At 68.1% G+C, this 55,250-nt stretch carries 55 protein-coding genes and 1 pseudogene (1 of these 56 running past the window's edge); 15 read left to right on the top strand and 41 right to left on the bottom strand.

The window, feature by feature from the left end; all coding sequences use genetic code 11:
- The 24 genes from AABN02_RS13295 to AABN02_RS13180 form a co-directional block, all read right to left on the bottom strand.
- On the bottom strand, nucleotides 1-405 hold the 5' portion of the coding sequence (locus AABN02_RS13295) for a hypothetical protein (protein ID WP_338415407.1). 117 nt of this gene lie to the left of the window's left edge; only the first 405 of its 522 coding nucleotides appear in the window; the start codon lies at nucleotides 403-405; the stop codon falls past the left edge of the window.
- Between the two features lie 12 nt (nucleotides 406-417).
- Nucleotides 418-1,191 carry a polysaccharide lyase family 7 protein gene (locus tag AABN02_RS13290; protein WP_338415406.1) on the bottom strand — a complete coding sequence of 258 codons (774 nt, stop codon included), beginning with the start codon at nucleotides 1,189-1,191 and terminating at the stop codon, nucleotides 418-420.
- Nucleotides 1,192-1,308: 117 nt separating this feature from the next.
- A complete protein-coding gene (locus AABN02_RS13285; protein WP_338415405.1) occupies nucleotides 1,309-1,488 on the bottom strand; it encodes a hypothetical protein in 180 nt (59 codons plus the stop codon).
- 4 nt (nucleotides 1,489-1,492) lie between these two features.
- Nucleotides 1,493-2,761, bottom strand: coding sequence for a TIGR02270 family protein (locus AABN02_RS13280; RefSeq protein WP_338415429.1), 1,269 nt, complete (start codon nucleotides 2,759-2,761; stop codon nucleotides 1,493-1,495).
- A gap of 68 nt (nucleotides 2,762-2,829) precedes the next feature.
- The gene (locus tag AABN02_RS13275) at nucleotides 2,830-3,741 is read right to left on the bottom strand and encodes a hypothetical protein (RefSeq protein ID WP_338415404.1); all 912 of its coding nucleotides are present in this window, start codon (nucleotides 3,739-3,741) and stop codon (nucleotides 2,830-2,832) included.
- Nucleotides 3,742-3,744: 3 nt separating this feature from the next.
- Nucleotides 3,745-4,812, bottom strand: coding sequence for a PAAR-like domain-containing protein (locus AABN02_RS13270; protein ID WP_338415403.1), 1,068 nt, complete (start codon nucleotides 4,810-4,812; stop codon nucleotides 3,745-3,747).
- Nucleotide 4,813: 1 nt separating this feature from the next.
- Nucleotides 4,814-5,839 carry a hypothetical protein gene (locus AABN02_RS13265; RefSeq protein ID WP_338415402.1) on the bottom strand — a complete coding sequence of 342 codons (1,026 nt, stop codon included), beginning with the start codon at nucleotides 5,837-5,839 and terminating at the stop codon, nucleotides 4,814-4,816.
- Nucleotides 5,836-6,948, bottom strand: a complete 1,113-nt coding sequence (locus AABN02_RS13260) for a DUF2169 domain-containing protein (protein ID WP_338415401.1) — start codon at nucleotides 6,946-6,948, stop codon at nucleotides 5,836-5,838. Before AABN02_RS13260 ends, AABN02_RS13265 begins: the two co-directional genes overlap by 4 nt.
- A 17-nt stretch (nucleotides 6,949-6,965) precedes the next feature.
- On the bottom strand, nucleotides 6,966-7,457 hold the full coding sequence (locus tag AABN02_RS13255; protein WP_338415400.1) for a DUF6484 domain-containing protein: 492 nt from the start codon (nucleotides 7,455-7,457) through the stop codon (nucleotides 6,966-6,968).
- A gap of 26 nt (nucleotides 7,458-7,483) precedes the next feature.
- Entirely contained in the window at nucleotides 7,484-9,772 is a 2,289-nt protein-coding gene (gene tssI / locus AABN02_RS13250; protein ID WP_338415399.1) for a type VI secretion system tip protein TssI/VgrG, read from the bottom strand.
- A 62-nt stretch (nucleotides 9,773-9,834) separates the two neighbouring features.
- Nucleotides 9,835-10,434, bottom strand: a complete 600-nt coding sequence (locus AABN02_RS13245) for a hypothetical protein (RefSeq protein WP_338415398.1) — start codon at nucleotides 10,432-10,434, stop codon at nucleotides 9,835-9,837.
- Nucleotides 10,435-10,456: 22 nt separating this feature from the next.
- Nucleotides 10,457-11,239, bottom strand: coding sequence for a hypothetical protein (locus tag AABN02_RS13240; RefSeq protein ID WP_338415397.1), 783 nt, complete (start codon nucleotides 11,237-11,239; stop codon nucleotides 10,457-10,459).
- A 3-nt stretch (nucleotides 11,240-11,242) separates the two neighbouring features.
- Entirely contained in the window at nucleotides 11,243-13,933 is a 2,691-nt protein-coding gene (tssH, locus tag AABN02_RS13235) for a type VI secretion system ATPase TssH (RefSeq protein ID WP_338415396.1), read from the bottom strand.
- A 20-nt stretch (nucleotides 13,934-13,953) separates the two neighbouring features.
- Nucleotides 13,954-15,015: a type VI secretion system baseplate subunit TssG gene (tssG, locus tag AABN02_RS13230; RefSeq protein ID WP_338415395.1), complete on the bottom strand. Its 1,062-nt coding sequence runs from the start codon at nucleotides 15,013-15,015 to the stop codon at nucleotides 13,954-13,956.
- Nucleotides 15,016-15,022: 7 nt separating this feature from the next.
- Entirely contained in the window at nucleotides 15,023-16,945 is a 1,923-nt protein-coding gene (tssF, locus tag AABN02_RS13225; RefSeq protein WP_338415394.1) for a type VI secretion system baseplate subunit TssF, read from the bottom strand.
- A complete protein-coding gene (tssE, locus tag AABN02_RS13220; protein ID WP_338415393.1) occupies nucleotides 16,945-17,499 on the bottom strand; it encodes a type VI secretion system baseplate subunit TssE in 555 nt (184 codons plus the stop codon). The genes tssF and tssE overlap by 1 nt, the downstream gene beginning before the upstream one ends.
- A gap of 5 nt (nucleotides 17,500-17,504) precedes the next feature.
- Nucleotides 17,505-18,377, bottom strand: coding sequence for a type VI secretion system accessory protein TagJ (locus tag AABN02_RS13215; RefSeq protein ID WP_338415392.1), 873 nt, complete (start codon nucleotides 18,375-18,377; stop codon nucleotides 17,505-17,507).
- 47 nt (nucleotides 18,378-18,424) lie between these two features.
- A complete protein-coding gene (locus AABN02_RS13210) occupies nucleotides 18,425-18,895 on the bottom strand; it encodes a type VI secretion system tube protein Hcp (protein ID WP_338415391.1) in 471 nt (156 codons plus the stop codon).
- 16 nt (nucleotides 18,896-18,911) lie between these two features.
- Nucleotides 18,912-19,388, bottom strand: a complete 477-nt coding sequence (locus AABN02_RS13205; RefSeq protein ID WP_338415390.1) for a type VI secretion system tube protein Hcp — start codon at nucleotides 19,386-19,388, stop codon at nucleotides 18,912-18,914.
- A 47-nt stretch (nucleotides 19,389-19,435) separates the two neighbouring features.
- Nucleotides 19,436-20,935, bottom strand: coding sequence for a type VI secretion system contractile sheath large subunit (tssC, locus tag AABN02_RS13200; protein ID WP_338415389.1), 1,500 nt, complete (start codon nucleotides 20,933-20,935; stop codon nucleotides 19,436-19,438).
- Nucleotides 20,936-20,952: 17 nt separating this feature from the next.
- A complete protein-coding gene (tssB, locus tag AABN02_RS13195; RefSeq protein ID WP_338415388.1) occupies nucleotides 20,953-21,450 on the bottom strand; it encodes a type VI secretion system contractile sheath small subunit in 498 nt (165 codons plus the stop codon).
- A gap of 41 nt (nucleotides 21,451-21,491) precedes the next feature.
- A complete protein-coding gene (gene tssA / locus AABN02_RS13190) occupies nucleotides 21,492-22,547 on the bottom strand; it encodes a type VI secretion system protein TssA (protein ID WP_338415387.1) in 1,056 nt (351 codons plus the stop codon).
- Between the two features lie 94 nt (nucleotides 22,548-22,641).
- Nucleotides 22,642-24,477, bottom strand: coding sequence for an ATP-binding protein (locus AABN02_RS13185; protein ID WP_338415386.1), 1,836 nt, complete (start codon nucleotides 24,475-24,477; stop codon nucleotides 22,642-22,644).
- A 2-nt stretch (nucleotides 24,478-24,479) separates the two neighbouring features.
- Nucleotides 24,480-25,151: a response regulator transcription factor gene (locus AABN02_RS13180; protein WP_338415385.1), complete on the bottom strand. Its 672-nt coding sequence runs from the start codon at nucleotides 25,149-25,151 to the stop codon at nucleotides 24,480-24,482.
- 194 nt (nucleotides 25,152-25,345) lie between these two features.
- Between AABN02_RS13180 and AABN02_RS13175 the strand changes: the two genes are divergently transcribed.
- Complete coding sequence (locus tag AABN02_RS13175; protein WP_338415384.1) at nucleotides 25,346-26,290, top strand: DMT family transporter; 945 nt, start codon at nucleotides 25,346-25,348, stop codon at nucleotides 26,288-26,290.
- 11 nt (nucleotides 26,291-26,301) lie between these two features.
- On the opposite strand, the gene AABN02_RS13170 is transcribed toward AABN02_RS13175, so the two are convergent.
- From AABN02_RS13170 to AABN02_RS13130, 9 genes are all read right to left on the bottom strand, one after another.
- A complete protein-coding gene (locus AABN02_RS13170; protein ID WP_338415428.1) occupies nucleotides 26,302-27,207 on the bottom strand; it encodes a DMT family transporter in 906 nt (301 codons plus the stop codon).
- Complete coding sequence (locus AABN02_RS13165) at nucleotides 27,204-28,286, bottom strand: TRAP transporter substrate-binding protein (protein WP_338415383.1); 1,083 nt, start codon at nucleotides 28,284-28,286, stop codon at nucleotides 27,204-27,206. Before AABN02_RS13165 ends, AABN02_RS13170 begins: the two co-directional genes overlap by 4 nt.
- Nucleotides 28,287-28,364: 78 nt before the next feature.
- Nucleotides 28,365-29,441 carry an Ldh family oxidoreductase gene (locus AABN02_RS13160; protein WP_338415382.1) on the bottom strand — a complete coding sequence of 359 codons (1,077 nt, stop codon included), beginning with the start codon at nucleotides 29,439-29,441 and terminating at the stop codon, nucleotides 28,365-28,367.
- Between the two features lie 34 nt (nucleotides 29,442-29,475).
- Nucleotides 29,476-31,002: an altronate dehydratase family protein gene (locus AABN02_RS13155; protein ID WP_338415381.1), complete on the bottom strand. Its 1,527-nt coding sequence runs from the start codon at nucleotides 31,000-31,002 to the stop codon at nucleotides 29,476-29,478.
- A gap of 31 nt (nucleotides 31,003-31,033) precedes the next feature.
- The gene (locus tag AABN02_RS13150; RefSeq protein WP_338415380.1) at nucleotides 31,034-32,002 is read right to left on the bottom strand and encodes a hypothetical protein; all 969 of its coding nucleotides are present in this window, start codon (nucleotides 32,000-32,002) and stop codon (nucleotides 31,034-31,036) included.
- A gap of 79 nt (nucleotides 32,003-32,081) precedes the next feature.
- Entirely contained in the window at nucleotides 32,082-32,945 is an 864-nt protein-coding gene (locus AABN02_RS13145) for a fumarylacetoacetate hydrolase family protein (protein ID WP_338415379.1), read from the bottom strand.
- A 121-nt stretch (nucleotides 32,946-33,066) separates the two neighbouring features.
- Nucleotides 33,067-33,822, bottom strand: coding sequence for an SDR family oxidoreductase (locus AABN02_RS13140; RefSeq protein ID WP_338415378.1), 756 nt, complete (start codon nucleotides 33,820-33,822; stop codon nucleotides 33,067-33,069).
- Between the two features lie 42 nt (nucleotides 33,823-33,864).
- Nucleotides 33,865-34,764 (bottom strand): NAD(P)-dependent oxidoreductase, encoded by a 900-nt coding sequence (locus tag AABN02_RS13135; protein WP_338415377.1) that lies wholly within the window; start codon nucleotides 34,762-34,764, stop codon nucleotides 33,865-33,867.
- 19 nt (nucleotides 34,765-34,783) lie between these two features.
- Nucleotides 34,784-36,520 carry an IlvD/Edd family dehydratase gene (locus tag AABN02_RS13130; RefSeq protein WP_338415376.1) on the bottom strand — a complete coding sequence of 579 codons (1,737 nt, stop codon included), beginning with the start codon at nucleotides 36,518-36,520 and terminating at the stop codon, nucleotides 34,784-34,786.
- A 120-nt stretch (nucleotides 36,521-36,640) separates the two neighbouring features.
- Here AABN02_RS13130 and AABN02_RS13125 point away from each other — a divergent pair, with 120 nt between their 5' ends.
- The 3 genes from AABN02_RS13125 (at nucleotide 36,641) to AABN02_RS13115 (ending at nucleotide 38,258) form a co-directional block, all read left to right on the top strand.
- Nucleotides 36,641-37,591, top strand: coding sequence for a 2-hydroxyacid dehydrogenase (locus AABN02_RS13125; RefSeq protein WP_338415375.1), 951 nt, complete (start codon nucleotides 36,641-36,643; stop codon nucleotides 37,589-37,591).
- A 91-nt stretch (nucleotides 37,592-37,682) separates the two neighbouring features.
- Complete coding sequence (locus AABN02_RS13120; protein ID WP_338415374.1) at nucleotides 37,683-38,018, top strand: type II toxin-antitoxin system HicB family antitoxin; 336 nt, start codon at nucleotides 37,683-37,685, stop codon at nucleotides 38,016-38,018.
- 57 nt (nucleotides 38,019-38,075) lie between these two features.
- A complete protein-coding gene (locus tag AABN02_RS13115) occupies nucleotides 38,076-38,258 on the top strand; it encodes a hypothetical protein (protein ID WP_338415373.1) in 183 nt (60 codons plus the stop codon).
- A gap of 33 nt (nucleotides 38,259-38,291) precedes the next feature.
- Here AABN02_RS13115 and AABN02_RS13110 read toward each other — a convergent pair whose 3' ends face one another.
- Nucleotides 38,292-38,705, bottom strand: a complete 414-nt coding sequence (locus tag AABN02_RS13110) for a type II toxin-antitoxin system VapC family toxin (RefSeq protein ID WP_338415372.1) — start codon at nucleotides 38,703-38,705, stop codon at nucleotides 38,292-38,294.
- A complete protein-coding gene (locus tag AABN02_RS13105; protein ID WP_338415371.1) occupies nucleotides 38,702-38,956 on the bottom strand; it encodes a type II toxin-antitoxin system Phd/YefM family antitoxin in 255 nt (84 codons plus the stop codon). The genes AABN02_RS13110 and AABN02_RS13105 overlap by 4 nt, the downstream gene beginning before the upstream one ends.
- Nucleotides 38,957-39,134: 178 nt before the next feature.
- Between AABN02_RS13105 and AABN02_RS13100 the strand changes: the two genes are divergently transcribed.
- The 7 genes from AABN02_RS13100 to denD are packed head-to-tail and all read left to right on the top strand — an operon-like array spanning nucleotide 39,135 to nucleotide 45,623.
- A complete protein-coding gene (locus tag AABN02_RS13100) occupies nucleotides 39,135-40,517 on the top strand; it encodes an ABC transporter substrate-binding protein (RefSeq protein ID WP_338415370.1) in 1,383 nt (460 codons plus the stop codon).
- A gap of 55 nt (nucleotides 40,518-40,572) precedes the next feature.
- Entirely contained in the window at nucleotides 40,573-41,400 is an 828-nt protein-coding gene (locus AABN02_RS13095) for a sugar ABC transporter permease (RefSeq protein WP_338415427.1), read from the top strand.
- Entirely contained in the window at nucleotides 41,397-42,254 is an 858-nt protein-coding gene (locus AABN02_RS13090; protein ID WP_338415369.1) for a carbohydrate ABC transporter permease, read from the top strand. The genes AABN02_RS13095 and AABN02_RS13090 overlap by 4 nt, the downstream gene beginning before the upstream one ends.
- A 10-nt stretch (nucleotides 42,255-42,264) precedes the next feature.
- A complete protein-coding gene (gene ugpC, locus AABN02_RS13085; protein WP_338415368.1) occupies nucleotides 42,265-43,320 on the top strand; it encodes a sn-glycerol-3-phosphate ABC transporter ATP-binding protein UgpC in 1,056 nt (351 codons plus the stop codon).
- A 28-nt stretch (nucleotides 43,321-43,348) separates the two neighbouring features.
- Nucleotides 43,349-43,855: a gluconokinase gene (locus AABN02_RS13080; RefSeq protein ID WP_338415367.1), complete on the top strand. Its 507-nt coding sequence runs from the start codon at nucleotides 43,349-43,351 to the stop codon at nucleotides 43,853-43,855.
- A gap of 11 nt (nucleotides 43,856-43,866) precedes the next feature.
- Nucleotides 43,867-44,646 (top strand): FadR/GntR family transcriptional regulator, encoded by a 780-nt coding sequence (locus AABN02_RS13075; RefSeq protein WP_338415366.1) that lies wholly within the window; start codon nucleotides 43,867-43,869, stop codon nucleotides 44,644-44,646.
- Nucleotides 44,643-45,623 carry a D-erythronate dehydrogenase gene (gene denD, locus AABN02_RS13070; RefSeq protein WP_338415365.1) on the top strand — a complete coding sequence of 327 codons (981 nt, stop codon included), beginning with the start codon at nucleotides 44,643-44,645 and terminating at the stop codon, nucleotides 45,621-45,623. The genes AABN02_RS13075 and denD overlap by 4 nt, the downstream gene beginning before the upstream one ends.
- A 30-nt stretch (nucleotides 45,624-45,653) precedes the next feature.
- On the opposite strand, the gene pmbA is transcribed toward denD, so the two are convergent.
- Entirely contained in the window at nucleotides 45,654-47,084 is a 1,431-nt protein-coding gene (gene pmbA / locus AABN02_RS13065) for a metalloprotease PmbA (protein ID WP_338415364.1), read from the bottom strand.
- 61 nt (nucleotides 47,085-47,145) lie between these two features.
- Here pmbA and yjgA point away from each other — a divergent pair, with 61 nt between their 5' ends.
- Complete coding sequence (yjgA, locus tag AABN02_RS13060) at nucleotides 47,146-47,775, top strand: ribosome biogenesis factor YjgA (RefSeq protein ID WP_338415363.1); 630 nt, start codon at nucleotides 47,146-47,148, stop codon at nucleotides 47,773-47,775.
- Entirely contained in the window at nucleotides 47,768-48,397 is a 630-nt protein-coding gene (mog, locus tag AABN02_RS13055; RefSeq protein ID WP_338415362.1) for a molybdopterin adenylyltransferase, read from the top strand. The genes yjgA and mog overlap by 8 nt, the downstream gene beginning before the upstream one ends.
- A gap of 15 nt (nucleotides 48,398-48,412) precedes the next feature.
- Here the strand turns inward: mog and AABN02_RS13050 are convergent, their stop codons facing one another.
- The 4 genes from AABN02_RS13050 to AABN02_RS13035 form a co-directional block, all read right to left on the bottom strand.
- Nucleotides 48,413-50,074 carry a right-handed parallel beta-helix repeat-containing protein gene (locus tag AABN02_RS13050; RefSeq protein WP_338415361.1) on the bottom strand — a complete coding sequence of 554 codons (1,662 nt, stop codon included), beginning with the start codon at nucleotides 50,072-50,074 and terminating at the stop codon, nucleotides 48,413-48,415.
- Nucleotides 50,075-50,172: 98 nt separating this feature from the next.
- The gene (cysE, locus tag AABN02_RS13045) at nucleotides 50,173-50,952 is read right to left on the bottom strand and encodes a serine O-acetyltransferase (RefSeq protein WP_338415360.1); all 780 of its coding nucleotides are present in this window, start codon (nucleotides 50,950-50,952) and stop codon (nucleotides 50,173-50,175) included.
- A gap of 66 nt (nucleotides 50,953-51,018) precedes the next feature.
- Nucleotides 51,019-52,122, bottom strand: a complete 1,104-nt coding sequence (locus AABN02_RS13040) for an acyltransferase (RefSeq protein WP_338415359.1) — start codon at nucleotides 52,120-52,122, stop codon at nucleotides 51,019-51,021.
- 7 nt (nucleotides 52,123-52,129) lie between these two features.
- Nucleotides 52,130-52,861 (bottom strand): RNA methyltransferase, encoded by a 732-nt coding sequence (locus tag AABN02_RS13035; protein ID WP_338415358.1) that lies wholly within the window; start codon nucleotides 52,859-52,861, stop codon nucleotides 52,130-52,132.
- A gap of 154 nt (nucleotides 52,862-53,015) precedes the next feature.
- On the opposite strand from AABN02_RS13035, the pseudogene AABN02_RS13030 reads away from it, so the two are divergent.
- Nucleotides 53,016-53,819, top strand: a pseudogene (locus AABN02_RS13030) (inositol monophosphatase family protein); the annotation flags it as partial.
- Nucleotides 53,820-54,523: 704 nt separating this feature from the next.
- Here the strand turns inward: AABN02_RS13030 and AABN02_RS13025 are convergent.
- Nucleotides 54,524-54,886 (bottom strand): DUF1161 domain-containing protein, encoded by a 363-nt coding sequence (locus tag AABN02_RS13025; RefSeq protein WP_338415357.1) that lies wholly within the window; start codon nucleotides 54,884-54,886, stop codon nucleotides 54,524-54,526.
- On the opposite strand from AABN02_RS13025, the gene AABN02_RS13020 reads away from it, so the two are divergent.
- On the top strand, nucleotides 54,885-55,142 hold the full coding sequence (locus tag AABN02_RS13020) for a hypothetical protein (RefSeq protein WP_338415356.1): 258 nt from the start codon (nucleotides 54,885-54,887) through the stop codon (nucleotides 55,140-55,142). The two genes, AABN02_RS13025 and AABN02_RS13020, sit on opposite strands and share 2 nt — an antisense overlap.
- Nucleotides 55,143-55,250: the final 108 nt, after the last annotated feature.

Here is a 55,250-nt window from a genome sequence, read left to right as displayed (position 1 = left end):
GCTCTTGCAGGCACTGGCCATGTCGCCATGGCGCCGGAAAAAGTGCCCCGTCGTCTTGAACACCTTGCCCAGCGACCAGTCCTCGCCCGGCAGGCCCTTCACATGGGCCGCGATGCCACGGTTGAGGTAACGCAGCGCCATCTCGGGCGAGGCCTCTTTCTGGACCTTCAGGAACTCGCCGATGCGCCAGACGATTTCCACCGTCCGGCAGGGTGGCCCGCCGTTGCTACCATCGAGCACCTCGTCCCAGAGCCGCACCGCCTCGCCCGGATCACCTGGCCGGAACGCCTGCTGCGCCTGCCCCAGGCGGGCGGACTGGCTGACCTCAAGCTGGCACTGTTTCGGCACACCTGCCAGCGCCAGCAGGGGCGAGACCATCACCAGTGTCAACAGCGTCCTGCGCATGACCGCCCTCGCCTACCGGAACACCAGTTGCCGCATCAGCAAGAGGCCGCCATGGGCAGCGTCGGTGCCGACCTCGTCGAGGTAGACACCCGCCTTGTAGTACTGGCCGATGTCGCGCCAGCTCGGGTCGATCGGCATGCCGACCTCGTTGACCCAGACCTTCATGTCGCGCACCGAAATCTGGAGCGTCAACCAGGTCTGCAGCACGGAGAAGGTTTTCAGCACGTAGTTGTCGTAGCCGGTGCGGCTGTCGTCGGCGCTGCGCCGTACCTTGGCGCGCAACTGGTAGCCGCCCGCGGCCAGCGGCTCCACGAGCACCAGAAGCAGTGGCGGCGCGTTGACCAGCGCACCGCTGGCATCGGTGATGCGAAACCCGTGGACCTGCGCGACAACGACGATGCCGCGCAGTGGCGGCAGTTGCGTCAGCATGCACTCGACCGTCATCGCCAAGGGCGAGCCGTCACCGGTGGTCCAGCCGTCATTGGTACCCGCCAGGAGCTGGTGGCGGAACTCGGTGCGCGGGCTGTCGGTCGTGCCGCTCGACAGGGCGCCGGTGACCGGGCACCAGAACGTCACGGCGCTGGCATCGCCGGCGTCGCTGAGAAGAGTGGACCGGAAGAACTCGGATTCGTACCCCCGTGGCTGAGCCGAGGATGGCAGCAGCTCGGTGGCCTTGAGCGTGCGGGCCGGGGTGCCACCGGTGGTGCCGTCGGACTTGACGGGCAGGGTCAGGGTGACGTGGGTGAGGTCGAGGAGGCTGGCGGGTGGTGGCGGTGAGGCGGCCACTGGCGGTGGCGGGTCGACACTGCCACCGCCACAGGCCGGGAGCAGCTAGGTGGAGCCGATGAGCGACAGGATCTGGCGTCGTTGCATGCGATGGCCTTCGGAAGTCACGACGGGGCGTCAGCGCAGGGATGGCGACCGCAGCCAGAGCACGACCAGCACGAACACCAGCGCCACCACCAGCCGCACCTGGGCGGCGATGGTCAGCCTCCGGTGGCGCAGGCTGTCCACCACCGCGAGCAGGAACAGCAGCGCGGCGACGCCGGACAGCACGGTGGGGGCCGACAGGGCGTGCCACATGGCGCTACCCCATCGCTTTCAGCCAGCGCTGCTGGCGCCAGGCGGGGGCGGCGGTGGGGAACAGCGGGGTGCCGGGGGCGAGCATGCAGGCCCACTGGGCGGCGGCGATGCGCTGGCGCTGGTAGCCGTCGCGCAGGACTTTCAGCGCGTGGGCGGGACTTGGCGGCTCGCCGATGAAGAAGCGCTGGCCGGCGGGGAAGCGGTGCTGTTGCGCCTGCCACCACGCCTGGACCTTGTCGGGGTCGGGCCAGGGCAGGCCGTCGTCCTCGTCCATCGCGACGTTGTCGTCCTCGGGGTCGTCGTTGGGGCCGAAGTCGACGCCGGCGGGCGGCTTGCGGTCGAGGTCCAGCCAGGCGAGGTCGGCGCCCGTGATCATCGAGAACGCCTCGCCGGCCAGACGGGTCAGGCGCAGGTCGGTCATCTGGGCGATCAGCCAGGGGATGAGGTGGGGATCGCCGGTGATGCCGCAGCGGCGGAGGAGGCGGCGTCTGGCTTGGGCCGCGGCGGGGGTGTCGGCCTTGGTCAGGGTGACCCAGTGGCGCAGGTGCTGGTGCGCCGTGGGCAGGTCCAGCGCTTTGAGGACAAGCTCGGCGGCTGCATCGCTGGACGGGCCTGTGCCCTCGGCAAGTCCACGTAAAACTGTCAGTGCCACCGGCGATTGACTCCCGAGCAACAAAACTGATCGGGCTGCCCAGAAACGTAGCACACCATTCTTGGACAGGCACCCTGACAACACATGTGGAAGCAAATCAATACGTCCGGCTTCTCCTACCACCCGGAGTGCCTGCGGGAGTAATGTCTCATCGATCGCCGCAAGCGCCTCCACCAACGCACTGCCTGGATCGACACGATGCATCACACAAGCGGCCAAACCGATAGCGCGCTGGTGTACATGCGCTGCACACAGCAAATCTTGGATTACACCCTGCAATACTGGAGCCGAGACCCAACCGAACGCACTCCGGATACCAATATTGGCTTGTGGCTCCACTGCAGCAATGGTGAAGAGGTTACCAAGAAGGGCTGCATCATGAAATTCCAGCGCCATTGTCGTCGACAAGAATATCACCTCCGCCCCGGGATCTTCAAGGGATTCGTTGACAATATCTACCCCCCTGCGCCCAGCAATGAAAAGTCCATCAATGTTAGCAAGAAGGCGATCATCACAGCGCTGAAGATGATGGAGTTGCACATGCGGCGATCTGACAAGCGTTCTACGGACACGGCGCAAATGGCTCGACTCTTCAATATGCTGAGCGACGACAGTCGGCATATAGGGATAGAAAACAGCGTCCATCGGAGCAATGACCTCTATCCGATTTCAGTTTATATTTTGCAATATCACACAACCCTCACCCATTTTTTTCCATCGAAAGACATGATATCAAACTCCCCATTCGACCACATCACATCTTTCGATGAACTTAGTTGATAGCAACTCTTCGGCGGATCGGAACCAAAATCGACTGGCATCAACGATCCGTCCTTGATCCAGTAAACAATATTCATGGATGAAACATAAACACAACCGGAAAACCACTCGATATCCCAGATATCGTCTTCAGTTTCATGCTGCCCGAAAACTGCCCAAGCACTATCTCGACCCCTTATGAGCACCCCCTTGTGACCACCGATATAGACCTGCCCATCACCTGCACATTTTACGCAAGTAAGATTAATGTCTGTTGGCAGATCGCACTCGCTCCAACCCGAACCATCAAAATGCCAGAGACCGCCATGGCGCCCCACCGCGTAAATATCCGAGGAATCAAATCCATCGATCGCCTGTATATTGAATGTTTCAGGCAACCCCTCATCAATGCAAGTCCATCTACCTACGTCATCAAAACGATAGACCAACCCGCGAAGTCCAACTGCATAAGCCCTCCCATCAATTGCTGCAACGGATCGAAAACTTGCAGTTCGCTTTTTCCTGGTCCCAGACTGGGGACTTTGCTTCAAGATGTCGCCACTCTTCATGCCACTGCGTAAAGTCACGGAATAATAGCCTTGTTCAGATATATCAACATAACCAATATCAGGCTTATCTATTACGCACAATGAGTGAGCATTATAATTTCGACTTCCTGCATTAAATTGACCGGCGGCATATCGAAACACAATTGCATGCGGGACGTCATCTTTTTCCTTATTGACATCGCAGGCAATGATGTAACCTGTCCCAGGAATTCGCACAACAGCAGACCTGATAACAAGACCCACCAAAGGTGATTTTGATTGGTGATTTGACATCATTCATATTCCAGTTGAATCGCCCCCAGGGGGATCAGTTACAGATCCAGCCGTCGTAGGGCGAATACTTGAATTTGCAGAAATTCCCATATTTTCATGGCCTTTGCGAAGTTGATCTTCGATACATTTGGCAGGCTTGCAGCCAGTAGTTTCCTCAACGGCCTTGGCACCGACCTTTTCGGCCTCGCTGGCAGTCCAGCGCGCCTTTGAGTCGATTGACTTACCAGTTTCTGAAACACTGTCCGTCACTGACTCATGATTGACGGTGAGATTATTTGTTTCAGTGTGAATATCACCGTGCTTGCCAGTCGAGTGACTATGCCCTTCAGCGCAGATACAAGGTGCGGGGTCCGGGTCATAGCTACCACCAGCAGGCAGCGTGTAAGTGCTCGCACCTCGCAATTTAAACTGAGACTTGGGTACCACATGGTGCGGTGTCTTGCCATCACAACAACCCATGTTGTACGGCGTCAGTACGCATTCGCGAGCTTTCTTGCAGGCTGCATCTGTACACATTGCACTGTTCGTGCCAGCGAGGTTCATCGCCCCGTTTGGATGATTTTTTACGCATCCCTTGCACGCAGTATTGAATTCATTTGCCTGTTTTTTGCACCCTGTCGGAATCTGCGATACATCCATCTCGTCCGTGTAGAGCCATGGGATCGTGTTACCTGGACTTGAGCCGTGGTTGTGCGTAGTCATGTCCATCATCCGCACAACATTCTCCCCCTCCACCTTCACATCCATCGACCACGCCGTGAAGTAAACCTTCCCCGTGATCTTGTGCGTCACAACTCCCTTCATCGGCGCACACCCCGCCTCATCCCCCGTGCTCTTCTTGAAATAACTCTTGTTCTTCAGCATTACCTCTTGCCCGGAAATCTTCACCGTCGTCGAGCCGTCGCTCGTGTCCGAGGCGAAGCCGGTGTTGGGGTACGGAATCGGCACCCCGGGCGGCGTCGCCGGTGACTGCGGCGGGGTCATGCACACGTCGGGAAACGCGCAGATCGACTTGCCATCGGCGGCCTTGCAGGACACCTCCATGCCGTTGGCGTAGACCTGATTGCCCACTTCAGCGCCCCCGCCAGTGCAGCGTCAGCGCCGCGCGCTGGCCAGCGTCGTTACCCATGTGCGCAACGATTGCTGGTCCCTTCGTGTAGCGCTTGCGGCAAGCGGCATCCGCCAGCGCCAGGATCGACACCCCGGCCACGGCGCCCGACTCACCGGTGCATTCGGCGGGATGCCAGAGGTCGAACTCCTCCTTGCGTTGGCGCAGGGTGCGCGACAGCGCCAGCGCCGCCTCCTTGAAGTAGTACTGTTCGCCCGAAAGATCGGTGATGCGGAAGTCCATGTCGTGCATCTGCACCCCCGCATCCGCCAGCGCCGCCTTGACGGCCTGCGACAAGCCATCCGCGCGCAAGGGCTCGTCCGACGTGAGGTGCGCTTTCTCGACCCCGAAGCCCAGTCCAGTGACCAGCAGTTCATCAGCACCCGCCGGCCGACTGACCAGCAGGGCCCCGGCACCCTCCCCCGGCATGAACCCGTTCGAGTTACCGGGCACCAGCAGGCGAGACTCGCGTTCATAGTGACCCAGCGTCGGCCAGGTGAGCAGGCTGTCGGTGGCGGCGATCAGCACCCGCGCCACCCCTTGCTCATGTACCAGGGCTCGCGCTTTCAGCAGCGCCACGGCCACGCTTACCCGGCCATGAGCAACGACAGCCGATTGCGCACGGAACCGCACGCCCAACGCTTCCTGGATCTCGGTGAACAACCGGTCATCCAGCCCGTCCATCCGGCCTGGCCGGTCCGGCTCCGCCATACACAGCAGCAGCGGGATGTCGGCCCATTCCTCGCGGGGCACCTCGTCGAGCGCCTCGTCAATGGCCAGCGCCGCCATCTTGACCAGCTTGGTCAGCCCGCGCCAGGGCTGCGCCAGCGGCACCTGGTGCGCCATGATCCATTCCCCGTGCGAGTCAATGAAGCGCGTCTCGCTCGGGTTGGTCAGCTTGGCGCGGATCGCGGCACAGGCCGCCGGCGCGCTCAGTCCCACCGAGGTCACCAGCCCGGTACGACGGATGGCCAGCGGCATCACGCTCATCCCGGTTGCCCCTCGGGCGCAGCTTCTCGCGGCATGGGCACCATCACCACCGGAATCGGGAAGGCAACCTGCTCGCGCTGCGCCCACCAGTCCCGGCCCTTCTTGCCCACCAGCACCTGCCCGATCTCGAACAGGTTGCGCCGCAACGGCCGGGTGACCCGCCAGGTCATCGTGAAACGCTCGTGGTCGGGCTCGAAGACGATGGTGTCGAGCACCGCGTTGTAGTCCTCGCGCTCACCTTGCTTGGGGAATACATGGACCGGCGCATCGAAGTACGGCAGCACGAAATGCCGCAGCCCATCGGGTGTCAGGTGGCGCATCGCAACCTCGAGCGGTCCGCTGGCATGGCCCATCTGCTGGTCCACGGGCGCCGCCTGGAAATAGCGCTCGTCGAAATCCCTGGGCAGAAATGGAAATACCTCGTCCCGCCAATGCTGGTCATAGGTACCGGCCCACTGTGAACGCGAAGACCATCCCCGCCCCAGTGGACCAAACGCCATCGGGGCATACGCTTCGGTCGGCCACTGGACCGGCTGCCCGATCGCCTCGGTGTTCGGCAGCGGCCGGCCATCCACCCAGTCGGTTTTCAAATGCCGGTGAAAGCCACGACCCACCGGGTTGGCCATGTATGCGTCATGGTCCGCCGGATCCTCGGATGCCTGATCGACGCCCCCGAACGCCACGTCATACGAGATCGGCTGGCGCACGAAGGGCCCCGGATCGGACACCCGGATGCCTGTGAGCCCCGCCTGCCAGACGCGGTCACCAACGACATCGAAACGCTTGAGCATCGGCCCGACGCGCAGGACCACGTCGGTGCGCTCGGTCGGTCGCCCCTGGGGGGCATGGGCGCTGCCGACGAGCAGGATGTCGCAGGCAGGTTTGCGCGGCGCGAAATCGACCTCGTGGACGGGAGCAGACAGTCCCGGCGCCCCAGTGAACGTGTCGGCCATCACCAGCGGCACCTGCGCATCGTGCAGCCGCACCGCCTCGTCGAGTTTCGGCAGCACGAAGGTGCCCTTGATCACCACCACCAGCAGTTCACGCCCGCTCGCCTCCAACCCCATGTTGTAGCCGGCCAGCATGCGGGTGGAATTGATCAGTTCCATGGGAAGCGCCCGTCGCGTCAGTTGATCTGGACCGAGCCGCCCTTGACGCGGTTCACCCCGCTGGACCGGCTGGACACGTAGGTGCCCTGGATCAGCACCTTGCCCGCCTTGGTCAGCGTGATGCTCGCCTGCCCGCAGCGCAGCACCAGTTGCTCACCCGCATTCACCACCAGCCGCTGGCCATCGGCATCGACCTCCACCTGCGCCGGCGGATCAGGCAGCGGCCAGGCACCCGGCCCGCGCAGCACGCCGGTGACGATCGGCCTAGCCACATCGCCGCGCTCGAACACCAGCGTCACCGAGCGCCCGATGTGCGCGCCATGCAGATCGACCGTGGTGCGGGCACGCAGAACGGCATGCGGATCGACTTCCGGCACCAGCACCAGTGCCGTCTCGCTGCTGTCTCCGGTGAGCGCCAGCAACTCGCCCACCCACACACCGTGCAAGGGATGTCCAGGGCTGGCCGTCGCCTTCACCGCCTCGATTTCCAGCGAATCACATGCACTCATGGCGCGTGTCCTGTCTCAATGTCGAATCAGTTCTGAAGAATCTTCGAACCCTTCATCACGATGTCGCTCGACGCCTTGACGTTGACCTTGCCCGAGCCATCGATCGTGATGTCCTTGCCCTTGATCGTGATTGTCCCGTCCTTCTTCATCGTGATGCTGGCGCTGCCGGTCTTGATCGTCACCGAGTCGCCCGCGTCAATGACGAGGTTCTTGCCGACCTTGAGCGCGTCGTCCTCGCCGACGCTCGCGCTGCGGGCCTTGGCAACGCTGGTGCTCTGGGCACCACCCACCGTCACGCTGCGGTCCGCACCGACATTGGTCGACTGCGCCGACCCGACGTCCGTGCTCTGGCTGGCGCCGACGTTGATCGACTGGCTCGCACCGACGGACGTGGACTGACTGGCACCAACCGTCACGCTCTGCATCGCGCCGATGGCCACCACCTGCGCCGCGCCGATCGCGATTTCCTGCGCGGCACCGATCGCAATCGTTTCGTTGATCCCCACGGTGTGCGTGCGTTGCAGCGCGACGGTCGCCGTCTCGCTGGCGCCGACCGTGATCGTGCGGTTCGCGCCGATGGTGATCGTCTCGTTCGCGCCCACCGTCTCGGTGCGGTTGATGCCGATGGCGATGGTTTCGTGGCTGCCGACCTGCTCCCGGCGGTTCACGCCAATGGTGATCGTCTCGTTGTTGCCGACCGTCTCGGTGCGGTCGTGCTTGACCAGCGTCGTCTCGTCGTGGTCGATCGTCTTCTTGCGGTCATGCCCGACCCAGTGCGTCTCGTCGTTCTCGACCTCGATGTCCTGGTTCTTCTCCGCGTGGATCCAGAGCTGCTCGCTGCCCTTCTTGTCTTCGAAGCGGATCGCATTGGCGTTGCCGTAGCCGCCGCCCTTGCTGGAGCGGGTCAGGATCCCCGACTGCGTCATGTTCGCCGGCAGGTCCCACGGCGGCATCTGCTCGGCATTGTAGACCCGGCCGGTGATGAGCGGCTGGTCCGGATCGCCCTCCAGGAAGCTGACCACCACCTCCTGCCCCATGCGCGGGATGTGGACCACGCCGAAGTTCTTGCCCGCCCATGGATGCGACACCCGCATCCAGCACGAGCTTTTCTCGTTCTTCTTGCCGTAGCGGTCCCAGTGGAACTGCACCTTCACCCGGCCATACTTGTCGGTGTAGATCTCCTCGCCACCCGGGCCGACCACCACCGCCGTCTGCGGCCCCTGCACGAAGGGCTTGGGCGTCGTCCGCGGCGGGCGGAACTGCTGGGCGTGCGGGATGGCGCTGAACTCGCTGCGCACCTCGGTGCCACCGGTGCTGCCGGATTCGTAGGCGTCCAGGTGGACATGGGTGCGGGTGCTGACCACCAGATGGTCGGCGTTCTGGTCGTCGCGCGGGTGGCGCTGCAGCGTGAAGCGGCAGCCGTCCTTCAGACCTTGCGCGTTGCTGCCCGCGGTGATGGTGATGTGCCGGACCTGCTGCTCGTCCAGGCGGGTGTCGGCGTACTGCTCGCCCTCGGCGGTCTTGACGTATTCGCCGGGGTAATCGAACTGCTCGTGCGCACCTTGCACATGGCTGCGCGTGTGGGCCTTCTGGGTCAGCAGACTGGCTGAAGGACGCTCGAAGTCGTAGTCGGTCAGCACCACCTTGCCGGTCTGCACGCCGTGCGTGACCTGCCAGTTCCAGACGTGGTCATGGTCCGGCGGCGCCTGCCCGGGCTGGTCGTAGTAGTCGATCTGCTCGGTGCCCGGCGCCGGGTCGTGTGCGCCGGCCGCGTCCACCAGCACCAGGGTGTGGCCGCTGTCGTCGTGGCGGAAGAACCAGTAGATGCCCTCCTGCTCCAGCAGCCGCGCCACGAAGTTGAAGTCGCTCTCGCGGTACTGAACGCAGTAGACCCAGGGCGGATAGCTGCGGTAGAGGTTGAACTCGAACCGGGCGATCGAATGGTCGGCGAACACCTGCTTGACGATGTCCGGCACCGACAGTTCCTGGAAGATCCTGCAGTCGCTGGTGCGCGTCAGGAACCACAGCCAGGGCCGCACCGTCATCGCGTAGCCGTAGTGCTTGCCACTCGGCGCGCCCATGCCGAAGCGGGTGCAGTGGCCGCTGTAGTGGCGCAGGCTGCCGTCGCGCAGCATCATCTCCACGCTCACCACCTGGCCCAGCAGCGCGTCGGGCGACACGTCGGGCTTGTCGCTCAGCAGGTGCAGCTGCATCTCGCCCAGCAGGCTGAGGCCCGCCGTCGCCGTCATCGATTCGAACAGCAGATCCTCGGCAGGCAACGGGCTCTTGAAGACGATCGGGGGTGGGCTTGGCATGGCAGCGTCGTGGCGTCCGGGCCATCGTCTGCCGCTACCGCGGTGCGGTAAAGCGACCAAAGTCACTCGACGGTCAGCGGAGCCCCCAGACACACGGCCAGCCGGGCCGGCGCCACGCAAGTCTGCGCTGGCAAGGTCTCGTAATGCGCAGCCAGCGCTGCAAGGCAATCGGCCTGTGCACGGCCGCGGCGGTAGAGCACGGAAGTCCGTCCGTCCCGGTCCCGCCAGAGCAGGTGCAGCCCGACCGCGTAATGCTGCGTCAGGCTGCCCGCCAGATCGGCGGGGAAGTGGGTGTTCGGTATCGCGCACTGCCCCGGCCCGGGAGCGGGACCGCTGGTACCGACTTGCCGGACGGCCCGCCAATGGGCATCGGCATGCAACAGGTACGTTCGCCCGTCGGGCCAGTTGGGGTAGGCATCCCCGTAGGCCCGCTCGGCGCGGGCATACCGGCCCTCGCGATAGGCGCGGTCACCTTCCCGTTGCAGTTGTCGGGCAGCCTGCCGGTCTTCGCTCGTGGCTTGCCGACGGTGTTCGGCGATCTGCGTGAGCAGGCGACTGGTCTGTTCCGACGGCGGGGCGGGCGCGGGCGCCGGCACCGCACGTGCCAGTGCCAGACCCATGCACCACAGACCTGTCAGTGCGGCGATCAGTGTGGTTCGCATGGTCGTCCTCTTCCTTGCCAGCCTAGCGTACCCGGCCGGGCGTGCCCTGCACGGTGAGGTGCCCCACGCCCAGTCCGTCGGCGCTGCGGTGGCGGAGCAGGGCCTCGTGCACATCGGCCCATCGGGCCAGGTCGAGCACCGTCACACAACCATCGGACACATTGCCGACATGGACGTAGCGGCTGTTGTTGCCAAATCGGATCGGAAACCAGACCTGGTCCGCATGCAGAGACGGCTCGGTCACCCGATAGAAGCGGGTCATGCCCGCCTTGTGGGGGGCATCGGGCAGCAGCACGTCGTAAACCCCCTTCGGGAGCGGAAAGAACCCCGTTCCCCAGACGGAGTTCATCGTCACCGCCACGCTCAGACGCCCGACATCGAGCACTGCAAGTTGCTGGTCCAGCTGCTCGCCCCCCCGGGCCACGGACACCCAGCCCGGCGTGTAGGCCCCGTAGGTGACCGTGATCTGCGCCGGTGTCGGGTCGGGAGCCATCAGCCCGAGATGGCTGCGGGCGTTGGCATCGGTCAGGCTCAGCACCCGGTGGCGGTGCGGCCCGTCCAGCACCTTGAACGTCGTTCGACCCTCCCTGGCATCGATCATCGACACGGCGGTGTACTTGGTCAGGAAGAGGAAGCTCCCGGTCGCCTCGTCACGCGTTCTCAACCAGCCGTCGCTGCCGACCTGGTTGACATACCGCTTCTTCGACCCCGGACGCCCCGCCGTCGGCGATGCCGTGGGCATGCCGGTCGAGGCCGGAGACACGCCGACGATGCGGCCATCGGCCGGGACGCGTCCGGTGGCCATCGTTCAGCCTGCCTCAGGGCTGTCGAAAACGTAGGTGAAGTCCCCGTTCCGGACCTCCAGTCGCACCCGCGCGAGTGCACGTCCTTCGGTCAGTCGCGTCAGGTACTCGACCGAGATCCGCGGCAACACGGTGTTGGTCAGAATCGCGTCGATCACCCGTCCGCCCGACTCGGCCTCGGCACACCGCGAGACCACGAGTTGCACCACGTCGTCGCCGTACTCGAACGGGATGCCGTGGTTCGCCTCGATGCGCTTGCGGATGCGGCCGAGTTGCAGCCGCACGATCTGGCCCATCATCTCGTCGGACAGCGGGTAGTAGGGAATCGTCACCAGCCGCCCCAGCAGCGCCGCGGGGAAGACCTTCAGCAGCGGCTCGCGCAGCGCCTGCGCGATGGCCTCGGGCTCGGGCATCAGGTCCGGGTCCTGGCACAGGCCCATGATCAGATCGCTGCCGACGTTGCTGGTCAGCAGGATGATGGTGTTGCGGAAGTCGATGTCGCGCCCTTCCCCGTCCTCCATCCAGCCCTTGTCGAAGACCTGGAAGAAGAGTTCGTGCACGTCCGGGTGCGCCTTTTCCACCTCGTCGAGCAGCACCACGCTGTACGGCCGCCGCCGCACCGCCTCGGTCAGCACGCCGCCTTCGCCATAGCCGACGTAGCCGGGTGGCGCGCCCTTGAGCGTGGAGACGGTGTGCGCCTCCTGGAATTCGCTCATGTTGATGGTGATGACGTTCTGCTCGCCGCCGTAGAGCGACTCGGCCAGCGCCAGCGCCGTCTCGGTCTTGCCCACGCCCGAGGTGCCGGCGAGCAGGAAGACGCCGATCGGCTTGTTCGGGTTGTCGAGCCGGGCACGCGAGGTCTGGATGCGCCGGGCGATCATCTCCAGCGCGTGCTTCTGGCCGATGACGCGCTGGTTGAGCGTGTCGGCGAGTTCGAGCACCGCCTGCACCTCGTTCTTGACCATGCGCCCGACGGGGATGCCGGTCCAGTCCTGCACCACCGCCGCCACCGCCTGCTCGTCGACGGTCGGCAGGATCAGCGGCGCGTCGCCCTGGTGCGCGGCGAGTTCGGTCTGCAGCGCCTGCAACTCGGCCAGCGCGTCGGCGCGCTCGGCGTCGGTCAGCGGTGCAGGCGGATCGGTCTGCGCATCGCCCGGCTGGGCGCGCAGCCGGGCCCGCAGCACCAGCAGGCGGTCGACCAGCGTCTTCTCGTGGTCGTAGCGGGTCTTCAGCTCGGTCTGCCGGACCTCCTCGGCGGCGATGGCCGCGTCCACCCGCCCCTGCCGGTCCGCCACCACCACCCCGATCGCCGCCTCGCGCGCGATCAAGCCGCGCTCCACCGTCAGCGCCTCCAGCCGCCGCTGGCTGTCCTCCAGCGCGGGCGGCGTCGCGTGCAGGCTCACGGCCACGCGCGCGCACGCCGTGTCGAGCAGGCTCACCGCCTTGTCCGGCAACTGCCGCGCCGGGATGTAGCGGTGCGACAGCCGCACGGCCGCCTCGATCGCCTCGTCGAGCAGCACGACGCGGTGGTGCTTCTCCAGCACGGTCGCCACGCCGCGCAGCATGTGGATGGCCTTGGCCTCGTCCGGCTCGGGCACCTGCACGACCTGGAAGCGCCGGGTCAGCGCGGGGTCCTTCTCGATGTGCTTCTTGTATTCGGCCCAGGTGGTCGCGGCGATGGTGCGCAGCTTGCCGCGGGCCAGGGCGGGTTTCAGCAGATTGGCCGCGTCGCCCGTGCCCGCCGCGCCACCTGCGCCGACCAGCGTGTGGGCCTCGTCGATGAACAGGATGATGGGTTTGGCCGAGGCCTGCACCTCGTCGATCACGCTGCGCAGCCGGCTCTCGAACTCGCCCTTCATGCTGGCGCCGGCCTGCAGCAAGCCGATGTCGAGCACATGCAGTTCCACCTCCTTCAACTGCGGCGGCACATCGCCCTGCACCAGCCGCTGCGCGAAGCCCTCGACCACCGCCGTCTTGCCCACGCCGGCCTCGCCGGTGAGGATCGGGTTGTTCTGGCGGCGGCGCATCAGGATGTCGACGATCTGGCGGATCTCCTCGTCGCGCCCGGTCACCGGGTCCAGCTCGCCCGCGCGCGCTTTCTCGGTCAGGTTGACGGCGTACTTCTTCAGCGCCTCCTGCTTGCCCATCGCGGCCGGAGCGATGGCGCCGCTGGCCTCGCCGGGCGCGGCGTCTGGCGTATCGGCCGACGACAGGGTCTCTTCCGGCGAGCCGGCGGTGATCGCGGCCAGGTCGCGGGCGAGCACATTGGCGTCCACCCGGTCGAACTGCCGGCTGATCAGTTGCAGCCGCTTGAACAGCCGGTCGGTCTTGAGCAGCGCAAACAGCAGGTGGCCGGTGCGCACCTGCTGGGTGCCGAACTTCAGCGTCGCGTAGACCCAGGCGCGCTCGACCGTGTCGGCGATGGCCTCGTTCAGGTCGGAGATGGTGGTGGCGCCGCGTGGCAGACGGTCGAGCGCCGTGGTCAGGTCGGAGGCCAGGCGGGCGGTGTCGAGGCCGAAGTGGCGAATGATGCGGTGCAGGTCGCTGTCGGGGGCGTTGAGGAGCTGGGCCAGCCAGTGCTCCAGCTCGACATAGGGATTGCCCCGCAGCTTGCAGAACACGGTGGCGCCTTCGATGGCCTTGTAGGGCAGCGGATGGAGCTTGCCGAACAGGGCGGCACGGCTGATTTCGGACATGCGGTTCTCCCGTGGATCGTTCAGGGGCGTTCAGGGCGTTCTGGTTTGACGAGCCGGTCAGCCCGGTCGGGATGCGGGCTGCGCCGACCCAGCCAGGTGCTCAGGCCGAGCCGCGTGCGGTGGCCGGCGTGGTGGGTGCCCAGCCGCAATGCGGGCACCTCGGCGCCGCGCAGCACCGGCTGCACATCCCACACCAGCGCGCGCCCGACGAACTGCCGCACCCACTCGCGCAGCGCCAGCAGCGCCGATGCGCCAGGCAGGAAGCGCTCGTAGTCCGCCAGCGAGAGCGGGCCGAGGCGGATGCGGAAGCGGTACTGCCGGTCCCACACCCGGCTGCCAGCGACGACATCGACGCCCAGCCGGTTGCGCTGACCAGCCTCCCAGATCGACACCAGCCGCGTGCGGTCCTCGCGGCGCAGTGCCATCCAGTGGCCGATGTGCGGCTGCACCCGCACCGGCACGCGGAAGTGGCTGGTCAGCAGCTTTTCCAGCCCTTCGGCGTTGCGCGGGCCGCGCATCAGGTGGGCGATGTGGTGGCGGCGGGCGTCGTCGGGCACGAACTCGGCCACCGACGGCCGCGTGGGCGAGCCCAGCCCGATGAAGGCGCCGGACCAGCGCGCGAAGTCGTCGTCCGCCGGCCGGTCGCGCTGGACCACCGGCTGCGCCTGCGCCCAGGCGCGGTAGAACAGCAGCAGCGCCCGGTGGTGGAAGACGTCGGCGAAGCGGGCCAGCGTCGGGTCGCCGTGCTGGCGCAGCCGGTCGCGCACGAACTCGGTCAGGTGCGTCGGCATCGGCCCCATCGGCCCGAACAGCCCGAAAAACCGCACACCCAGCCGCGGCACCGGCCCGGCGCCCGTCTCCAGCGAGGACAGCCCGGCCGGCGCAAAGTCCAGCTCGATGTCCTGCCCCAGGCGCACCGGCTCGACCCCGGGACGCAGCGCCTCGCCCAGCCGCGGCGCCCCCGGGTGCAGCGCCTCCAGCCGGCGCAGCGTGTGGAAAAAATCGTGCGCCCAGGGTGCGCGCTGCAGCGCCTCCCACAGCGCCTGCTGCTGCGCGTCCGCCGGGATCCTGTCCGCGCTCATGTCGGTCTCACAGCAGCGGCGCCACGCCACAGCGCGGCGGCCAGCGCATCAACTCGCCGCGGGTGGTCGAGCGCAGCGTCGTTTCCGTGAAGCTGTTGATGGCGGCGTGGCGGGCGAAAAAGCGCTCCAGCACACTGCCGAAGAGGAAGGCGCTGCCGCCCTGGAAGGCCAGCTCGTCCACCTCCACCGTCACCGCCACCCCGCTGCCAAAGGTCAGCGGCCCGGCAAACGGCAGCCGCCGGGTCACCGCCCGCGCCTCGACCGACAGCAGCCCTTCCACCCAGCGCCGCCAGCCGGTGTCGGCCTCGTTGCCGAACAGCAGCAGCAGGCTGCGCAGCGCTGCCGCGGCGCGGCGCGGATCCTCACCGGCGATCGTCAGGTGGTCCAGGCTCAGCAGGCTGACCAGCGACCAGCCGATGTTGCCGCGTGGCAGCCGTTGCACCGGCCGCGTCGGCCCGCGCAGGGTCTCGACCCGCTGCACCGGACCGGGGGCCTCCAGCGTCCAGCGCCCTGCCCGGCCCGCCGCGTCGCTGCCGCTGGCCACCGCCGTCTGCGCCGCGCCGGGCAGCAGCACCGGCAGATCGCGGTTGGTCACCCAGGCGGTCACGGAGAGCTGGCGCAGGTCCTCGGCACAGGGCGCCTGATGGGCATCGACCAGCGACAGGAAACACTCGGTGCCGACAAAGGCGGTGCGCGGGCCCTGCTGGCGCTGGCGCTCGGACCAGACGCGCGGCTCGCGGCGCACGGTGTAGTAGGCGCTGTGCTGCGCCGCCTCGGTGTGAAAGGCCGCGTAGAGCGGCAGGAAGGTCTGCTGCGCCAGCGCGCCGCTGCCGTGGCCGGTGACGCTGTCGATGGCGTAGACCTCGAAGTCCATCGGCCGCGTCCGGTCGGGCACGACGTGGTGCTCCCAGGTCGCGGGGGTGATGGCGATGCGGTCCAGGCGCTTGCGGAAGAGATTGATGGCGGGGGTGCAGAACAGCGACAGCGCCTCGCGGTCGACCACCGCCTCCAGCGTCGGATCCGCCCGGCCGAACAGGACCACCAGCTCGGCCTCGTGGCCGTTCACCTGCGCCAGCCGCGACTCCAGGTCCTCCAGCGCGAAGCACAGCAGCCGCTGCGGCAGTGCCGCGAACTCCTGCAGCAGCCGGTGGCCGGAGAAGCCGCGCAACGTTTCGGGCAGCAAGGCCTCGTCATCGTCGAAACCAAGTGCGCGCACCGAGGCTGCACCGCGCCATTGCGCCCGCGGATCAACGGACGCGCCGGTCGGCCCCGCGGCGCCCACGACCCAGCTCCCCAGCGCCTGCCCCGTGACCAGCTCGTGCAGCCGCAGCGCCGTCTCGTCGGCCGCGCTCAGGTAGAAGGCCAGCGACGCCAGCGGCAACTGGTTCAGCGCCACGCCATGGCTGCGCAGCCGAATGCGCAGCCCGCCGCGCACCTGCCGCCCGACCGGCAGCCGGTTGACGGGCAGATCAGGCGCATGGGTGAAGTACTGGACCGCGGTGATCTCCAGCGGCCAGAGCGTCACCGCGTGCGCGGTGCGGAATTCGCAGCGGGTGTTCTGGCCGCGCACCGCCTCGCTGTGCAGCGCCGTGCCGCGGGGCACCGTGAAGCCCTTGGTCAGGCCGGGGTCGAGCAGGTCCGGCTGCAGCCGCACGATCGCCATGCTCGGCACGGGCGCCACGAAGTTCGGATACACCGTCTCCAGCAGGTGGCCGACGAGGCGCGGGTACTCGCTGTCGATCTTGAGCTGGATGCGCGCGGCCATGAACGCGAAGCCTTCGAGCAGCCGCTCCACATAGGGATCGGCCACCTCGACGCCGTCCATCGTCAGCCGCCCGGCGATCTTGGGGAACTCGCGCGCGAACTCGGCGCCGACCTCGCGCAGGTGGGCCAGCTCCTCGTTGTAGCGGCGCAGCAGGCCCGGGTCCATCAGGCCCGCCCTCCCGAACCACCGCCGGCGGCGGGCACCGAGGCCAGCACGCTGCGCCCGGTCTCGCGCACCTCGATCTGGCCCGCCTCCAGGTCCAGCCGCGTGCGCAGCAGCAGCTCCAGCGGCACGGGCTGCGCCCACAGGTGGCCGCGGATCTCGAACTCGATGACGTTGTGCGTGTCCAGCACCGAGCTGAATTCGAGCGCCTTCACCGTCAGCGTCGAGGCCAGGATGCGCGGCTCGAAGCGCTGGATGGCCTGGCGCATCATCCGCTCCAGCGTCGGCACGTCCACGCGCGAGGCGAGCTGTCCGGCCATGGGTGGGAGGCCGAAGTTCAGCACCGACTGCGCGGCCTGCGGGTGCTGGCGCGCGTCTTCCGCGGAGATCGGCTGCACGGCGTTGAGCAGCCACGCCAGGTCACGCAGCACGGCGCTGCGCAGCTGGCCCTTGTTCATGACCCGGGCCGCGTCGGCGTCGGACGTCACCGCGCGCTCGTGGTCGATCAGCCGATCCAGCAGGGCCGGTTGCAGCCTGTCCTGGATCTGCGCGGCCATGCTGCTCAGGCCGCCTCGGCCGGCGGGAGATGCAGCACGAGTTCCCGGACGTCGAGCAGGCCCAGCTCCGGCCCGCTGCTGGTCAGCACGCGCTGGCCGGAGCCGCGGTACTGCTCCGGCGCCTGCTCGGGCGCCAGCGCATGCCAGTCGGTGCGGCGCGCCAGCAGCAGCGCGTCGTTGTGCACGGTGTCGACATAGGCGCCGAGGTCGGGGCCGGTGTAGCGGGTCGGGATCAGCGCCACCGACTCGCCGCCGTTGGGCAGGAACAGGTGGGCCGGCATCCACACCAGATCGCGCAGGTCGGCGGGCGGCTCCACCACGATGCGGCTCACCTGCGACAGCGGCAGCCAGCCGTAGCGCCCGCGCAGCACCACCTCCAGCACCGGGCCGAGCCGCGAGTCGGCATCGGCGATCCACTCGAAGGGTGTGCCGTTGAGCGTGCCGGCGGTGGTCGGAGCCTCCTCCAGCGCCTGCCGGCGCAGGGCCGCAGCCGCCGCCACCTCACCCTTGGCCTCGACCGCCAGCGCCTCGGTCAGCAGACCGATCCAGGGTGCCGGCTCGCCGAACACCATCGGCGTGGTGCGCCCGGTCATCACCGCCTGGCGCACCGCCTCGCACTGCAGGGCCTCGCGGTAGGTGCTGACCATCGCCAGCGTGCCGGCGTCCAGTTCGCCGCAGAGCTTGAGCTGGCTCGCCGCCCGTTCCCACTGCTCCAGCACGGCCAGCAACTGGAACAGGAAGGTCCGCAGCCGGACATCGCCGGGCTGCTTGCGCACCTGCTGCTGCAGCGCCATCAAGGTGGCCGACAGTTCGCCCGCGGCGAGCAACTGTTCGGCCGTGGCCGTGGGCGTGGACGAAGAAGTGGGGTGGGTCGTCATGCGGTCATACCCGGTTCGGGTTCAGGAGATTCAGAGGGATCAGGAAATCAGACGTCGTCGTTGAAGACGTAGGCCGCGCCGCGCTGACCGGTGCGCTGCTGCGGGGAATACTCGATCTCGACCTTGGTGAAGGCGATGGACACCCGCTCGAAGACATCGCCGTCCTCGCTGCTGTCGATGTCCACCGCGGTGATGCGGGCGTTCTTCAGGGTCAGGCGCAGGAAGTCCTGCTGGCCCTCCCCCGCCTTGCGCATCATCAGGCTCGCTTCCTTGACCTCGTCGTTGGTGACCAGCGCACTCAGCAGCGCGGTGCTGGCGGTGTCGGTGCCCTTGACGAAGGTGAGGTTCTTGTACGAGCGCCGCGCGGTCGCCTGCACCGAGCCCATCGCCGTCGGCGCCGAGACGCCCCAGGACCAGGAACGCACGGCAATGTCGTCGGCATGGCCGGGCGCCACGCACTCGCCCTTGACCTTGCCGGCGCGCTTGGTCTGGATGTGGAGGTAGCTGTCGGTGCTCACGGTGCAGCCGCGGGACTCAGCGCGTCTCGGTCGTCGCCAGGTTCCAGCCGAACTTCACCTCGCCGCCGAGGGCGCCCTTGTCGTCCTGCGGCTTGTAGGAGAACTCGATGTCCTTGTAGGTCATGGACACCGACTCGGTGATGTCGCCGCCCGAGGAACCCGCCGGGGCGATGTGGTTGATCAGGGCCTCCTTCATCGTGATCTTGAAGAAGTCCTTCTGCCCCTCGCCGGCCTTGCGGGCGACGATGACCACGGTGGCGAAGTGCTTGCCCTGTGCGCAGTGCTTGGCCAGCACCGGCGAGGCCTTGTCGTAGAGGTGGACAAAATTGAAGGGGTGGCCTTCGCCCTTGCCCTTGCCGGAGCCGCCACCGGACAGCGCCGAGCCATTGGCCGCGCCCCAGCTCCAGGACAGCACTTCGATCTGTCCCTTGTGGTCCTTGTGAGTGGCTTCGCCATCGACGCCGTCGAACTTGATGTGTGTATCGATTGCCATGGTGAGAATCCTTTGCGGGGTGGTCTGGGGGGGGGGTGACTACAGATTCAGGCCTGCTTCTGGGACGGCAGCTTGGAGACGAGGCGCAGCGACACCGTCAGCCCTTCGAGCTGGTAGTGCGGGCGCAGGAAAAACTTGGACGAGTAGTAGCCGGGGTTGCCGGGGATTTCCTCGACGACCACCTCGGCGGCGGCCAGCGGCTTCTCGGCCTTGGTGACCTCGGAGGAGTTGGCCGGGTCGCCATCGACGTAGTTCATGATCCAGGCGTTGAGCCACTTGGCCATGTCGTCGCGTTCCTTGAACGACCCCACCTTGTCGCGCACGATGCACTTCAGGTAGTGGGCGAAGCGGCAGGTGGCGAAGAGGTAGGGCAGCCGCGCGGCGAGGTTGGCGTTGGCGGTGGCGTCCGGGTCGTCGTATTCAGCCGGTTTCTGCAGCGACTGCGCGCCGATGAACGCGGCGAAGTCCGAGTTCTTGCGGTGCACCAGCGGCATGAAGCCGTTCTTGGCCAGCTCCGCCTCGCGCCGGTCGCTGATGGCGATCTCGGTCGGGCACTTCATGTCCACGCCGCCATCGTCGGTCGGGAAGGTGTGGGTCGGCAGACCCTCGACCGCGCCGCCCGACTCGATGCCGCGGATGCGCGAACACCAGCCATAGAGCTTGAACGAGCGGTTGATGTTGGTCGCCATCGCGTAGGCGGCGTTGGCCCAGGCGTACTTGCTGTGGTCGGCGCCGGCGGTGTCTTCCTCGAAGTTGAAGTCTTCGACCGGGTTGGTTTTTGCGCCGTAGGGCTGGCGGGCCAGGAAGCGCGGCATGGCCAGACCGATGTAGCGGGCGTCGTCGGACTCCCGCAGCGAGCGCCACGCGGCGTACTGCGGCGTCGTGAAGATCTTGGTCAGGTCGCGCGGGTTGGCGAGTTCCTGCCAGGACTCCATCTGCATCAGCGCCGGACCGGCGGCCGCGATGAAGGGCGCGTGCGCGGACGCGGCGACCTTGGCCATCTCGCCCAGCAGTTCCACGTCCGGCGGCGTGTGGTCGAAGTAGTAGTCGCCGACGAGGCAGCCGAAGGGCTCGCCACCGAACTGGCCGTACTCCTCCTCGTAGACCTTCTTGAACACCGGGCTCTGGTCCCAGGACGTGCCCTTGTAGCGCTTGAGCGTCTTGTGCAGCTCCTGCTTGGAGATGTTCATGACGCGGATCTTCAGCATCTCGTCGGTTTCGGTGTTGTTGACGAGGTGGTGCAGGCCGCGCCAGGCGCTCTCGAGCTTCTGGAACTCGGCCTGGTGCAGGATCAGGTTGACCTGCTCGCTGAGCTTGGTATCGAGCGCGGCGATCATCGCCTCGATCGAGCGCAGCACGTCGCCGTCGATCAGCGCGGTCTGGGCCAGCGCCTGCTGCGCCAGCGTCTGCACCGCCTGCTCGACGGCCGAGCGCACGTCGTCGCTCTTGGGCTTGAATTCCTTGTCGAGCAGCGCGGCAAAGTCGTTGCCCTGGTATTCCACGCCGGCGAGCGCGGGGGTTTGGGTCTGGGTATCGGTATTGGCCATGTCGGGCAGCTCCTGGGTCAGGCGGTCGGCTTGGCACTGGAGGCCAGTGCCTGCAGCAGCGCCGGGTCCTTGATGACCTGGGCCAGCAGTTCCTCGGCACCGGTCTTGCCGTCCATGTAGGTGATGAGGTTGGAGAGCTGCTGGCGCGCCTGCAGCAGCTGGTTGAGCGCATCGACCTTGCGGGCCACGGCGGCGGGCGAGAAGTCGTCCATCGACTCGAAGGTGATGTCCACCGACAGGTTGCCCTCGCCAGTCAGCGTGTTCGGCACGGCGAAGGCCACCCGCGGCTTCATCGACTTCATGCGGGCGTCGAAGTTGTCCACGTCGATGTCGAGGAACTTGCGCTCGGCCACGGGCGCGAGCGGATCGGCCGGCTTGCCCGAGAGGTCCGACAGCACGCCCATCACGAAGGGCAGCTGCACCTTCTTCTCGGCGCCGTACAACTCGACGTCGTACTCGATCTGCACGCGCGGCGCGCGGTTGCGGGCGATGAATTTCTGACTGCTGGTGGCCATGGAAAACGTCCTCCGGGAGTGGTTCGGATGCTTCGGCGGGTTCAGGAACCGGTGGCCTCGTCGTAGGACAGGCCGGCGATCTTCTCGACGGAGTCCATGCCGTCGGGCGCGAGGTCGCGGATGATCTCGAAGAAGCTCTTGCTCATGAGCCGCTTGGCACGCTGGATGAGCAGTGGCGCGGGGTGGGAGGGCTCGTTGCGCTCGATCCACTCGCACACGCGCTCCAGCATGCGGATCGCGTCGTCGCGGCTGGCGATCTGGCCGGGCACGGCCACCACGCTCCCGGCGACGGGCGCGGCCCCCACCGGCGGGCCAGCGACCATGGATGCGGCGGTGCCCGGCATTCCGGCCGCCGGCGCTGCCGTGGCGCCACCCGCAGCACCCACCGTCTCGGCGATGGCGCGCACCAGCCCGCGCAGCGGCTTGAAGTCGGGGCTGGCGGTGCTGACCCGCTCGCCGAGCAGCGCGTCGAGCCGATCGACCTGCGCGGGCAGGCCGGCGAGCGCCGCCGTGAAGCCGGACTCGGCCGCATCCGCCCCGCGCAGCACGGGCAGCAGCCCGGCGGCGGTGGGCGGTTTCTCGTCCGGTCCGGCCACCGCCTTGCCGCTGGCCAGCTCGACCAGGCGGCCGGTCACCCCGGTACGGTCACCCGGGACGCGCGCGGCACGCACATCGGCCAGCACGGACATCAGGTCATTGAGCGGCGCCAGGGCGTTCATCCGCTCGGTCGGGTCGCCGCCATCGTCGGCGTCGAGCCGCGGCCAGACGTGGTCCCAGTGGCGCTCCAGCAGGCCGGTGACCAGCGCCAGCCCGTCCGGCAGCGCGCCCAGCCCGTGGGTGTGCAGGCTGGCCCGGATCAGGTGCATGGCCACCCGCAGATCCCGGGTCCGGGCGAACAGCGCCAGCGCCAGCGTGCGCATCTGCCCCCAGTCGGGGTCTTCGGCGGGAATGACGGTGTCGCCAAACTGCTGCTCGGGCTTGCCGCGGGCGGCCGTCTCCAGCGACTGGAAGACTTCGTCGTACTCCATGTCCGGCGGGCCACAGGGGGCGTCCGCATCCAGCGGCAGCAGCAGGGCATCGACATCGAAGGAGGACATGGCGGCAGTCGGACATGCAGTCGGAAGCGGTGACCCAGTCTAGGCATCTCCCTCACCGGGAAAATCTGCCGAAAGTCACTTTGCCGGGCGACGCTCAGAGCGACATGCGCCGCAGCACCGACATCAGCTTGCGCGGCTGCACCGGCTTGAACAGCAGCGGCACGCCCCCGGCCATCACGCGGCGCATCTCGTCGGCGGTGGTGTCGCCGGTGATGACCACCGCCGGCACCTCGCTGCCGCAGACCTCGCGGACGCGGGCAATGGCGTCGAGGCCGTCCTCGCCGTCGGCCAGATGCAGGTCGGACAGCACCAGGTCGAGCCCGTCGCCCAGCCGGCGGGCATGGCCGACCGCCTCGTCCACCGTGGCAGCCATGTGCGGCTCGTAGCCCCACTCGGTCAGCACGACGCACAGGCCGTCGCGGATGCTGTCCTCGTCGTCGATGACGAGGATGGTGCGAGCGGCGTAGACCGGCAGCGGCACGGTGTCGGCCGCGGCCGTCACGCGCTCGACCTCGTCGAAGTCGCTGGTGGCCACGCCCAGGCGGAACATGGTGCCGCGCCCGGGACAGGACGCCACGGTCAGCGTGTGCCCCATCAGGCGCACCAGCCGCTTGACGATGGCCAGTCCGAGGCCCAGTCCGCGCTGCCGGCGCCGCGTGCCGTCGCGCACCTGGTAGAACTCGTCGAAGATGCGCGGCAGCTCGTCCGCGCCGATGCCGCTGCCAGTGTCCCAGACCTCGATGCAGATCTGCTGCGACCGGGCCCGGGTACGGGCAACCACCACGAGACCGCCCTCGCGGGTGTGGCGCAGGGCGTTCTGGATCAGGTTGCCGAGCACGCGCTCCAGCAGTTGCGGGTCGCTGCGCACCGACTTGCCGCCCGGCGAGAAGCGCAGGCTCAGCCCCGCCGCCTCGGCCACCCCCGCGAAGTGCAGGTGCAGGCGCCGGAACACGTCGCGCAGCGCGAAGTACTGCAGATTGGCCTCCATCGAGCCGGCGTCCAGGCGCGACATGTCGAGCATGGCGCCGAAGGACTGGTCCAGCGCGTCGATGGAGCGGACCATGTTGCGCACCAGGGCCTCGTCCGGGCCGCCGCGCACGCGCCGCTCCAGCGTCGAGACGAACAGGCCCAGCGCATGCATGGGCTGGCGCAGGTCGTGGCTGGCGGTGGCGACGAAGCGGTTGGCGTCCTGCTGGGCGCGCACGGCGGCATCCCGCTCGCCGGCCAGCGCAGCGCTCAGGTCGTCGGCCGCCAGCCGGGAGCGGGTGGCACGCTGCCAGACCGTGGCCACCTGGCGCTGCAGCCACAGCGCCAGCACGGCCGCGACCAGCAGGGTGACGCCCAGCCGGATTTCCCCCAGCGCGGCACACACCGGCGCCGCCGCCCCCGCACCCCAGGCCCCCATGCGTGCCAGCACCGGCAGCGCGGCCCACACCGCCGCCGCATACAGCGACACCAGCACCAGCACCACCGTCAGCTCTTGCTCGACCCGGGACGCGACGGCGAGGTTGACCGCCAGGTTCAGCGCCGGTGTCAGCAGCGCCAGCGCCATCATGCGCAGCCAGGTCTTGCGGTCGCGGCGCAGCGTCGTGCGGCGCTGCACCGCGTCGGCCAGCAGGCGGCGCTGCACCTGCTGGCACACCAGCAGCCACACCAGCGTCAGTGCCGCGCAGGCCAGCACCAGCGGCCGCTGCTGCAAGCCCCCCTGCCAGACCGCGAACAGCAGATTCGCGCCAGCCAGCACCAGCAACACCCCCGGCGCACGGTCCACGGCCTCGACGAAGGCCGCGTCCTGCAGGCGCCGCTCGACCGAGCGTCGCTCCTGGACCGGGCGCCCGCCCTCGCCACCCGGTGCCTCCGAGGCCTGCGGCGGCCCCACCACCGTGTAGCGGGTCACACCGACCGGGGCGGTGGCGAGCGCTGGTGGCACCGCTAGCGAAACAGGCTGATCAGGTGCGAGCGCGACTTGACATCGAGCGCCAGCAGCAGCGACGAGACGTAGTTCTTGACCGTCCCCAGCGAGAGACTGGTCGCGGCGCTGATTTCCTGGTTCGTGCAGCCGGACAGCACCAGCTCCAGCACCTCCAGGTGCCGCGGCCCGAGTTCGGCGATGCGGTCGAACACGGCCGAGCCGGGCATGTGCGGAAACATCACTTCGGACAGCGCCCCCGGCCGGCGCAGCATCACACGCTCGTCGACCGGCAGCAGTGCGCCGAGCGCGGCGGCCAGATCATCGGCTGCACCGTTCTTGCGGATGTAGCCGCGTGCGCCCAGGGCGCGGGCCTGGCGGATGACAAATTCGTCCTGCGTGCCGCTGAAGACCACGACCTGGGCGGCCGGAAAGGCCTCCATGAACTGGCGCAGGCCCTGCAACCCCTTGCAGTCGGCCAGATTGAGGTCGAGCAGCACGGCATCGACATCGCCATGCTGGCGGTAGAGGTCCATGCCATCGCGCAGGTTGTCGGCCTCCAGCCAGTTGACCGGCACCCCATGCAGTTCGGCGCAGCGGGTGCGCACGCCCACACGGATGAACTCGTAGTCATCGATCAGGAGCAGCTTGACGGGATCCGGTGCCCGTTGGTGCATCGGCTCGAGTCCCGACATCACCCGTCCTCGGGCACTTGAGCTGCTGATCATTTCCATCCTGAACTCCCAGTCGTACAGCCATGCACCTATCTGGCGCCTTTGGGCGACACTGTGCACGTTTCATCTTTCCGCCGCATCCTCAATCTTGCGGGCAGGTCGGACAGGAAGATGCAAAGAATCGGTATTTTTTAACTATTGAAGTCGCTATATCCATGCTCCTCACGCCCCGTCTGATCGTGATGCTCGCCATGCCGCCCCTGCTGTGGGCCGGCAACGCGGTGGTCGGCCGCATGACCGTGCCGCATGTGCCGCCGCTGCTGCTGAACGCGATCCGCTGGGGCGTCGTGCTGCTGGTGCTGCTGGTGCTGGGCCAACGGGCCATCGCCACGGCCGAACGGCGCCGCGAAATCCTGGCCCGCTGGCGGCCGCTCGGCTTGATGGGCCTGCTCGGGGTCGGGGCCTACAACGCGCTGCAGTACCTCGCGCTGACCACCTCGACCCCCATCAACGTGACGCTGATCGCCGCCAGCATGCCGCTGTGGATGCTGCTGGTCGGCGCCGTGTTCTATGCCGAACGGCCGCGGGTGCCGCAGATGTCCGGAGCCGCGCTGTCGCTGGTCGGCGTGGCCACGGTGCTGAGCCGCGGGCACCCGTCGGCGCTGGCGGACGTGCAGTTCGTGCGGGGAGACCTGTACATGCTGGCGGCGGCGGCCAGCTGGGCCGGCTACAGCTGGATGCTGGCCCGGCCGCCCGCGTCGATGCGCGGCGAGGCGCGTCCACGGGTCATCGGCGCGGACGGCCAGCGCCGCGTCTGGACCTGGGACGAAGCGCTGTTGGTGCAGGCGCTGTTCGGTGTGGTGTGGGCCGGCGGCGCAGCGGGTCTGGAATCGGTGTTCTCGGTGCGCCAGCCGGAATGGTCACCGGCGGTTGCGGCGGCGGTGCTCTACATCGTTGTCGGCCCCTCGCTGATCGCCTACGCGCTGTGGGGCCGGGCGGTGGCGGCCGTGGGTCCGACCACCGCCGGCATCTTCGCCAACCTCACGCCCCTGTTCGCCGCGCTGCTGTCCACCGCGCTGATCGGCGAGGCGCCGCACGGCTACCACGCGGTGGCGTTTGCGCTGATCGTGGCGGGCATCCTCGTGTCCTCGCGGCGCTGACCGGCGCCCGGTCAGCGCCAGCGCGCCAGCAAGGCCACCCCGGCCAGCACCAGCAGCGTGCCGAGGACGATCCACCCCGTCATCGGCTCCCCCAGCACGAACACGCTCATCACGATCGTGCTCATCGGCCCGACCAGCCCGGTCTGCGCGGCCAGACCCGCGCCCAGCCGCTCGATGCCCAGCATCACGAGGATCACCGGGGCGAAGGTGCAGGCCGTGGCGTTGAGCAGCGACAGCCACAGCACGGGCGTCGCGACCTCGAACACGGACGCCACCGGCCGCAGCACCACGAACTGCCCGATGCACAGCAGGCAGGCCACCGTGGTCGCCAGTCCGGTCAGCCGCAGCGCACCGAGGCGGTTGACCTCCTGCCCGCTCTGCACCAGGTAAATGGCATAGCTCAGCGCACTGCCAAAGACCAGCGCTGCGCCCAGCCCGACATGGGGACCGAGATCCGTCATCTCGCGCCCGAAGACCACCAGCACGCCGGCGTAACTCACGCCCAGCGCAATCATCTGCTGGCGCGTGACCCGCTTGCCGTGCAGCACCACGCCGAGGAAGAGCACCAGCGTCGGGTTGAGGTAGAGGATCAGCCGCTCCAGGCTGGCGCTGATGTAGGCCAGCCCGGCGAAGTCGAGGAAGCTCGCCAGGTAATAGCCCGAGAAGCCCAGGCCGACCACCGCCACGAGGTCGCGCCGCGTCAGGGCGGGCTTGCCGCGGCTGGACCACCACGCCAGCGCCACGAACAGCGGCAGCGCGAACAGCATGCGCAGCATCAGCAGCGTGACCGCATCGACCCCGTGCCGATAGGCCAGCTTGACGATGATCGCCTTGCCCGAAAAAGCAATCGACCCGGCCAGCGCGAACGCCAGACCGGGCCAGAGCTTCGGGCGGACAGGAGCCGCCGCGGAGGTCAGAGCTTCTGTGCCTGCATGAAGTCGTCGAAACCGGCTTCGGCGAAGCGGAACCACAGGTTCTGGTCGGCACGGAACCTGGACAAATCAGCGTAGACCTTCTTCCAGTGCGGGTTCTTGTCGCTCAGTTCCGCATACATCGCGATCGATTCCTTGAACGCCAGCTCCATCACATCCTTCGGGAAGCGGAACAGCTTGGTGCCACCGGACACCAGCGTCTTCAGTGCCGCCGGGTTGCGGCCGTCGTACTTGGCCTGCATGTCGACGTGGGCGTAGGCCGCCGCGGCTTCGACGATGGCCTTGTACTCGGGGGTCAGCGCATCGAAGGCCTTCTGGTTGATGAAGAAGTCGAGCTGCGGGCCGCCTTCCCACCAGCCCGGGTAGGCGTAGTTCGGGGCGACCTTGTTGAAGCCGAGCTTCAGGTCATCGTAGGGGCCGACCCACTCGGCGGCGTCGATGGTGCCTTTTTCCAGCGCCTGGTAGATCTCGCCGCCGGGGATGTTCTGCGGCACGCCGCCCATGCGCTCGATCACCTTGCCGCCGAAGCCGCCGATGCGGAACTTCAGGCCCTTGATGTCGGCCAGCGAGGTCACCGGCTTGCGGAACCAGCCACCCATCTGCGCACCCGTGTTGCCACCGGGGAAGTTGATGATGTTGTAGGTCTTGTAGAACTCGCGCATCAGCTTCAGGCCGTTGCCCTCGAACATCCACGCCGTCATCTGGCGGCTGTTCAGACCGAAGGGAATGGAGCAGCCCAGCGCGAAGGTCTCGTCCTTGCCGAAGAAATAGTAGGGCGCGGTGTGGGCCATCTCGACGGTGCCGTTCTGCACGCCGTCCACGACGCCAAACGCCGGCATCAGCTCGCCAGCCGGGTGGGTCGAGATCTGGAACTTGCCGCCCGTCATCGCGCTGACCTGCCTGGCGAACTCCTCCGCAGCGCCAAAGATGGTGTCGAGCGACTTCGGGAAGCTCGACGCCATGCGCCAGCGGATGGCGGCCTGGGCATGGACGATGGCAGGCGCAGCGCCCGCAGCGAGCACGCCGGCCAGGCCGGTTTGGCGGATGAAATTGCGACGTTCCATGCAGAGGCTCCTTGAAATGGGGGATGTCGGTTCAGTGCCGGCGATTCTAGAAAGCCGATTCCGGCAAAGCCACAAGGGTTACCCCTGCGCAATAGTACGTAGGGGCGACGAGACGCCCAGCCGCGCACTCCACTCGTGCATCTGGCGCGCCAGCTGCGGCTCGACCGGAATGCCGGTGCGGCGGCGCTCGGCGGCACAGTCGTGCTCCGGGTCGCCGGGCATCCGGGGCGATCCGGGCTCGGCCGCCAGCGTGCGCGCCATCTGCTCGACGACGGTGGCCAGCACCGGCCCGCCCGCAAAACGCATCGGGTCGATGACGAGGAAAAACGCTCCGATGCGGCGCGGTGCGTCCAGGTCACCGAACATCGGCGGGATGTTCGGCCCGAAGGGATTGCCGTGCAGCGGGCCACTGAGCAGATCCACCATCAGCGCCAGCGCGTAGCCCTTGTGGCCGTAGTCGCTGCCGCCCAGCGGGGTGACGGCGATGGCGGCGTCCGGATCAGTGGTCGGCTGGCCCTGCGCGTCGATGGCGATGTCCGGCGGCAGCGTGTGGCCCTCGCGGCGCGCGTTCATCACGCGGTTCCACGGGATCGAGGTCGTCGCCATGTCCAGGCAGACCGGCTCGCCGCCCGCGCGCGGGAAGGCGATGGCGATGGGATTGGTGCCGAAGAACGGGCGCTGGCCGCCATGCGGGGCGGCGATGCTGTCGGCGTGGGTGAAGGCGAGTCCGATCAGGCCCGCGCGCGCCGCCTCGCGGGCGTAGAGGCCGACCGCGCCACAGTGCGACGAGTCGCGCACGCCCACCGCCGCGATGCCGGTTTCACGGGCGATGTCCATGGCCAGCCGGTTGGCGAAATGCGCCACCAGAATGCCCTGCCCCTGGTCGCCATCGACCTGCGCGGTGGAGGCGCCCGTGCGCTCGATGCGCAGCACCGGCCGTGCCCGGATCGAGCCGCGCGAGATCCGCTCGAAGTAGTGCGGCAGCCGGGCGATGCCGTGGGTATCGACGCCCCACAGGCTGGTCTGCACGAGGCTGTCGGCGAGTTGCCGGGCGTCGGGTGGTCGCAGGTCGAGCGCCTGCAGGCACTGCACCGCCCACGCGGTGAGGTCTTCGGCGGGCACGCACACGCTGCCCTCGGCGATCGGTTGTGCCATCAGGAATCCTTGTTCACGTCGCGGGTCTTCGTTTTCACATCACCGCGCCGAGTTGCCACGGCACGAATTCGTTCTGGCCGTAGCCGTGTTGTTCGCTCTTGGTGGCGCGGCCCGAGGCGGCGTCCAGCATGAGACGGAAGATGCGCTCGCCGGCTGCGTCCACCGACTCGGTGCCATCGATCACCGTGCCGCAGTTCAGGTCGATGTCGTCGGCCTGGCGGTTCCACAGCGCGGTGTTGGTCGAGAACTTCAGCGACGGCGACGGCGCGCAGCCATAGGCCGAGCCGCGCCCGGTCGTGAAGCAGATCAGGTTGGCGCCGCCCGCGACCTGCCCCGTCGCCGAGACCGGGTCGTAGCCGGGGGTGTCCATGAAGACGAGGCCCTGCGCGGTGACCGGCTGCGCAAACTCGACCACATCGACGAGGTTGGTCGTGCCGCTCTTGGCGATGGCGCCGAGGCTTTTTTCGAGGATCGTCGTCAGCCCGCCCGCCTTGTTGCCGGCAGAGGGGTTGTTGTCCATGCGCATGGCGTGGCGCGCGGTGTAGGACTCCCACCACGCGATGCGGGCACGCAGCTTGTCTGCGACCTCGACGCTGACGGCGCGGCGCGTCAGCAGGTGCTCGCCACCGTAGATCTCGGGCGTTTCCGACAGGATCGCCGTGCCGCCATGCCGCACCAGCCGATCGACTGCCGCGCCGAGCGCCGGATTCGCGCTCAGGCCGGAATAGCCGTCCGAGCCGCCGCACTGCAAGCCGACGACCAGATGCCGCGCCGGCACGGGCTGGCGCGCCACGCGGTTCGCCTCAGACAGCATCTGGCGGATCAGCGCGACGCCACGCGCCACGGTCTGCGCCGTGCCGCCGGAATCCTGGATGCTGAAGGTGACGAGCCGGGCGCCTTCCTGCAAGCCTTCCTGCGCGATCAGCCCCTGGATCTGGTTCGTCTCGCAGCCGAGGCCCACCACCAGCACCGCCGCGAAGTTCGGGTGCCGTGCATAGCCGCCCAGCGTGCGGCGCAGCACGCGCAGCTCCTCGCCGTCGCTGGCCGTCGCGCAGCCCATGCCGTGCGTCAGCGCGACGATGCCGTCCACGTTCGGAAACGCCGCCAGCGCCTCGGGCCGGACATCGCGGCGGAACTGGTCCGCGATGGCGCGCGCCACGGTCGCCGAGCAGTTCACCGAGGTCAGCACGCCGATGTAGTTGCGCGTCGCCACCCGGCCGTCCACCCGGACGATGCCGTCGAAGGTCGCCGGCTCGGCCTCGAACGCGGTCGGCACCGCGTCCACCCCGTCCGCGTGTTCGCGGGCAAAGTCGCTGAAGGCGAGGTTGTGGGTGTGGACATGCTGGCCCGGCGCGATCGGCTGGGTCGCCGTGCCGATGACCTGCCCGTAGCGGCGCACCGGCTCGCCCGCCGCGATGGCGCGGGTGGCGACCTTGTGACCGGGCGGGACCAGCCCGGAGACGGTCACGCCCTCGCCGGCCAGCACGGTGCCGCCCAGCAGCTGCGTGCGGGCGATGACGACGTTGTCGGTCGGATGGATGCGGATGAAGGGTGCGGACATGTCGGGACGTCGAAGGCGGTTGAGTTCAGGTTCAGGGCCAGCTCAGGCAACGCATGCGCGTCGCCAGCTCCACAGGCAAGGGATCCGCGCCGGGCGCCGGGGCGAGTTGCCCGAGCAGGAAATCGATGTCGTGCCCGCTCAGCCGCCGCTCGTGGCCCACCTTGGGATCGATGATGCTCACGCCCCCGAGCGAAGGCCCCTTGCGCGGAGGTGCAAACGCATTGGGGAGGTCTTCGTCCAGCGAGGCGCCGATCAGCACGACCATGTGCGCACTCGGCGTGCCGTCGTTCAGACGTCCGGTGTTGATCAGCCAAGGCCGGTGTGTCAGTCGCAGCAGCGGCACCCAGAAATACGCCCCACCCGCGCTGCCCATCGCCACGCGCATGTGGAGGGCCGAGTCCATCGGTCGCATGCCCAGCGTGTGGCAGAAGAACGGGTTGACCTGTGGCTGCGCCAACCCGGTGTCCGCTTCGAACACGTCCGTCCAGTGGCGTTCGCGGGTGCGGCTGAGCAGGTCGCTGATCTGCTGTCGCACGGGCAAGGCGTCGGCGATCTGGCCTCGGTTGCGCAGCTTCCACATCATCGTGGCCGCAGTGGCCCAGCAGCCGTTGGGGGTGGGCTGCTTCAGCGGCACCAGACCCGCGCGCACGTCGATCGACCGCTGCGTAGGCTGGTCAAAATCCACCACCCCTGTGGGCCGGCCTTGCCCGAGGTGCGGCTTGATCGGCCCCTCGCCGGCCAGCACGTTGAGCATGCGCAGCGTCTGCCCGCCCGGGTCGATGCGGCCGTCGCGGAAGCGCTGGTCGACGTTGTGCTGCTGGAAATGTTCGATCGCGGCTTGCAGCGGAGCGCTGATCGCGCGGTCGCGGATCGCCGCCGTCAGTGGCGGCGTGGGTCCGCCATCGGCGACGGGCACGCGGTTGAGCAAGGTCTGGATGGTGTCCTGGTCTGCGCGGGCGTTCAGGCCCTGGCGACCGACCGCAGAGTTCAAGGTCTTCATGGCAGCGTCCCCTTGGTGTGAACCTCAATGGTGCGGCGTCGAAAGACCTGCGCCCGTCACGGCCTGGAGGTCGCCGCGCTCAGGCGTCGATCAACGCCGGGTTCCAAGCATGCACCGTCTGCTGCTGCTCGCCCAGCTTGTCGATGCCCAGGCGCATCACGTCGCCCGCCTTCAGGAACACCGGGCTCGGCTTCTGGCCCATGCCGACGCCGGGGGGCGTGCCGGTGGTGATCACGTCGCCGGGGTTGAGCGTCATGAAGCGGCTGAGGTAGCTGACGATCTGCGCGACGTTGAAGATCATGGTCGCGGTGTTGCCGGTCTGCATGCGCTGGCCGTTCACGTCGAGCCACATGCCCAGGTTCTGCACGTCGCCCACCTCGTCGGCCGTCACCAGCCACGGCCCGATCGGCCCGAAGGTGTCGCAGCCCTTGCCCTTGTCCCAGGTGCCGCCGCGCTCCAGCTGGTACTCGCGCTCGGAGACATCGTTGATGAGGCAGTAGCCGGCGACGTGCGCGAGCGCGTCGGCCTCGTCCACGTAACGCGCCCGGGTGCCGATGACCACGCCGAGTTCGACTTCCCAGTCCGACTTCACCGAGCCCTGCGGCAGCACGACGTCGTGGTGGCAGCCGACTGCGCATTCCACCGTCTTCGTGAAGACGATCGGCTCCTTCGGGATCGGCATGTTCGACTCGGCGGCGTGGTCGGCGTAGTTCAGGCCGATGGCGATGAACTTGGTCATGCCCGTCCACGGCACCTGCAACTCGCCCTGCGCGACGATGGGCAGCGCGGACACGTCGACGCTGGCCAGCGCCGCCAGCGACGAGGGCGAGAGCGAGGCCGGCGTGATGTCGCCGATCAGCGCGGAGAGGTCGCGGACCTGGCCGTCGGCGTCGAGCAGACCGGGTTTCGGATTGGCGCGGGGGCCGTGGCGCAGCAGTTTCATGGGAGTCCTTTCAAGCCCCGTCATGCCCGCGAAAGCGGGCACCCACGCAGGGCAGTGACGGGGATTGTGTCGGTGGATCCTCGCATTCGCGAGGATGACGGTAGGTGGGACGGGAGGTGGATCAGTTCGACCAGCCGCCGTCGATGACCTGCGTAGTGCCGGTCGTGAACGACGACTCGTCGCTCGCCAGGTACACCGCCAGCGCCGCGATCTCGTCGACGCGGCCCAGGCGCCCCATCGGCTGGCGGGCGATGAAGGCGGCTTCGACCTGCGCCTGTGTCAGCCCGGTGGCCGACGCCTGTGCGTCGATGCGGTCACGCAGCGAGGGCGACTCGACCGTGCCCGGGCAGATCGCGTTGCAGCGCAGCCCCTTGGTGATGAAATCCGCCGCCACCGCCTTGGTCAGGCCGATCACCGCGGCCTTGGTCGTGCCGTAGACGAAGCGGTTCGGCGCGCCCTTGAGGCTGCCAGCGACTGATGCGACGTTGATGATCGAGCCACCGCCCTTGGCCAGCATGCCGGGGGCGAAGGCGCGGATCGTGCGGAACATCGAGCGCACGTTGAGGTTCATCGCGAAGTCCCACTCGGCCTCGGTGCAGTCGAGCACCGTGCCGGCGTGGACGAAGCCGGCGCCATTGAACAGCACATCGATCGGCCCGTGCTGCGCCGCGGCCGCTTCGATCGCGGCCGGGTCGGTCACGTCGAGCACCTGCACCGTGCAGCCACACTCGGCGGCCAGCGCATCCAGCGCAGCCGCGTTCACGTCGGTGGCGATGATGCGGGCGCCTTCGCGGACGAAGGCGAGCGCGGTGGCGCGGCCGATGCCCTGGCCAGCGGCGGTGATGAGGGCGGTCTTGCCGCGGAGTCGGTTGGACATGGGGAACCTCGGTGCGGGTGAAGCGGAGTCGGTGGGGTGGGGTCAGGTCGGGCGCGGGACCAGCGTCACGCCGGTCAGCTTTTCCTGCGCCTCGATCAGCGAGGGGACAAAGCGGTCGCCATAGCCGAGCACGCAGGCCTGCACCAGCGACTGGTGCACCGCCTGCCCGATCCAGGCGGGCATGCCCAGGCCCTCGGCAAGGTGGCCGTAATAACGAACGTCCTTGCGCGCGTTGTCGAGGCTGAACTTCAGGCCGTCGAGCCGCCCGTCCAGCGCGGGCGCCATCATCTGGATCAGGCCGCAGTTGACCGGCCCGCCCGAGATCACCTCGATCAGCTTCTTCGGCTCGACCCCGGCGCGCGCGGCCACGGCAAGTGCCTCGGCGGTGGCATTGCAGATCGCCTGCGCGACGAAGTTGTTCAGCAGCTTGATGGTGTGGCCCGCACCCGGACCGCCGACGTGGAAGACGTTTTCCGCGAAGCAGCGCAGCACCGGCTCCAGTTGCGCGAACACCGCCGGCTCGGCGCCGACCATCACGTTGAGCGTGCCGGCCTCCGCCTGCACCGGCGAGCGCGCCAGCGGCGCATCGACCAGCACAGCACCAGCCTGCGCCGCCAGCGCCCGCAGGCGGTGTGTCGACGCGGGTTCGCTGGTGGAGCAATCGACGATCAGCAGGCCCGGTCGGGCGCCCGCCAGCAGGCCCGTCTCGCCCTGGAGCACGGCCTCGACCTCGGGCGTGCCGGTGACGCAGAGAAAGACCACCGCGCTGTCGCGGGCCATCTCGGCCAGCGTCGCCGACTCGGTGGCGCCCGCGGCGAGCAGATCCGCCGCAGGTTCGCGGCGCTGGCGCAGCACGAGCCGCAGGGTGTGGCCCTTGGCGAGCAGGTTGCGGGCCATGCCGTGGCCCATCAAACCCGTCGCGCCTACAAATCCGATGTCCATGGCGATCTCCGCAGGGGGTTCAGTGGTTGTCCTTGGGGACGAAGCTGCCGCGCTTGCCGCGCAGGAAATCGAGGTCCGCGCCCTCGTCGGCCTGCAGCACGTGGTCGATGTAGAGCTTCCAGTAGCCGCTGTCCATCGGCGGCACCGGCGGCGCCCAGTCGGCGCGGCGGCGGGCGAGTTCCTCGTCGTCCACATGCAGGTGCAGGCTGCGCGCCGGCACGTCCAGCGTGATCAGGTCACCGTTCTGCACGAGCGCCAGCGTGCCGCCCGCTGCCGCTTCCGGGGCGGTGTGCAGCACGACGGTGCCGTAGGCGGTGCCGCTCATGCGGGCGTCGCTGATGCGGACCATGTCGGTGATGCCCTTGCGCAGCACCTTCGGCGGCAGCGGCATGTTGCCCACCTCGGCCATGCCGGGGTAGCCCTTCGGCCCGCAGTTCTTCAGCACCAGGATGCAGGTCTCGTCGACGTCGAGCGCCTCGTCGTCGATGCGGGCGTGGAAGTCGTTCGAGTCCTCGAACACGACAGCGCGGCCGGTGTGCTGCATCAGCGCCGGGGTCGCCGCACTCGGCTTGATGACCGCCCCGCGCGGCGCGAGGTTGCCGCGCAGCACGGCGATGCCGGCATTGGCCTTGAACGGCGCGTCGAAGGTCTTGATCACGCGCGGGTCGAAGTTCTCGGCATCGGCGATGTTCTCGCCGACCGTGCAGCCGTTCGCGGTGACGATCTCCGTGTGCAGCAGGTGCGCGATTTCCTTCATCACCACCGGCAGGCCGCCCGCGTAGCAGAAGTCTTCCATCAGGTGCTGGCCCGAGGGCTGCAGGTTCAGCAGGCACGGCAGCTCGCTGGCCAGCCGGTCGAAGTCGTCGATCGACAGCGGCACGCCGAGCCGCCCGGCGATGGCGATCAGGTGGATCACCGCGTTCGTGCTGCCGCCGATGGCTGCGAGCGTACGGATCGCGTTCTCGAAGGCTTCACGGGTCAGGATGCTGGAGAGCTTCTGGTCGTCGTGGACCATCTGCACGATGCGCCGCCCGGCCTGCCGCGCCAGCACGTTGCGCCGTCCGTCCACCGCCGGGTACGCCGCATTGCCCGGCAGCCCGACGCCGAGTGCCTCGACCATCGACGCCATCGTGCTCGCCGTGCCCATCGTCATGCAGTGGCCGTGGCTGCGGTGCATGCAGCTCTCGGCCTCGAAGAAGTCCTGCAGCTTGAGCGTACCGGCGCGGACCTGCTCGCTCATGCTCCACACGCCGGTGCCCGAGCCGAGTTCTTGGCCGCGCCACTTGCCGTTGAGCATCGGGCCGCCGGAGACGCCGATGGTCGGCAGGTCGACGCTGCTGGCGCCCATCAGCAGGCTCGGCGTCGTCTTGTCGCAGCCCATCAGCAGCACCACGCCGTCGATCGGGTTGCCGCGGATCGATTCCTCCACGTCCATGCTGGCGAGGTTGCGGTAGAGCATCGCGGTCGGCCGCATCAGCGTCTCGCCGAGCGACATCACCGGGAACTCCAGCGGGAAGCCGCCCGCCTCGTAGACGCCGATCTTGACCTGCTCGGCCAGCGCGCGGAAATGCGAGTTGCAGGGGGTCAGCTCGCTGAAGGTGTTGCAGATGCCGATGACCGGGCGACCGTCGAACTGGTCATGCGGCACGCCCTTGCCCTTGACCCAGCTGCGGTAGGCGAAGCCATCGCGGTCCTGGCGGCCGAACCATTGCTGGCTACGGAGTTCCTCGGGGCGTTTCTTCTTGGGAGTGCTCATCGGCGTGCTCGTTAGTCCCGTGTCGGGCTTGGAAAGTGCGCGTCGATACTATGGTATGACGAATAACGACCGTCCCCGTGGAATCCCTTGGAGCCTGAATTGAGCGAACACACCACCCCGTTGAGCCCCTCTTTCGAAGTCCTGGCCGTGATGCGGATGAGCCCGCTGCTGGAGCCGCTGCTGCGCGCGCAGTTCACGGTGCATGACCGGCTGCACGAGAGCGATCCAGCCGCGTTCGAGGCGGTGGCGCCGCGCATCCGCGGCATCGCGGCGAGCGGCGAGAGCAAGGTCGGCGCCGCGCTGATGGACCGGCTGCCGGCGCTGGAGATCATCTCGGTGATGGGCGTCGGCTATGACGGCATCGACGTGGCAGCGGCGAAGGCGCGGGGTGTCGTCGTGACGCACACGCCGGACGTGCTGAACGACGACGTGGCGGATCTGGCGATGGCGCTGATGCTGGCGGGTTCGCGGCAGATCGTCGCGGCGGACCGCTACATCCGCGACGGGCACTGGTCCGGCGGGCCGATGCCGCTGGCGCGCAAGCTGTCCGGGTCGCGGCTGGGGGTGGTCGGCATGGGCCGGATCGGGCAGGCGATCGCGCGGCGTGCGCAGGCGTTCGACATGCCGGTGGCGTACCACACGCGCCAGCCGAAGCCCGGCCTGCCCTATCCCTACATCGCGTCACTGGTCGATCTGGCCGCACGCAGCGACGTGCTGGTGGTCATCACCCCGGGCGGCGCGGCCACGCGGCACCTCGTCAACGCCGAAGTACTCGCCGCGCTCGGGCCGCAGGGGTTGCTGGTGAATGTGGCGCGGGGGTCGGTGGTCGATGAAACGGCGCTGATCGAGGCGCTCGAATCCGGGGCGCTGGGCGGGGCAGCGCTGGATGTGTTCGCGGATGAGCCGAATGTGCCGGAGCGGCTGCGGGCGCTGCCGCAGGTGGTGTTGACGCCGCACATTGGCAGTGCGACGAACTCGACGCGGGGGGCGATGGCAGGGTTGGCGGTGGAGAATCTGAGGGCGAAGGCGGCGGGGGAAGCGGTGTTGACGGCGGTGCCGGAGTGTCGGTGAGGCGAAAACCCAAGCAGCAGCGTACTCGTCGTCCCGAGTTGTTCGTCAAGCGGGTTTATGAACAGTCGGGGCTCGACATTGGAGTGCGCCCATGAACACCATGCAACACAAAGGCTATACCGCCCGCATCGACTACGACGAACGGGACAATATCCTCGTCGGCCGGGTGCTCGGTATCCGCGCCATCATCAGTTTCCACGGAGAAACCGTCTCGGAAGTACGCCGCGAGTTCGAGGCCGCCATTGAGGACTTCCTGAACGACTGTCAGGCACAGGGCATCAAGCCAGAAAAACCAGCGTCCGGAAAACTCATGCTGCGCGTGCCGCCGCAAGTCCACGGCGCCGCACTCGTGGCAGCGGAAGCGGCAGGAAAAAGCCTCAACCAGTGGGCAACGGAAGTCATCCAGATGGCCGCGCAGCCTCATTGAGAACAAGCTGAGGCGTTCAGGCGCACAGAGAGCGGCGTCAACCAACAAGGCAACGGTATGCAACCCCAGCCGATCCAAAGCGAAGCAGATCTTCAGGAAGCCTTCAAACAACTGGAAGCCATCTTCCGGGCTGAAGAAGGAACCCCGGAATTCGCAGAAATGCAGGCGCTGGTCACGCGGATAGAGGTTTACGAGCGAGCGCACCACCCCGTAGAAACCAAGCACCGCAAGCCTGCTTGAGGCCAACCAGTAAATTGAAACTGAGACTGCCGTTCAAGTCGCCGCCAGCACCCTCAGATGCCCAGCCGCCGCATAGGCCAGCAGCTTTCCATCCGCGGTGACCAACGTGGCGTCCAAGTGGCGGGCCGTCGCGGCGATCAGCCTGTCAGCCGGATCCCCATGTAATTCACCCGGTAGCCGCGTGCTGGCAATCGCGATGGACGGCAGCAGCGGTACAAGATGCACTGCTGGCAGGGCCAGTACCTCGTCAATCCACTGTTGCACGTCCTGACCAAACCCGAGTCGGCCTTTCGCAACGAGCATCCCGATTTCCCACGGCGTGATGGCGCTGATGCAGACGCGAGACGCCGCACCAATCGTTTCACGAGCCGAAATCGACAAGCGCAGATCGCCTTCCAGCAGCCAGACCAGCACATGCGTGTCGAGAACGACCACATCGGTCGTCACGCGTCGGCCTCCCAAGCTTCGCCAACCGGCGCCACCAGATCCTGCTGAATCGTCACGCGCCCCCGCATCGCACCAAACAGCGCCACCGGCGCCGCGTCACGGATCGGCACCAGCCGTGCCACAGGACGCCCGCGCCGCGTGATGACCAGCGTCTCGCCTGAATGCTCCACACCGTCGAGCAGTTGGGTACACCGGGCGCGGAACTCCGTCACAGGAACGCTGGCGGGAACAACAGGTGAAGGCACGGCCATCGCAGGCTCCGAATCGGTAGGTGACAGCCGCCCAGTGTAGGCCGATCCTGCCGCTGCCTCATCCCCTTGCGGCGGACCCTTACGGGATTCCCCGTTAACCGCCAGTCATCATTCATCATACGATCGCCGCACCCCCACCGGGACATCAACCGTGACGAACGACACGAGGAGACACGCGATGCAGGCGAAGACATGGATGAGCAGCGCCCTGGCCGCTGCGGCACTGCTGGCGATGGCGCCGGCCCAGGCCGATGAAACCCTCACCGTCTGGTGGGGCAAGGGCTACTACAAGTCCGAAGACGACGCGCTGTACAACGCGATCAAGAAGTTCGAGGCCAAGAACAAGGGCGTCAAGATCGAACTCTCGCTGTACGCGCCGCAGGAAATCATCCCGAAGTCGGTCGCTGCGCTCGACGCCGGCAACCCGCCGGACGTGGCCTATGGCGACGTCTACGACTTCCAGGTCACCGCCAAGTGGGCCTACGACGGCAAGCTCGAAGACGTCTCGTCGATCATCGACCCGCTGCGCGCCAAGTTCGAGCCGCAGGCGCTGTCCACCACCTTCCTGCTGAACAACGCCGAGGGCGGCAAGCGCGCGTACTACGCCTTCCCGATCAAGCAGCAGACGATGCACATCCAGTACTGGAAGGACATGCTGGGCGACGCGGGCTACAAGGAAAGCGACATCCCGACCGGCTGGAAGGACTACTGGAACTTCTGGTGCGAGAAGGTCCAGACCGGCTACCGCCAGAAGACCGGCAAGCGCGCCTTCGGCACCGGTTTCCCGATGGGCGTGGATTCGAGCGACTCGTTCTTCTCGTTCCTGACCTTCATGGACGCGCACAACGTCAAGCTGGTCAACGACTCCGGCAAGCTGCTGGTCGATGACCCGGCCGTGCGCCAGGGCCTGATCAACGCTGTCACCGACTACACCACCGTCTACACCAAGGGCTGCACGCCGCCGTCGGCCACCAACTGGAAAGACCCGGACAACAACGTCGCCTTCCACAACAAGACCATCGCGATGACCCACAACGCGACGATCTCGATCGCGGCGAAGTGGCTCGATGACTCGACCAACGCCACGCTGACCGACGTGCAGCGCGCCGAGGCCAAGAAGAACTACACCGAGCTGATCGCCACCGCCGCCTTCCCGACCAAGCCCGACGGCACGAAGATGCAGTACCGCGCCGCTGTCAAGACGGGCGTGATCTTCAAGGACGCCAAGAACAAGGCGATGGCCAAGAAGTTCGTGGCCTTCCTGCTCGACGAGTCCAACCTGACGCCGTACGTGGAAGGTTCGCTGGGCCGCTGGTTCCCGGTCACCAAGGCGGCGCAGGAAAGCGCGTTCTGGAAGGGTGATCCGCACCGCGTGACGGTCTACAACCAGTTCAAGTCGGGCACGGTGCCGTTCGAGTTCACCAAGAACTACAAGTTCACGATCCTGAACAACGAGAACGTGTGGGCCAAGGCCATGAACCGCGTGCTCAACGAGAAGGTGCCCGTGGACAAGGCCGTGGACGAGATGATCGCCCGCATCAAGACCGTGGCGGGCAACTGAGCAGCCTGACGTGACGACCGCCCTCGCCTCCTCTGCTGCATCCGGGTCCGCCCGAGTGCGACCGGGTCTCAGCACCTGGACCTTGTGGGGCCGCGCCCTGCTGGTGCCCTACGTGCTGGTGTTCCTGGTGTTCGTGCTCTATCCGGTCGGCTACGGGCTCTGGCTCGCCCGCCATCCGTCGAGCTACGAACGCCTGCTCGAAGACCCGATCTTCTACCGCACGGCCATCAACACGCTCATCTTCGTGGTCGTGGCCGTCAACGTGAAGATGGTGGTGGCGATGGGCCTGTCCGGTTTCTTCGTGCAAACGCGCTGGTGGATCAAGATCATCTCGATGGTCTTCATCCTGCCGTGGGCGGTGCCGTCGATTCCGACCATCCTGTCGGTGCGCTTCATGCTCAACCCGGAGTGGGGCGTCATCAACAGCACCATCTTCCGCATGACCGGGCTGGATGGGCCGAACTGGCTGAACGATCCGACGCTCGGCCTCGGCTTCTCGATGCTGATGCACATCTGGAAGTCGCTGCCGTTCTGGACGCTGATCCTGGTGGCGGGCCGGCTGGCGATACCCGGCGAGCAGTACGAGGCGGCGAGCGTGGACGGCGCCACCCGCGGCCAGAAATTCCGCTTCATCACCTGGCCGGCGATGAAGGACCTGTACCTGACCTGCACCATCCTGTCGATGATCTGGACGCTGGGCGACTTCAACAGCGTCTACCTGCTCACCGGCGGCGGGCCGGCCGATCTGACGCACGTGCTGGCGACGCTGGGCATCCGCTACCTGCGGCTGGACCAGATTGATCTCGCGATGGCCTCGCTGGTGGTGGCGCTGCCCCTGGTGCTGCCGCTGGTGTGGGTGATGATGAAGAGGCTCTCCAAATGACCCGCGCACGCTTCACGCTGAAGTCCATCGGCCAGGAAGCCCAGTTGCTGCTGATCGGCATCCCGGTGCTGCTGTGGACGCTGCTGCCGATCTACCACCTGGTGCTGTTCGCGGTCTCGCCGCGCGACAAGGCCACCTCCGGGCGCCTCTGGCCGCAGGACCCGACGCTGTCCAACTTCGACATCGTCTTCAACCAGAAGCACTTCTACCTGCACCACTTCTGGCAGCAGCTCGGCAACTCGCTGTTCATCGCCATCTCGGTCGGCGCGATCACGCTGTTCGTGGCGACCTGCGCGGCATTCTCGATCAGCCGGCTGAAGGTGCGCGGCGGGCGCACGGTGATGAACCTGGCGCTGATGACCTACTTCATCCCGGCCGCTTTTCTGGCCGTGCCGATGTACAAGACCATGTCCACCTACGGCCTGCTGAACAACCGCTGGTCGCTGATCCTGGCGATGGTGACGATCGCCTCGCCCTACTGCATCTGGGTGCTCAAGCAGGCGTCCGACAAGCTGCCGTGGGAGCTGGACGAGGCGGCGCGCATCGACGGGGCCTCGCCGATGCAGTTGTTCCGGCTCGTGTACCTGCCGCTGATGGTGCCGTCGCTGGTCGCTGTCGGGACGTATGCGCTGCTGCTGGCGTGGAACGAATACCTCTACGGCTTCCTGCTGCTGTCCAACGAGGCCGACCTGACACTGTCCGTTGCACTCGGCAACTTCCTTGCCGCGGACGACTCGCCCTGGGAGCTGCTGATGGCCACCGGGCTGGTCTACGCCCTGCCACCCGCAGCGATCTATTACGCCTTCAAGCGCTACATGGTGTCCGGCCTGACGGCTGGCGCCGTGAAAAGTTGAGAACACACCGATGGCCTCCGTCTCCTTTCGCAACGTCCAGAAGACCTACGGCAACAAGGTCAAGGTCATCCACGGCCTGAGCTTCGACATCGCCAACGGCGAGTTCGTCGTGCTCGTCGGCCCCTCGGGCTGCGGCAAGTCCACGCTGCTGCGGATGCTCGCCGGGCTGGAAGAGATCACCGACGGCGAGGTGCTGATCGACCAGACCGTCGTCAACGAGCTGGAGTCCAAGGACCGCGACATCGCGATGGTCTTCCAGAGCTACGCGCTGTACCCGCACATGACCGTCGGCGAGAACATGGGCTTCAGCCTGCGCCTGCGCAATGCGCCGCCCTCCGAGATCGACCGCCGCGTCGCCGATGCAGCCAAGATCCTCAACCTCGACGCGCTGCTCAATCGCCACCCGCGCGAACTCTCCGGCGGCCAGCGCCAGCGGGTCGCGATGGGCCGGGCGATCGTGCGCGATCCGAAGGTCTTCCTGTTCGACGAGCCGCTGTCCAACCTCGACGCCAAGCTGCGCGTGGCCATGCGCGCCGAGATCAAGGCCCTGCACCAGCGCCTGAAGACCACCACCGTCTACGTCACCCACGACCAGATCGAGGCGATGACGATGGCCGACCGCATCGTCGTCATGCACGACGGCATCGTCGAGCAGATCGGCACGCCGCTCGAACTCTTCGACCGGCCGAGCAACCTCTTCGTCGCGCAGTTCATCGGCTCGCCCGCGATGAACGTCTTCAGCGGCACGGCACGCGGGGACACGGTCGACGCGCTCGGTGCCCGCTGGCCGCTGCCACTGGATGCTTCCCGCGCAGCCGACGGCACGGCGGTCCACTACGGCATCCGTCCCACCGATCTGTCGCTGGCGCCGCAGGGCATCGCCGCCCGGGTCATCGTGGTCGAGCCGACCGGCGCGGAAACCGAACTGCTGGTCCAGGTGGGCGATGCCCGGCTGGTGGTCGTCATCCACGACCGCACCGAGGTGCAGCCGGACGACACCGTCTACCTCGCCGTCGACGCGTCCAAGGCCCACGTCTTCGACAGCCGGACCCAGCAGCGCCTGTGAGCCGGCGCCCATGCCCACACCCACGCCCATGAGCGACTCGCCACGTCCTCCGGTCGTCGTCGTGATGGGCGTGAGCGGCTGCGGCAAGTCCACGCTGGGGCAGGCGCTGGCCGAAGCGCTCGGCGTGCCCTACATCGAGGGCGACGACCTGCACCCGCCCCACAACGTGGCGCTCATGGCCGCCGGCACGCCGCTGACCGACGCCGACCGCGCCGGCTGGCTCGACCGCATCGGCGAACGGCTGGCGCAGGCACGCGACACCGGCGCCGTGGTGACCTGCTCGGCGCTGCGGCGCCTCTACCGCGACCGGCTGCGCAGCGCGTCACCCGGCCTGCGCCTGGTCCATCTGCACGGTGACCCGGCCCTGCTCGCCGAGCGCATCGGCCAGCGCACGGGCCACTACATGCCGCCCACCCTGCTGCCCAGCCAGCTCCAGACCCTGGAACCCCCAGACCCGGACGAGGCGGCCACCACGCTCGACATTGCCCAGCCGCCCGACCGCCTTGTCAGGCTTGCGCTGCAGGCGCTGCGCTAGGCTCGCGGCCCATGAGCGCCAACAAGAACATCCTCGGTCACACCCTCGATCAGCTGGGCGAGGCCATCGTCGCCGGCCGCTATCCCCCTGGCAGCGCCATCCCGCCCGAGCCGCTGCTCGGCGAAGAATTCGGCGTCAGCCGCACCGTCGTCCGCGAGGCCATCAAGTCGCTGGTGGCCAAGGGCCTGGTCATCACCGGGCCCAAGGTCGGCACGCGCGTGCTGCCCGCCGAGCAGTGGAACTGGTTTGACCAGTCGGTCGTGCGCTGGCACACCCGGGTCGGCCTGTCGCACGAGTTCCTGCGCGACCTGCAGGAGCTGCGCCGCGTGGTCGAGCCGGCGGCAGTGCGGCTGGCCGCCGAGCGCGCGACCGCGGAAGACCTGGCCGACATCGAGGCCGCCTTTGCCGGCATGAAACACGCCATCGAACACGGCGGCGACTACGTGACGCACGACCTGCGCTTTCACCAGGGCCTGCTGCGCGCCTGCCACAACCGGATGCTGGTGCAGATGAGCAAGGCGCTCGGCGCGCTGCTGCGCACGAGTTTCGAGCTGTCCACCGCCAAGCCGGACGGCCCGGCGCAGGCGCTGCCACTGCACCGCGCCGTGCTCGACGCCGTCATCGCCCACGACGCCGATGGCGCCGAGCGGGCCGCGCTGGTGCTGATCGACGGCGCCTATATCGACCTGCAGGAAGTGCTGGCCTCCCGGCAGGCCCTGCCCTCGCTCATCGCCCAGGCTTCGCCGCTCAAGGCGCCCCGACCTCCCCACCCCGCCACGGTCCATCCATGAAACTGCTCATCACCGGTGCCGCCGGCTTCCTCGGTGCCCGCCTGGCGCGCACGCTGCTGGCCCGCGGCACGCTGGCTGGCCAGCCGATCCGGCAACTGGTGCTCACGGACCTCGTCGAGCCACCCGCGGATCTGCGCGCCGATGCGCGCGTCGAGACCCGCACCGGCCCATTGCTGGACCAGGTGGTCGCCTTGCGCGCGGAATCCTTCGGCGGGGTGTTCCACCTCGCCTCGGCCGTCTCCGGCGAATGCGAGCTGGACTTCGACCTCGGCATGGCCTCCAACCTCGATTCGACCCGCGCGCTGCTCGACGCACTGCGCCACCGGGTCGTGCAGCACGGCGATGCGCCGGCGCGGCTGGTGTTCGCCAGCTCGGTCGCGGTCTTCGGCCCGGACGACGACCACCCGCTGCCCGTCCTGGTCACCGATGACACGCTGCCCACGCCGCAGACCAGCTACGGCATCCAGAAGCACATCTGCGAGCACCTGATCACCGACTACACCCGCAAGGGCTACCTGGACGGCCGCGCGGCCCGGCTGATGACCGTCACGGTGCGTCCCGGCCGGCCCAATGGCGCGGCGTCCTCGTTCTTCAGCGGCATCCTCCGCGAGCCGCTGGCGGGGCTGGAGGCGGTCTGCCCGGTGGACCCGGACGTGTCGCACCCGCTGACCTCGCCACGCGCAACGGTCGAGGCGCTGATCCGCGTCTTCGAATGCAGCCGCGCCGAGTTCGGCGGGCGCACCGCGCTGAACCTGCCGGCGCTCAACCTCACGGTGGCGCAGATGCTGGACGCGCTGGAAGCGGTGGCGGGTCCGGCCGTGCGGGCGCTGGTGCGCTTCGAGCGCGACGAGCGCATCGCCGGCATCGTGGCGCGCTGGCCGGCGGGCGCCACCGCCGAGCGGGCGGCGCGGCTCGGCCTGCAGCCGGAAACGTCTTTCGAGGACATCATCCGGCAGTACATCGCCGACCAGGCCTGAGACCGGAGACCGGAGACCCGGTCCTCGGGATCAGCTCCCCGCGACCATCATCTTGTCGACCAACACCGAACCGATGGTCTTGCTGCCCATCGTGTACTCGTCGGCGCCGATGGCCACGATGCCCTTGAACATCTCGCCGAGGTGGCCAGCGATGGTGACTTCCTCGACCGGATGGACGATGCGGCCGTTCTCGACCCAGAAGCCCGCCGCGCCGCGCGAGTAGTCGCCCGTCACGTAGTTGACGCCCTGCCCCATCAGCTCGACCACGAACAGGCCGCGGTGCAGCTTGCGCAGCATCTCGTCGAGGTTGTCGCCGGTGGCGGTCAGGCGGCTGCGCAGGTGCAGGTTCTGCGAGCCGCCGGCGTGGCCGGTGGTCTTCATGCCCAGCTTGCGGGCCGAGTAGCTCGACAGGAAGTAGCCCTGCGTCACGCCGGCCTCGACCACCTTGCGCGCCTGGGTGCGCACGCCTTCGTCGTCGAAGGGCGCGCTGCCCTTGGCCTTGCGGATGTGCGGGTCTTCGTCGATGTCGATGTGGTCCGGAAAGACGGGCTGGCCGAGGCTGTCGAGCAGGAAGGTCGCCTTGCGGTAGAGCGCACCACCGCTGGTGGCCTGCACATAGGCACCCAGCAGGCCGGCGGCCACGGTTGATTCAAACAACACGGGCATCTCGCCGGTCGGGATCTTGCGGCCCTTCAGGCGCGAGAGCGCGCGCTGCGCGGCGTAGCGGCCGACGGACTCGGGCGAGGCCAGATCGGCGGCGTCGCGCATCGAGGTGTACCAGGAGTCGCGCTGCATGTCGCGGCCACGGCCGGCGATGGGCGAGACCGACAGCGAGTGGCGCGAGCTGGCGTAGCCGCCGCAGAAGCCGCGGCTGTTGCCGGCGTAGAAATGCGACTGCTGGGCCGAGACCCCTGCGCCCTCGGAGTTGGTGATCATCGAATCGGTCGACAGCGCCGCCGCCTCGCAGCGCAGCGCGAGTTCGGCCGCCGTTTCGGCGTTCACCGCCCAGGGGTGGAACAGGTCGAGGTCGCAGTCGGCTGCCCAGCCAAGCGCGAGATCCTGCTGGTCCGGCAGACCGGCTGCGGTGTCCTCGGCGGTGAAGCGGGCGATGTCGAAGGCGGCGCGCACCGTCTGGCGCAGCGCGGCGGGCGAAAAATCGGAGGTGCTGGCGTTGCCGCGGCGCTGGCCGATGTAGACCGACACGCCGATCGCCTTGTCGCGGTTGCGCTCGACGTTCTCGATCTTGCCCTTGCGCACCGAGACCGACAGGCCGGCGCCTTCGGACACTTCCACCCCCGCGTCGCTCGCGCCGAGCGATTTGGCCAGCGCCAGCGCGTCTTCCACCAGCGTGCGGAACTGGTCCCGCGAATAGGAGAAACCGGCATCTGGACGCACGGCGGCGGCGGCATCCGCCCCCTCGGCAACAGCAGCGGGACGGGTCTTGGCAGTCTTTGCAGTCATGTACGGGTCGGGCCGGTGGTGGTCGCTCGTATCATAGCTGTCGTCTTCACCCCGACCGCCCATGCACCCGAACGACCACTTTGACCACGACGAGGCCGCACCGGCCCGCGATGACGACTTCGCCGACCGCCCGAGCAAGACGCGGCTGAAGCAGGACATGCACGACCTGCAGGCGCTGGGCAAGGAGCTCATCGAGATGCCCGACGCGCGCCTGACCGCGCTGGACATGCCCGAGTTCCTGCTCGACGCCCTGCTGCAGCTCAAGCGCACCCGCTCGCACGAGGGCCGGCGCCGCCAGTGGCAGTACGTCGGCAAGCTGATGCGCCGGGTCGATCCGGAGCCGCTGCGCGAGGCGGTCGCCTCGTTCAAGGTGCCCGGCGCCAAGGAGACCCTCGCCCTGCACACCGCCGAGCGCTGGCGTGACCGCCTGCTGGCCGAGGACGACGCCCTCACCCAGTGGATGAGCGAGCACCCGGACACCGATGCCCAGGCCCTGCGCACGCTGATCCGCAATGCCCGCAAGGACCAGCTTGCCGCCGCCGCGCAGCCCGCCACGGGCACGGGCACGGCCGAACGCAAGGGCCGCGCCTACCGCGATCTGTTCCAGCGCATCAAGTCCGCGCTCGAAGCCGCCGCCAAGGCGGACGAGCTGGCCGCCCGCGACCTGGACGAGGAAGACGACGATGAGTGACCCCACCGCAGCAGCCGCAGCCGCAGCAGCCCTGCCACCGCCCGAGCCGGTGCGCATCGGCCTGGTGTCGATCAGCGACCGCGCGAGCAGCGGTGTCTATGAAGACAAGGGCATCCCGGCCCTGCAGGACTGGATGGCCCGCACGCTGCACAACCCGGTCACCTGGGTCACGCGGCTCATTCCGGACGAGCAGGAGGGCATCAGCGCCACGCTGCGCGAGCTGGTCGACGTGCACCAGTGCGACCTCGTGCTGACCACCGGCGGCACCGGCCCCGCGCTGCGCGACGTCACACCCGAAGCCACGCTGGCCGTGGCCGACAAGGTGATGCCCGGCTTCGGCGAGCAGATGCGCCAGATCAGCCTGCGCTTCGTGCCGACGGCGATCCTGTCGCGGCAGGTGGCGGTGATCCGCGGCAAGGCGCTGGTCCTGAACCTGCCGGGCCAGCCCAAGTCGATCGCCGAGACGCTGGAAGGCCTGCCGAACGCGGTGCCGCCCTGCCCGGGCATCTTCGCGGCCGTGCCCTACTGCATCGACCTGATCGGCGGGCCGTACCTCGAGACCCGCGACGCGGTCTGCAAGGCCTTCCGCCCGAAGACGGCACAGCGCCCGTCGCGCGGCTGAGTCACCCGCCCCGGCTCACTGCTCGACGGCGCCAAGGTCAGGCGCAGCGCCCTTCGTCACCCGCGCCTGGGACCGCCCGACGGCGTCCAGCTGCCACAGGATCGGCACGGCGGCCACGCCGGCCGGGGCCGGTCCGGCGGCATCCACCAGCGCGCTGCCGGGCTGCGGCACCCAGTTGCCCTCCACCAGCGGCGAGCGCAGGCCCACCAGCGGCGCGGCGGCCAGCAGCAGCTGTCCGGTCAGGGTGTGCCACTGGTCGATGTCCTGCCAGCCGATCGACAGCCAGTTCTTCCCGAGGTGGACCACGCCGCCGGTGACCCAGAGCGGCCCCACCGACTGGCCCGCACGCAGGCTCTTCTCGGACACCGTGCTGGCGAACACGATGGCGTTGTTCCAGACCTCCGCGCGCTCCTCGGTGGTGGAGAGCTGGAAGACTTCCGCGCTCTTGCCCGTGACGATGACCGTGTTGTGGAAGAACTGCAGCACGCCCTTGCGGAAGATCGGCTCGCCCCAGAGCGCGCCCGGCGTGCTGCCGGCGTGGTCGCCACCGTAGTGGATGACGCTGCCGGAGTCGCCGTCCTTGCGGATCTGGTTGCCGTAGACCAGCGTCGTGCGGTAGTCGGCCCGCGGCAGCACCAGCAGCGGGAAGTCCTCGGCCTCGACCAGATCGATGGCGTGGGCGCCCTCCTCGATGCGGTTGTAGCGCACGACGAGGCCGGCCGAGCGGTCCTTGATCGCATTGCCCCGTGCGCCAGCGCGCAGCGGGCCGTAGACGTTGTGCTCGATCACGACGCCCAGGCCCTGGGTGTAGGTGCTGTGCTCGGACTCGCTGCCGACCACGCCGTTGCCGTGGATCACGTTGCCGACCAGGCGCAGGTTCTCGGTGACCGCGCCGCTGCCGTCGTCGGCCGAGCGGCTGAACACGCCCATGGCGCAGTCGGTCAGCTCGTTGTCCGCGATGGTGACGTGGTCGCCGCGGTCGACCCAGATGCAGGCGCCAAAGGCGTCGTAGGTCTTCACCGCGCCTGCGGCGTCACGGAACTGGTAGGCCGGGTGGGCGCGGGTGAACTTCAGTCCGTCGATCTGGAGGTAGGTCGGCCGGTCCGTCCAGGCGTCCGACGCCAGCTTGGTGACCATGACCAGGGCGCGACGTTGCAGGATGTCGCTCACGCTGCCCGCGAACGCCGCCAGCAGCCCCGGACTGGTCGTCGCCCCCTGCCCATCGATCACCGGACGCTCGCCGTTGGGGCCACGCACGCCACACACGCGCACCGGCCGGGTCGCCGTGCCGTGGGCGGCCAGCAGGAACTTGCCGCGGTAGGGCGTGGCGCTGTAGTGGATGCGCACGGTGTCGCCCGGCGCGAGACGCTCCCAGGGCACCTGATCGAGCGACGCCAGGGGCTGCCCGGGGCCGACTGCGTAGTCGGTGCCCGCTCCGGAGGGCACACACGCCGGCCAGGGCAGCAGCGGGCGCTCGTCCGGCTGGGCAAAGGCCGCCGTCATCGGCTCGACCATGGACGCCGTCGATGGTCCGCTCCCGCCATCGCCCTCTGCGGACCCGTCACCGCCCCCTCCGCCCTCTCCGCCGCCGCCACAGCCCGACAGGGCCACGCCGCAGACGAGCAGGCCGGCGCCCAAGCCCAGGCGCCAGCCGATCCGGAATCCCGCTGCATGCATGAAATGCCCCGCCACCATGTTGTGTCAGGACGTAACTTACCGCAAAACCACATCAGCATGCTGGCGTGGTGCTTTGGCGTACCGATGCCAGTCCCGCGCTACTTCACCAGCCGGTTGAGGCCTTCCGCATCGAACTGCTCGGTGGTGTGGGCATCCTGCGGCACGCAGGCGTCGGCCGGCAGTTCGCGCGAACGGGCCGAGAGCTTCTCGATCGCCTGCCAGAGCAGCGCGATCTGGTGCTCGTGGCCCGAGGCGTTGTCGATCAGGCCCTTCATGGCCTGCGCGACCGGGTCCTCGCCCTGCGTCACGCCGTAGGCCGAGAAGCCCATGCGGGCGGCCACGGCTTCGCGCTGGGCGTCGAGCTGCGCGGCGATGATGCGGGCCGGGTTGCCGACCGCGGTGGCGCCATCTGGCACCGGCTTGGTCACGACGGCCCCTGAGCCAACCCGCGCGCCGTCCCCGACCGTGAAGCCGCCCAGCACGCTGGCGTGCGCGCCGACGATCACGCCCTTGCCCAGCGTCGGGTGCCGCTTGGCGCCCTTGACCAGCGAGGTGCCGCCGAGCGTGACGCCCTGGTAGATGGTGCAGTCGTCGCCGATCTCGGCCATCTCGCCGATCACCACGCCCATGCCGTGGTCGATGAAGACGCGGCGGCCGAAGGTGGCGCCGGGATGGATCTCGATGCCGGTGAAGAAACGCCCCAGGTGCGACAGGAAGCGCCCGGGCCAGCGCAGTCCGCGCAGCCAGCACCAGTGCGCCACCCGCTGGATCCACAGCGCGTGCAGGCCGGGATAGCAGGTCACCACCTCGAAGGTCGACCGGGCGGCCGGATCACGCTCGAGGATGCAGGCGATGTCTTCTTTCAGGCGACGGAACATGGCGGGCTCGGAGGAACGGCAGGGAGCCCCCAGTGTAGGCGCCGCCTGAAAACCGCGCCGGCCAGGTCAGCGGGAGACGGGTTCCGCCTGCAGTTTCGGCGTGGTATGGCCAGACGTCCGGGTGCGCGCCACCGGATCGATCGCGGCACGCAGCCACCGGGACAGGGGCCGCTCGACCCACCGGTTCACCATCCACGACACCACCACCACCGCGCCGACCACCAGCACCACCCGCAGGTGGAAGTCGATGTGCTGCCAGCCCGGTGCCATCAGCGCGATGTAGCCGATGTTCTGGTGCAGCAGGTAGACCGGGTAGGTGAGCGCGCCGAACCAGTACACCAGCGGCGAGGCCCGCATCGTCCACCGGCCACTGATGACGAGCAGGAACACGCCCTGGAACAGCAGCAGGCAGAGTGCCACCTGCACGGGCGTGCCCAGCGACACGGCGCCGTTCTGACCGAGCTTCCCGGCCTCGGCCGCGGTCCAGCCGTACCAGAGCGTCAGGCCGAAGGCCCACAGCAGCAGCAGGACCCGCGCACCAGTCCAGCCCCGGCGGCTGATCCGGTAGTACAGCATGCCCGCCACGAACAGCGGCGCCCAGCGCGCATCCAGCCACAGCTCCAGCGAATACACGGGGCGCACCGCATTGACCGAAGACACCAGCAGCCAGGCCGCGATCCACCACTCCAGCCGCCGCAACTGGCCGAAGTGCAGCAGCATGATCACCAGCAGGTAGAACTGCAATTCCACCGCCAGCGACCAGTACGCGCCGTCCACGAACTCGACATGGACCCAGTGCGGCACCATCGTCAGGTTGGCCAGCACCTGCACCGGCGTCACCGCAAAGGCCTCGCGGCCCGACCACCACGCCACCGCCGCCGTCAGCAGCACGCCGACCCAGAACGCCGGATACAGCCGCGACACCCGCGAGGCGATGAAGCCCCGCACCGTTGCGCCTTCGGCCGTCATCAGGATCACGAAGCCGCTGATCATGAAGAACAGGTGCACCCCGAGGTGGCCCAGCTCCGCCAACGGCTGCAGCCAGGGCAGCGTCGGATCGAGCAGCCAGCCGCCCTGCTGCCCGCGGTGCAGGAAGTGGAATGCCAGCACACTCAGGCAGGCGAGGCCTCGGAGGAAGTCGATCTGGTGGAAGCGGGGAACGGCGTTCATGACTGAATCATGTCGGCCGCTTCTCCCCCAAATCGAGGACAGATTTTGCAATTCCGCGCAGAACGTGAATTTCTTCCGCCGTCAATTGCGCCCGATTGCACAGTTGGTTCAGCCTCGGCAACAACTTGCGCGGAACGTCCGGATTCAGGAAACCGATGCGGACCAGGGCCTGCTCCCAGTGCGCCAGCGCGCCCTGCACCATGTCCACCGAGGCGAGCCGCGGGTCCCGGGTGCGCGGCGTCACCCCGAAGCCGCCCAGCGCCTGCCGCCAGTCGTAGGACAGCAGCTGCACCGCCTGCGCCAGGTTGAGCGAGCCGTAGTCCGGATTGGTCGGGATCGACAGGCAGACGTGGCAGCGGTAGACATCCTCGTTGGACATGCCGTAGCGCTCGCTGCCGAAGACGAAGGCCACGCTGGCCGCGCTCGCGGCGAGTTCCTCGAAGTACGGCCGCGGCGCCACGGTCGGCGGGCCGAAGTCGCGCGGGGTCATCGCCGTGGCGCAGGCGACCTGCACGCCGTCGAGCGCCTCGTCCAGGGTGTCCACGATGCGCGCCCGCACGAGGATGTCGGCGGCACCGCTGGCCATCGCCACCGTTTCCTCCTGGCTGAGCACATTGCCGAAGCGCGGCGCCACCAGCACCAGATCGGTGAAGCCCATCACCTTCATGGCCCGCGCCGTGGCGCCGACGTTGCCCGGATGGCTGGTGTTGACCAGGACGAAGCGTGTGGAATCTGGCATGGGATCGTGAAAGCACCGTAAAATGGACGGTTATCTTAGGCCCGCAGGCTTGCACTGCCCGCCACCGCTCTTTCCCACCGTCAGCCCCTTGCCCAGTCGCCGCGCGCACCGCGCCGCGACCATCCGCCGTTCGAGCCCCCGGAGTCCCCTCGCCATGTCGCAAACCAATTTGCATCCCATGCTCAACATCGCCATCAAGGCCGCACGCGCGGCCGGGGCGATCATCAACCGGGCCAGTCTCGACGTCGACCGCCTGACCGTCACCAGCAAGGGGCCCAACGACTTCGTCACCGAAGTCGACCAGGCGGCCGAGCGCATCATCATCGAGACCCTGCTGACCGCCTACCCGGACCACGCCATCCTCGCCGAGGAATCGGGCCGCTCCATGGGTTCGCACACCAGCGACTACGTCTGGATCATCGATCCGCTCGACGGCACCACCAACTTCATCCACGGCTTCCCGCAGTACGCGGTGTCGATCGCGCTGGCGTTCAAGGGCAAGGTCGAGCAAGCCGTCGTCTATGACCCGGCCCGCAACGACCTGTTCTACGCCACCAAGGGCCGCGGCGCCTTCATGAACGACAAGCGCCTGCGCGTGTCCAAGCGCATCCGGCTGGCCGACGCCCTCATCGGCACCGGCTTCCCCTTCCGCAAGGGCGACAACTTCAAGCGCTACCTGAAGATCTTCGAGGAGCTGATGCCCCTGTGCGCCGGCCTGCGCCGCCCGGGTGCCGCCGCCCTGGACCTGTGCTACGTCGCCGCCGGCTGGTACGACGCCTTCTTCGAGACCGGCCTGCACCCCTGGGACGTCGCCGCTGGCTCGCTGATCGTCACCGAAGCGGGTGGCCTGGTCGGTAACTTCACCGGCGAAGCCGACTTCCTGTACCAGCGCGAAGTGCTGGCCGGCTCGCCCAAGGTCTATGCGCAGCTGGTGCCGATCCTGGCGCCCTACACCCGCGTGATCACCGAGGACGAGGCAGCGCCCGCGGGCACCGCCACCCCGGCAGCGGTCGCGCCGAAGGCCCGCTCCACCAAGGTCCGCGCCAAGACCAGCGCGACCGGCACCGACACCATCGCCCCGGCCCGCAGCAGCAGCTCCACCACGCTGACGCCGCTGGACGTGTTCATTGCCGAGACGCAGCCGGAGCTGGTCGCCGAGCTGGCAGCCGAGGAAGCCGCTGAACAGGCCCCCGAGAAGCCCGTGTTCGACATCCCGCTGTCGCCCGCCGCTGCGCTGGCCGCTGCCTTCGAGCCGATGCCCGATGCCGAGGCCGCGCCCGCCCCGGTCGTGACGATCCGCAAGCCGACGCGCATCAAGAAGGAAGACATGCCGCCGAAGGAAGAGCCGGCACCGGAACGCAAGCGCAGCCGCCGCGACGACGCGCCGTACTGAGCCCGCGCCAGCCGCATCGCCTGGCGACGCGGCTTGTCGGGTTCAACCGCGGCGCTGGACCCGCCGCGTCGGAGACGGACATGTGGAGGTGCGAGCCTCCCGCGCTGAGCGTGCCGGAGAGGCTCAGGATCTCGAGCGGGCACAGTTGCTCCGCAGCGAGGTCGTCCAGGGCCCGGCGCAGGTCGACGCCGGGCGGCAATCGGACCGGCAGGAAGGGCATGGCGCTCAAGGCCCAACGCGCCCGAAGTGCCCGAAGTCCCCGGGCTGCTTCATTTCCTGCATTGGCCGCGCACCGGCTCCGAGCCGTCCTTGCACTCGGTGATGATCGTGTCGACCTTCCTCTCTGCCTTGGCTGGCAGGTTGCGCGGGGCCGTGCCGGACTCGGTCTGCGTGGTCTGCGTGGTCTGCGTGTACAGCAGCTTTTTCGCCCCGCGGTCGCAGGTGCCGACCACGCGGCCCGCCGAGGGCGCGCTGGCGTCGACCACCGACACGCTGAAGGCCGAGACGCCCGACGCGCGGATCTTCGCCTCCACGTCAGACCGGAGTTCGTCGCAGGAAAACGCGCTGCTGGGGCCCGCCTGAAGCAGGGCGATGGTGGTGGCGATGGCGCCGAAGGTGGGATGCAGTCTCATGGTGCGCGGATTCTGCCGCAGGTGCGTCGATCTCACCCGCATCGACGGCATCGATCTCACCACCGCCCTGGTCGTCGTCTCCGAGATCGGCGCCGACACGAGCGGCAAGACCAAGCGCTGTGCCAACCGCGCCGCACAGGCGCTTCGGCTGGCCGTCACCGCCTCCGCCCACAAGCTTGCTCGCCTCCTCTACGCCAAACGTGCCCAGCAACTCGGCATGGCGGTATCCGTCCGGCCAACCCACATTGAATCCTGAGGACCGGACGAGGATGCTTGTGTCCACGAACAAATGCGTGGACACATGGACACTTCTCAAATCGGAACCCAAGACGTTGCTGCAGCGGCCAAGCGTCGCTGGCGGCGG

The organism is uncultured Sphaerotilus sp. (assembly GCF_963924895.1).
Lineage (GTDB): Bacteria > Pseudomonadota > Gammaproteobacteria > Burkholderiales > Burkholderiaceae_C > Sphaerotilus.
The sequence above is the reverse complement of the archived record's forward strand: the minus strand, read 5'-3'. Positions and strand labels throughout refer to the sequence as shown.

What these genes read in the sequence shown, in the direction of transcription:
- AABN02_RS13285 (WP_338415405.1), bottom strand. Translation starts at nt 1,488, where the DNA reads ATGTGGCACGCCCTGTCGGCCCCCACCGTGCTGTCCGGCGTCGCCGCG.
- AABN02_RS13280 (WP_338415429.1), bottom strand. Translation starts at nt 2,761, where the DNA reads ATGCCGACTGTCGTCGCTCAGCATATTGAAGAGTCGAGCCATTTGCGC.
- AABN02_RS13275 (WP_338415404.1), bottom strand. Translation starts at nt 3,741, where the DNA reads ATGTCAAATCACCAATCAAAATCACCTTTGGTGGGTCTTGTTATCAGG.
- AABN02_RS13265 (WP_338415402.1), bottom strand. Translation starts at nt 5,839, where the DNA reads ATGAGCGTGATGCCGCTGGCCATCCGTCGTACCGGGCTGGTGACCTCG.
- AABN02_RS13260 (WP_338415401.1), bottom strand. Translation starts at nt 6,948, where the DNA reads ATGGAACTGATCAATTCCACCCGCATGCTGGCCGGCTACAACATGGGG.
- AABN02_RS13255 (WP_338415400.1), bottom strand. Translation starts at nt 7,457, where the DNA reads ATGAGTGCATGTGATTCGCTGGAAATCGAGGCGGTGAAGGCGACGGCC.
- tssI (WP_338415399.1), bottom strand. Translation starts at nt 9,772, where the DNA reads ATGCCAAGCCCACCCCCGATCGTCTTCAAGAGCCCGTTGCCTGCCGAG.
- AABN02_RS13245 (WP_338415398.1), bottom strand. Translation starts at nt 10,434, where the DNA reads ATGCGAACCACACTGATCGCCGCACTGACAGGTCTGTGGTGCATGGGT.
- AABN02_RS13240 (WP_338415397.1), bottom strand. Translation starts at nt 11,239, where the DNA reads ATGGCCACCGGACGCGTCCCGGCCGATGGCCGCATCGTCGGCGTGTCT.
- tssH (WP_338415396.1), bottom strand. Translation starts at nt 13,933, where the DNA reads ATGTCCGAAATCAGCCGTGCCGCCCTGTTCGGCAAGCTCCATCCGCTG.
- tssG (WP_338415395.1), bottom strand. Translation starts at nt 15,015, where the DNA reads ATGAGCGCGGACAGGATCCCGGCGGACGCGCAGCAGCAGGCGCTGTGG.
- tssF (WP_338415394.1), bottom strand. Translation starts at nt 16,945, where the DNA reads ATGGACCCGGGCCTGCTGCGCCGCTACAACGAGGAGCTGGCCCACCTG.
- tssE (WP_338415393.1), bottom strand. Translation starts at nt 17,499, where the DNA reads ATGGCCGCGCAGATCCAGGACAGGCTGCAACCGGCCCTGCTGGATCGG.
- AABN02_RS13215 (WP_338415392.1), bottom strand. Translation starts at nt 18,377, where the DNA reads ATGACGACCCACCCCACTTCTTCGTCCACGCCCACGGCCACGGCCGAA.
- AABN02_RS13205 (WP_338415390.1), bottom strand. Translation starts at nt 19,388, where the DNA reads ATGGCAATCGATACACACATCAAGTTCGACGGCGTCGATGGCGAAGCC.
- tssC (WP_338415389.1), bottom strand. Translation starts at nt 20,935, where the DNA reads ATGGCCAATACCGATACCCAGACCCAAACCCCCGCGCTCGCCGGCGTG.
- tssB (WP_338415388.1), bottom strand. Translation starts at nt 21,450, where the DNA reads ATGGCCACCAGCAGTCAGAAATTCATCGCCCGCAACCGCGCGCCGCGC.
- tssA (WP_338415387.1), bottom strand. Translation starts at nt 22,547, where the DNA reads ATGTCCTCCTTCGATGTCGATGCCCTGCTGCTGCCGCTGGATGCGGAC.
- AABN02_RS13180 (WP_338415385.1), bottom strand. Translation starts at nt 25,151, where the DNA reads ATGTCGGGACTCGAGCCGATGCACCAACGGGCACCGGATCCCGTCAAG.
- AABN02_RS13175 (WP_338415384.1), top strand. Translation starts at nt 25,346, where the DNA reads ATGCTCCTCACGCCCCGTCTGATCGTGATGCTCGCCATGCCGCCCCTG.
- AABN02_RS13165 (WP_338415383.1), bottom strand. Translation starts at nt 28,286, where the DNA reads ATGGAACGTCGCAATTTCATCCGCCAAACCGGCCTGGCCGGCGTGCTC.
- AABN02_RS13160 (WP_338415382.1), bottom strand. Translation starts at nt 29,441, where the DNA reads ATGGCACAACCGATCGCCGAGGGCAGCGTGTGCGTGCCCGCCGAAGAC.
- AABN02_RS13155 (WP_338415381.1), bottom strand. Translation starts at nt 31,002, where the DNA reads ATGTCCGCACCCTTCATCCGCATCCATCCGACCGACAACGTCGTCATC.
- AABN02_RS13150 (WP_338415380.1), bottom strand. Translation starts at nt 32,002, where the DNA reads ATGAAGACCTTGAACTCTGCGGTCGGTCGCCAGGGCCTGAACGCCCGC.
- AABN02_RS13145 (WP_338415379.1), bottom strand. Translation starts at nt 32,945, where the DNA reads ATGAAACTGCTGCGCCACGGCCCCCGCGCCAATCCGAAACCCGGTCTG.
- AABN02_RS13140 (WP_338415378.1), bottom strand. Translation starts at nt 33,822, where the DNA reads ATGTCCAACCGACTCCGCGGCAAGACCGCCCTCATCACCGCCGCTGGC.
- AABN02_RS13135 (WP_338415377.1), bottom strand. Translation starts at nt 34,764, where the DNA reads ATGGACATCGGATTTGTAGGCGCGACGGGTTTGATGGGCCACGGCATG.
- AABN02_RS13130 (WP_338415376.1), bottom strand. Translation starts at nt 36,520, where the DNA reads ATGAGCACTCCCAAGAAGAAACGCCCCGAGGAACTCCGTAGCCAGCAA.
- AABN02_RS13120 (WP_338415374.1), top strand. Translation starts at nt 37,683, where the DNA reads ATGAACACCATGCAACACAAAGGCTATACCGCCCGCATCGACTACGAC.
- AABN02_RS13115 (WP_338415373.1), top strand. Translation starts at nt 38,076, where the DNA reads ATGCAACCCCAGCCGATCCAAAGCGAAGCAGATCTTCAGGAAGCCTTC.
- AABN02_RS13105 (WP_338415371.1), bottom strand. Translation starts at nt 38,956, where the DNA reads ATGGCCGTGCCTTCACCTGTTGTTCCCGCCAGCGTTCCTGTGACGGAG.
- AABN02_RS13100 (WP_338415370.1), top strand. Translation starts at nt 39,135, where the DNA reads ATGCAGGCGAAGACATGGATGAGCAGCGCCCTGGCCGCTGCGGCACTG.
- AABN02_RS13090 (WP_338415369.1), top strand. Translation starts at nt 41,397, where the DNA reads ATGACCCGCGCACGCTTCACGCTGAAGTCCATCGGCCAGGAAGCCCAG.
- ugpC (WP_338415368.1), top strand. Translation starts at nt 42,265, where the DNA reads ATGGCCTCCGTCTCCTTTCGCAACGTCCAGAAGACCTACGGCAACAAG.
- AABN02_RS13080 (WP_338415367.1), top strand. Translation starts at nt 43,349, where the DNA reads ATGAGCGACTCGCCACGTCCTCCGGTCGTCGTCGTGATGGGCGTGAGC.
- AABN02_RS13075 (WP_338415366.1), top strand. Translation starts at nt 43,867, where the DNA reads ATGAGCGCCAACAAGAACATCCTCGGTCACACCCTCGATCAGCTGGGC.
- denD (WP_338415365.1), top strand. Translation starts at nt 44,643, where the DNA reads ATGAAACTGCTCATCACCGGTGCCGCCGGCTTCCTCGGTGCCCGCCTG.
- pmbA (WP_338415364.1), bottom strand. Translation starts at nt 47,084, where the DNA reads ATGACTGCAAAGACTGCCAAGACCCGTCCCGCTGCTGTTGCCGAGGGG.
- yjgA (WP_338415363.1), top strand. Translation starts at nt 47,146, where the DNA reads ATGCACCCGAACGACCACTTTGACCACGACGAGGCCGCACCGGCCCGC.
- mog (WP_338415362.1), top strand. Translation starts at nt 47,768, where the DNA reads ATGAGTGACCCCACCGCAGCAGCCGCAGCCGCAGCAGCCCTGCCACCG.
- AABN02_RS13050 (WP_338415361.1), bottom strand. Translation starts at nt 50,074, where the DNA reads ATGCATGCAGCGGGATTCCGGATCGGCTGGCGCCTGGGCTTGGGCGCC.
- cysE (WP_338415360.1), bottom strand. Translation starts at nt 50,952, where the DNA reads ATGTTCCGTCGCCTGAAAGAAGACATCGCCTGCATCCTCGAGCGTGAT.
- AABN02_RS13040 (WP_338415359.1), bottom strand. Translation starts at nt 52,122, where the DNA reads ATGAACGCCGTTCCCCGCTTCCACCAGATCGACTTCCTCCGAGGCCTC.
- AABN02_RS13035 (WP_338415358.1), bottom strand. Translation starts at nt 52,861, where the DNA reads ATGCCAGATTCCACACGCTTCGTCCTGGTCAACACCAGCCATCCGGGC.
- AABN02_RS13020 (WP_338415356.1), top strand. Translation starts at nt 54,885, where the DNA reads ATGGTGCGCGGATTCTGCCGCAGGTGCGTCGATCTCACCCGCATCGAC.
- AABN02_RS13025 (WP_338415357.1), bottom strand. Translation starts at nt 54,886, where the DNA reads ATGAGACTGCATCCCACCTTCGGCGCCATCGCCACCACCATCGCCCTG.